The organism is Micromonospora sp. NPDC049801 (assembly GCF_040656575.1).
In the GTDB taxonomy this organism is placed as follows: Bacteria; Actinomycetota; Actinomycetes; order Mycobacteriales; family Micromonosporaceae; genus Micromonospora.
This window is the reverse complement of the sequence record NZ_JBFAMS010000005.1, coordinates 241,723-298,871: the sequence shown is the minus strand read 5'-3', so window position 1 is coordinate 298,871 and position 57,149 is coordinate 241,723. Positions and strand designations below refer to the sequence as shown.

The window sequence follows — 57,149 nt, the reverse complement described above, 5'->3', positions numbered from 1 at the left end:
CGGGACGAACCGCTGCCAGGCGTCGGTGAACCGCGCGTCGAGGCCGTCGCGCCCCCAGTCCCTACCGCGCTTGCGCATCTGCACGGGCGCGAAGAAGACCTCTCCGGCGGCGTCGGCGTTGGGCGTCTGGGTGGTGAGCCCGACGGCGATGTCCCGGACGAGCCGGTCGCCGAGGTGTTCGCGGAGCGCGGCCCGGGTCGCGGGCCCGCCGGACAGGTCGAGGTACGCGGTGTCGACCACGTCGAGGGTGTCGATCGCGTCGTACGGGACGACGTCGTCGTAGCAGCCCAGTGACCGCGTGAACGCGACGTTGCCGGGCGAGGTGAGCCCGATCAGGCGCGCGCCGCGGCCGTGCAGTTCGCACGCGGCGGCGTACGCCGTCTTGCTCGACGCCGACGACAGCACCAGCGACCGCGCGCCGTAGAAGTCGTTGTCGACGACCTGGTCGGCCAGCATGAAGGAGGTGAAGAAGAGCGGCCGGAACAGGATCAGCAGATCATCCTGCTCGGCCTGGTAGGCCGGGTCGCCGTTGGTCGCCCGGTACGCGTTGTACGGCGAGGGCAGCTCGGCGCGGTGCGGGCTCGCGTCGCGGAACCCGGACGCGTCCACCCGGTCCGGCCGGACCACCAGGTGGGCGGCGGACGGTAGATAGCCGTAGACCCGTTGGCCCACCTCGACGTCGGCGACCGTCGACGCGACCACCTCGGCGAATCCCCACAGCGGGACGAGCCCCCACTGCGCGTCGAGCCCGCGCGGGCCGGGCGGGAAGAACTCCCAGTAGCGCATCGCCTCGCCCAGCACCGCGTAGGTCACGTTGTTGGCGGTGAGGCCGACGCGGTCGACGCGCAGCAGCGCCGCACCATCGGGCAACTCGGGCACGTCGTCGTCGGTGAGCGTGGTCCGGGAGAGATCGTCACGGGCCACGGCGAAGGTCCACGAGTCAGCCATGGTGTGACGCTAGACAGCCTCCGAACCCCAGACAAGTGCACTGGGAGTGCAAAATCCCACTCGGCGGTCAGGGGTGGGGCACGGTGACGTGACGCAGGTGCCCCAGCGGCACGTGCGGCGGTTGCCACTCCAGGATCAGGGCGGTGGCGTCGTCGTCGAGCTGCTCGTCCTGGTACGCGAGGACGGCACGCACCAGGCGGCGCATCGTCTCCGGGCTGGGCAGCCGGTCATTGAGGGCACGGTTGACGAAGTCGACGAGCCGGTCCAGCCCGAACCGCTCCCCGTCGGCGCTGCGCGCATCAGTGATGCCGTCGGTGTAGGCGAGGATGCGGTCGCCCGGGTGCAGCTCCTCCTCGTACACCTCGGGTCTGGCCGCCGTCAGGTGACCCAGGCCGAGCGGCAGCGCGGTCGGCCCCGGCAGCTCCCGGATGGCCTTGCCGGCGCGCAGCAGCATGGCGCCGGGGTGGCCCGCGTTGATGATCCTGAGTCGACCGGTCCGCCGGTCCAGCTCGGCGAGCAGCGCGGTCGCGAAGTAGCTGGGGTGCTCGGAGCGCACCCACCGGTCGATACTGATCGCCGTGTCGACGAGGTCGAGGCCGGACCGGCGAGCGTTGCGGTACGCGCTTACCACCAGCGAGGCCAGGGTGCTCGCCTTGATGCCGTGCCCGCAGGTGTCGAAGAGTCCGACGCTGAGCACGTCGCCGTTGAGCGCGTAGTCGAAGATGTCCCCGCCGACGTCGTAGCACGGTTCGAGGATCGCGGTGATCACCAGTTCGTCGGTGGCAAAGGTCAGCGGCGGCAGCAGCCCCCACACGATCTCGGCAGCGACCTGCATCGGGAGGCGACGTCGCATCCGCTCGACGACATCGCCGTAGAGCCGGCGGTTCACCAGGACCTGGGAGACGTTGACCGCCAACTCCCAGGCGGGCCCGTCCAACGCCGGGTCACCGGCGGCCGGCGACACGACCTCCAGGACACCCAGCCGCTCGCAGCCGAGCAGCAGAGGCACCCAGAGTCGGTCCGGACTGTCCGCGGCTCGCTGCACGTCGAGGGTCGTGAACGCCCGTCCGGCCAGGGTCGTCTCGATCGTCAGCTCGTCCCGGGTCGGACCGGCGGCCGGCATGGGCACGAGGCACGACTGGGTGTAGTCCGCCAGGTAGATCACGATCTCGGTGGCGCCGATCGCCGGGGCCACCCGAGCGACGAGGAGCGACAGCTCGTCGGGGCCACCCCGGGGTGCGTTGAGCTGTAGCCAACGCGCCGCGTCGCCAGCGTCGACCACGCTCCACCTCCCCCGTGTCCTGACCACCCTAGAAGCCCGGAAGCGAACTGCCAATGTGCGCCTGACCTCGCCCTACCTTGACCCACTCATACTTTCGGCTAGTAATGGCTGGCACTTTCGGGTAGCGTCGGGGCCGGCACGTGAACGACATGACGCGGTGGCGAGGCCCGGGTTGTGGACCCTCCTCGACAGCGCAGCCGTCCGTCCATGCGCTCCGGCGGCAGCCGGTTCGGATCTCTCTCCGGTCGACCTCGCTGATGGGCACCCGTGGAGAGGACCAGTTTCATGGTCACCACTGTGGAGCACACGACCGGCACCGGCACCACCCGTCGGAGCACCGCCAGCACCGAACAACTCATCGTCGAACTGGTCACCACCCCGGCCGACGATCCGCGCCGACCGGCCCTGCGGGACCGTGCCATCGAGGCGTGGATGCCGCTCGCCCGCCACCTGGCCCGCCGTTACTCCGGGCGCGGCGTGCCCGACGAGGACCTGACGCAGACCGCCATGGTCGGTCTCGTCAAGGCCGTCGACCACTTCGACGCCGCCCGCGGCGTCGACTTCAGTGGGTACGCCATCCCCACCATCGTCGGCGAGATCAAGCGATACTTCCGGGACCGCACCTGGGCCGTACGGGTCCCTCGCCGCCTCCAGGAACTCCGGCTGTCGATCAGCGCCGCCAACAGCACGTTGACGCACACCCTGGGCCGCTCGCCGACGGTCGCCGACATCGCCACCCACCTCGACGTCTCTGAGGAGGCCGTGCTGGAAGGGCTGGAGGGGGCCCGGGCGTACCGGACGACGTCCCTGTCCGCGCCCATGGGCGCCGACGGCACTTTGGAACTCGGCGACACCCTCGGGGTGGACGACCACGAACTGGACCTCGTCGACCTCCGCGTCGCCCTCGGCCCGGCGCTCGCCACGCTGCCCGAACGCGAGCGCCGGATCATCAGCCTGCGGTTCCACGGCAACCTGACCCAGGTCCAGATCGCCGAGCGGATCGGCGTCTCCCAGATGCACGTCTCCCGGCTGCTCACCCGGGCGCTGGTCAGCCTGCGCGGGCATCTCGGCGAGGAGGCCGGCTGAGCCGGCTCAGGGCTCCAGCACCACCTTGCCCGGCCGGGTGCGGGCCTCGGCGAAGGCCAGCGCCTCGGAGACCTCGGTCAGGGGGTAGCGGGCGGCGATCTGCGGCACGAGCACGCCCCGCCGGAGCAGGTCGAGCACGCTGCCGAGGTCGGCGCGCAGCCGCCGCCGGAACGCCGCGCCGCGCGTGCGGCTGCCGGCCCAGAAGTTGTAGAAGCCGACCCGGTGGCCGTTCGGCAGGGCGTTCCAGGTGTAGAGGCGGGCCAGCAGCTTCACGAAGACCCAGACGATCGACCGTGCGGCACCGTTGGCCGATGCGTTGCCGTAGACGACGAGCGTGCCACCGGGGGCGAGCAGTCGGTACGAGGTGCGTACGCCCGGTCCGGCCACCGGATCGAAGACGGCGTCGACACCGTCGGGAGACAACTGCCGGACACGTGCGGCCAGGTCCGGGGCGCGGTAGTCGAGCGGTTCGACGCCGAGCGCCCGCAGCGCCTCGTGGTGTCGCGGGGCCGCGGTGCCGATGACCCGCAACCCGAGGTGGCGTCCGAGTTGGACGAGGACCGTCCCCACACCGCCGTTCGCGCCGTGCACGAGGATGGTCTGCCCGGACCGCAGCCGGGCACGGTCCAGCATCTGCCAGGCGGTCACCCCGTTCACGACGACGGTCTCGACCGCGGCCGGATCCAGGCCGGACGGTACGGGCGTGAGGTCGTGGACGTCCACGACGGCGTGCGTGGTCCAGGCGCCGGTCTTGGTGACCACCGCGACCCGGGTGCCGACCAGCGAGGCGTCCCCTCCCGGTCCCACCGCGCGAACGGTGCCGACGAGGTCGTAGCCGGGTACGAACGGAAACGCCGGCTGACCGGGGTAGAGGTCCCGGCGCATGCTCTGCTCGGCGTACGAGATGCCGGTGGCCTCGACCTCGACGAGCGCCTGTCCGGCGGCCGGTACGGGCATGGAGCGTCGGTTGATCTGGAGCCCATCCGGCTCGACCACGCCGGGCAGCACCACTTCGGTGATCATCTCGCTGCTGGTCATCGCTACTCTCCTTTGGTTTGTGAGTGTTCACTCACTCACATGTCGGGTGGAAAAAGTGGGCCGCCGCAGCGGCCCGTGGTGGGACGTCGAAATCAGGGGTGCTGGATGCCGGCGGTCAGCGCCCGGGCCCACGGCTCGGGCACCTGCTCCAGGCCGGCCGTCACGATCAGGTGGCAGAGCTGGCCGTACGCGAAGAACTGCTGCACCTGGGCATCGCCCGCGCCGGACCGGTTCTGCACGAAGGTGGCGACGCGCTTGTAGCCGGCCCGCACCGCCGCGGCGATCTCGGGGACGTCCGTGACGGCCTGCGCCTGCACCTGGAGCAGCAGGAGATCGCGGTCGGCGATCAACTCGGCGTAGGCGCGGCCCATCGCGTCCAGGATCTCGTCCGGGCCGGCGTCCCCGGCGCGCTCCGCGCCCATCTCCAGCGCCGCGACGATCCGCTCGAAGCACGCCTCGGCCGCCGCCACGAACAACCCGAGCTTTCCGGCGAAGAGCCGGAAGACGTACGCCTCGGAGATGCCGGCGGCGGCCGCGACCGCGGTGACCGGCGTGGCGTGGAAGCCGGTACGTGCGAAGGCCGACACGGCGGCGTTCAGAACGACGGCCCGACGGGCCTCGGCGGTGGATCGCATGTTTGTAAGTGTGCACTCACAAACAACGCCGCGTCAAGCCCCTGTCCCGGGCCGCGTCACGCTGAGGAAGACCTCGCCCCGCCGGTCGGGCGGAGACGAAGGAGAGTTGTCGTGCGCATAACCGCTACGACAACGGATAGAGGGACCACATGAGCGACAATCTTCCTGGCGGCGCACTGACTCCCGCCGACGGCCTCACCCTGAGCCGGATGGGCTACGGCGCGATGCAGCTCGCCGGCCCGCACGTCTTCGGCCCCCCGCGCGACCACGCGCAGGCTCTCGCCGTTCTCCGCGAGGCGGTCGACCGGGGCGTACGCCACATCGACACCAGCGACTTCTACGGTCCGGTGGTGGTCAACGAGCTGATCCGCGAGGCGCTGCATCCGTACCCCGAGGATCTGCACCTGGTCACCAAGGTCGGCGCGCGGCGCGGCGACGACGCCTCCTGGCTCCCCGCGCTCCGACCGGACGAGCTGAAGGCCCAGGTCCACGACAACCTCCGGCACCTCGGCCTGGACGTCCTCGACGTGGTCAACCTGCGGGTCGGCGTGGCCGAGGGCACCGGCGACGATCCCCTCTCCGAGCAGTTCGGCGCCTTGGCCGAGCTGCGACAGGAGGGCCTGATCCGACACCTGGGGCTCAGCAACGTCACGCTCGCCCAGCTCGACGAGGCCCAGGCCATCGCCCCGGTGGTCACCGTGCAGAACCTCTACAACCTCGCCAACCGACAGGACGACCCGCTCGTCGACCGGTGCGCGGCGGAGAACATCGCCTTCGCCGCGTTCTTCCCGCTCGGCGGGTTCACGCCGTTGCAGTCCGACACGCTCAACGCCGTGGCCGACCGGGTGGGCGCCTCAGCGCAGCAGGTCGCGCTGGCCTGGCTGCTGCAGCGCTCCCCCGCCATGGCGCTGATCCCCGGCACGTCGACGCTGGCGCACCTGCGGGAGAACCTCGCCGCGGCCGACCTGACGCTGCCGGCCGACGCGATCGAGGACCTCGACACGATCGGCGGCTGATCGCGGAACCGGGCGCTGACGCGTACCCCCGGCTCGTGCTTGCCGGGCGGCGGCCCGGCGCTGGCGGGGCTCGCGTCAGCGCTGGTGGGGGCGGTTGCGGATGAGGGTGAGCGCGAGGACGGCGGTGACGAGGAAGACGATGCCGGTGACCCGCAGACCGGCCTGGACTCCGGAGGTCATGGCCTCCGCGAGCGCCGACCGGACCGGTTCGGGCAGCGGCTGGTCGCCGGTCGCGCCGGCGGCGACCGCCGCCCGCACGGCGCTGCGGGTGGGTTCGCCCACCTGGTGGGCGGCGAGGCGGTCCGGCAGGTCGGCCGCCATCGTGGTGGTGAGCAGCGTGCCCAGCAGGGACGAGCCGAGCACCGAGCCGACCTGCCGGGAGGCGTTGACCGCGCCGGAGGCCATGCCGGCCTGGGCGGGAGCCACGCTGGCCAGCGCCGCCGCCGTCGCCGGCGCCACCACCAGACCGCTGGCCGCGCCGAACAGCACGAACAGCGCCCAGCGGTGGTCGAACGTCGTGGTCGGGCCCTGCGCCGCCAGCCCGAAGGCGGCCACCGCGCCGAGCACCAGGCCGAGGGTGAGCGGCGCCTTGAAACCGGTCCGCCGGATGGTCCGCCCGGCGGCGAAGGCCACGAGGACGTACGCGCCGAAGAGCACCAGCATCCGCCAACCGGTGTCCAGCGGACTGAGCGCCTGGGCACGTTCGTGGAAGAGGACGAGCAGGATCGCCACACCGGTGAAGCCGAACAGCGACACCGCGGCGACGACCATGACGGCGCTGAACGACGCCGAACGGAACAGCCGTACGTCGAGCATCGGCGCGCTGGTTCGCAACTCGATCAGCACGAACGCGACAAGCGCGACGGCCGAGACGATCCAGGCGGTCGACACGACTCCGCTGGTGTAGCCGTCCCGTCCGCCCTGGATCATGGCGTCGACGGCGGCGGCGATGGCGACGGTGCCCAGCAGCAGTCCGGGCAGGTCGAGTCGGCCCGCGCTGGGCCGCGACTCGGCCACCCCGATCGCGGTGACGACAAGGGTGACCACGCCGAGCACGATCGTCGACACGTAGACGCTGTGCCAGGAGTGCTGACGCAGCAGCGCACCGGCGATGAGCGGGCCGATCGCCAGGCCGATGCCGGAGGCGGCCGACCAGGCGGTGATGACCTCGGTACGGCGGTGCGGGTCGGTGAACGTCGCGCCGAGGATCGCCAGGCTGTTCGGCAGGATCAGGGCACCACCGAGGCCGGCGACCAACTGCCCGACGATCACCCAGGCCACGGTGGGCGCGCTGGCCACGGCGACGCCGCCGGCGATCATCGCGAGGATGCCGACGCCGAACATGCGCCGGCGTCCGTAGCGGTTACCCAGGGTGGCGGCGGACAGCACCAGGCTCGCCACAACCAGGGTGTAGGCGCTGGGGATCCAGATCACGGTGGTCGGGTCGACCTCGAGGTCGGCCTGGATCGTGGTCAGGGCGGAGACCGTGGCGGTGATCTGCAGGAACGTGATCATCGCGCCCAGGCACATGGCGATCAGCGTCACCGGGCGGGAACCGCGAACGGCGGCTCGGGTGCTGACGGCGGTTCCGCTCGGGACCGTGCTGCTGGTGGTCACTGGACGTCCTCGGGTCGGAGTTCACGCTGGCTTACATGTGAGCAAGTCAGGCGACTCCCAGTGAATCACCTGGCTAGCGTCAACGCAAGTCAGGTAAGCTGGATGACATGGAGGACCTACGGGACGACCGCGAATCCTGGTCGATGGAGAACTGCTCCGTCGCACGGGCGATGGACATCGTGGGCAGCCGCTCGACCATCCTGATCATGCGGGAGGCACTGCTCGGCACGCGACGGTTCGACGACTTCGTCCGCCGCGTCGGAGTCGGCGAGCCCGCCATGGCGGCCCGACTCAAGGAGATGGTCGCCGCCGGCCTCCTCGAACGAATCCCCTACCGGGAGCCGGGCCAGCGCACCCGCCACGAGTACCAACTCACCCGCAAGGGCCACGACCTGCTGCCCGTCATCACCGCGCTGCGCAACTGGGGCGACACCTGGAGCGCCGACGAGGCCGGCCCCGGCATCCGCGCCACCCACCACGACTGCGGCGAGCCGGTCCGCGCGGTGCTCCGCTGCGCCGCCGGACACGACGTCGAGGACGGCGAGATCGACATCACCGCGGGACCGGGCCTGATCCGCCGACAGTGACGCAGCCAGGCCTGCCGCCGCCGCTCGGGCCGCTCGGGCCGCTCGGGGCGCTCCGGGCGCTCGGGGCGCTCGGGGCGCTCGGGGCGCTCGGGGCGCTCCGGGCGCTCCGGGCGCTCGGGGCCACTTGGGGCGCTCGGGGCCGCTCGGGGCGGTCAGGCCGCTCGGCGCGGTCAGGGCCAGTCGGGGCGGTTCGGGACCGAGCCCGTCGGTGCGGCGGCCAGGCGGTCGGCGCGGCCAGGCGGTCGGCGCGGCCAGGCGGTCGGTGCGGCGGTCAGGCGGTCGGCGCGGCCAGGCGGTCGGTGCGGCCAGGCGGTCGGTGCGGTCAGGTTGTCGTTCGGTGTGGTCGGGGGCAATCAGGCAGCCGTTCGGTGCGGCCAGGGCGGTCGGGCACCGCGCACCGGGCCGGGCACCAGGCACCAGGCACCAGGCACCAGGCACCGATCGATCTTGGTCGTAGAATTGTCGTACAGGTGTTCTATTCTCAGGTCATGCTGGAGCGGTTGACGCAGGCAGAGGCTGCGGTCGTGGCCTGCGCCGAAACGGCGGTTTGGGCCCTCCCCGCGGACGATCTCATCGCCGCCCTCGACGCCGCACACCGCACCGAGCAGCGCCTCGCCGCCGTCAAACTGGCCCTGATTCGAGAGTTGGACGGCAGGGGAACGGCGATCGCTCAAGGCGCGTCGTCCACGGCGATATGGCTGCGCGAACGCCTCCACCTCACCAACCCGACGGCCCGCCGCCTCGTCGACCTCGCCAGCACCCTCGACGCCGGCCACCCCGCGATACGACAGGCACTGGCCGACGCCGACATCACGCTCGACCAGGCTCGGGTCATCATCGACACCGTCACCGCCGTTCACGCTACCGCCGGCCCGGAAGCCGCCGACAAGGCCGTCACGGTGCTCGTCGACTGGGCCGGGCAATTCGAGCCCACCCTGCTGCGCAAACTCGGCACCCGCATCCTCGACCACGTCGCGCCCGAGACCGCCGACGCCACCGCCATGGCCGCCCTCGACGCCGAAGCCCGGCGCGCCGCCCGCGAGCGCCACGTCAGCCTCTCCACCCTCACCGACGGCCGCCTCCGCCTCACCGGCACCCTCGACGCCGAAACCGCCGGCCTGCTCCGCGCCGCCATCGATCCACTGACCGCACCAACCGGCCTCGACGACACACGCAGTCCCGGCCAGCGCCGCCATGACGCGCTCGCCGACATCTGTCGACTCGCCCTGCGCACCGGGGAGCTGCCCACCAGGGGCGGCGACTCCGCTCAGCTCGTCGTCACCACCGCCTACGACACGCTGACCCGGCAGCTCAGCGGCGGCTTTCTCGACACCGGCCCCACGCTGACCCCGAATACAGTGCGCCGCCTCGCCTGCGACGCCGCCATCCTGCCCACCGTCCTCGACAGCGCCGGACAGGTCCTCGACGTCGGTCGACAACGTCGCCTGATCAACGGGCCGCTGCGCCGCGCGCTCGTCCTACGTGACCGTGGTTGCGCATTCCCCGGCTGCGACCGCCCACCCCGCTGGTGCGAAGCCCACCACATCAGACACTGGGCAAATGGCGGCGAGACCAGCCTCGACAATGCCGTCCTCCTCTGTGGCCACCACCACCGCCACATCCATCACGGCGACTGGCACGTCCGACTCGGCGGTGACGGCCACCCGGTGTTCGTCCCACCGGCATGGCTCGATCCCGAACAAGTCCCACGCCGCAACCACTACCACCGACGCAGATAAGCCAACCCGTCCGACGAGCAAGACCTTCAGTAGGCGAACCATGCCCGCGACCAGGAGCGTCCGTGCGCAGAAGAGGAAACAGGCACGCCACGGACAGTTTGCGAGATGGGCAGAACCGGCACGAGCACGCACCGGCACCGGCACCGGCACCGGCACGAACACAGACACCGGCACGAACACAGGCACCGGCACAGGCACCGCCATCCCGGCGCGAGCACGAACACAGGCACCGCCTGGCACGCGCACTAGCACGACCAGTGGCGGCGGCAGCAGCAGCAGCAGCAGCAGCAGCAATCGCCGTCGGAAATGACGCGCAAAGTACCCGTTGCGTTACGAGCTTGTTTCCAAGATGACGGGAAGGTTACGAGTGCTTCTGGAAGATCGGCGCCGATCCTACGTTTCGGCCACCGTCATCAGTCGTGACGGCCGGCACCGAACGTGGAGGCAACGACGTGCCACAACCGATCACACATCGGCCCGGACGGACCAGACGCGGCGTCGGCATGCTGGCCGCCGTGGCGCTGACCGCGGCCGGCCTGACCAGCCTGCCGGGTAGCGCCACCGCCGCCCCGACCAGCAGTGGCCCGACGGCCCGTTACCTGGTCCAGCTCGCCGAGGAGCCGCTGGCGACGTACACCGGTGGGGTCCCTGGGATCGCGGCGACGAAGCCGGCGCCCGGCGGCAAGCTGAACCGCACCTCCGGCACCGCCAACGCCTACCGCGAGCACCTACGGCAGAAGCGCTCGGCTGTCCTGGCCAGCGTCGGCGTACCGGCCGACCGCACCCGGGTCACCCTGGAGACCGCGTTCAACGGCTTCGCCGCGGACCTGACCGGGCCGCAGGCGGCCCGGTTGCGCGCGACGCGCGGTGTGCGGGCGGTGTACGAGAGCCGCACGGTGCACGCGGCCACCTCGCACACGCCCGACTACCTCGGCCTCACCGGAAAGGGTGGGGTGTGGAAGCAGGAGTTCGGTGGTGAGTCCCGCGCCGGTGAGGGCGTCATCGTCGGCGTCATCGACAGCGGGTACTGGCCGGAGAGCGCGAGCTTCGCGGCGTTGCCCACGCCCCGGCCGGACCAGGCGATCATCGACGCCAAGTGGAAGGGCACCTGCGATGTCGGCGTCGAGGCGCCGGTCACCTGCAACAACAAGGTGATCGGTGCGCGCTGGTACAACGACAGCGGCATCGCCGACGCGTTCCCGGACGACTACGCCTCGCCCCGGGACCGCAACGGTCACGGCACCCACACCGCCAGCACCGCCGCCGGTAACCACGGCGTACGGGCGACGCAGGGCGGCCGCGACCTCGGCATGATCTCCGGTATGGCGCCGGCCGCCCGGCTGGCGATCTACAAGGCGCTGTACGACAACGGCGCCGGCTCGGCGTCCGGTACGGACATCGACATCGTGCACGCTATCGACGACGCGGTCGCCGACGGCGTGGACGTGATCAACTACTCGATCGGTGACGACAGCGAGCAGTTCGGCGCGGTCGACGCGGCGTTCTTCAACGCGGCGGCGGCCGGGGTGTTCGTGGCGGCGGCCGCCGGCAACTCCGGCCCGTACCCCAACACGGTCGACAACTCGACGCCGTGGGTGACCACGGTGGCCGCGAGCACCACCGACCGGCAGAACAACCGGACGCTGACCCTCGGTGACGGCACCCGGATCACCGGGGCGGGCCTGGGCGAGACCGGTGTCGGGCCGGCGCGGCTGGTCTTCGCGCGGGACAGCGCGCTCGACCCGGACGGCGCGTACGGCGCGGGCCTCTGCGCCGACGACACGCTGGACCCGGCCAAGGTCAAGGGCGCGATCGTGCTCTGCCTCCGCGGCGAGATCCCGCGTACCGACAAGAGCGTCGAGGTGGCGCGGGCCGGCGGCATCGGGATGGTGCTCTACAACGACGAGCTGAACTCCCTCAACGCCGACGTCCAGACGGTCCCCACCGTGCACATCAACGAGGTGGACCTGGCTACGGTCACCGCGTACGTCGCCAAGGGCAACCCCACGGCGACCATCTCGCCGGCCAAGCTGGAGATCGTCGAAGCGCCGTCGGTCGCCGCGTTCTCGTCGGCGGGACCGTCAAACCTGAACGCCGGTGAGCTGCTCAAGCCGGACATCAGCGCTCCCGGGCAGGACATCGTGGCGGCGTTCTCGCCGTCCATCGGCGGCGAGGACTTCGCGCTGGAGTCCGGCACCTCGATGGCGGCGCCGCACATCGCCGGTATCGCCGCTCTGCTGCTGGCCAAGCACCCCGACTGGTCGCCGGCCGCGGTCCGGTCGGCGCTGATGACCAGCGCCACCGACAAGACCGACAAGGGCAACCCGATCAAGATCGGCACCCGGGACGCCACCCCGCTCAACTACGGGGCCGGTCAGGTCAAGCCGGGCGGCGCCTTCGACCCGGGCCTGGTGTACGACTCCGACCAGCGGGACTGGATCAGGTACCTCTGCGGGGTCTCCGCCGACCGTGGCGGCGACTTCGGCCTCGGCGACCTGGAGGGCTGCGACACCACGGGCGCCATCGACACCGCACAGCTCAACTACCCGTCGATCGCGTTCGGCCGGATGGTGGGCAAGCAGACGGTCACCCGGACCGTCACCAACGTCGGCGACAAGACCAGCACCTACTCCTCCTCGGTGCAGGCCCCACCGGGCTACAAGGTCAAGGTCACCCCGGCGAAGATGCAGATCCGTCCCGGTAAGTCCGCGCGCTTCAGCGTGGAGGTCACCAACACGGGCGGCGCGTTCGACACCTGGGCCGACGGCTCGCTCACCTGGAGCGACCAGTTCAAGCACCGCGTACGCACCCCGCTGATCGTGCACAACTCGGGGCTGGTCGCCCCCGACGCCGTCGTCGGCAAGGGGACCTCCGGCAGCGTCTCGATCGCCGCCGAGGTCGGCTACCGGGGCAAGCTGATCTCCCAGCTCGCCGGCCTGACCTCGGGCACCAGCACCGCGGTGACCCTCAAGGGCGACGGGCCGAGCTGGGACTGGAGCACGTCGGACAACCTTCCGGTCCCGCTGCCCGCCTCGATCAGCAGGACCACCCTGCACGTGCCGTCCGGCACCCGCAGTCCACTCGTGCAGGTGACCTCGGCGCGGCCCACCTGCTCCCACATCGACTGGGACGACGAGGAGGGGGTGATGGAGTGCACGGAGTTCAGCCTCAACGTCTACGACCGGAACGGGAAGTTCGTCACCGCCACGGCCAGCGGCCGTGACGGTGCCAAGGTGACGCTCCCGGACGGTCCCGGCGACTACATCGTGGTCGTGGAGCAGGAGTTCACCGAGAACATCGCGGACGAGACCAACGCGTACACCATCACCAGCTACCTGCCGGGCGCGCCGGGCACCTCGACCGGCCGGTCCACCATCGACCCGGCGCAGCGCAGCGTGCAGCCGGGCGCGACGGCGAAGCTCACCCTGCGCTGGTCGGGGCTCCTGCCGGGGCGGCGTTACCTCGGGGTACTGGAGTTCCGCAACGGCGACGGGTCGCTCAAGACCGTGCCGGTCACCGTCCAGTCCTGACATCGGCAACGCCCGGCGGACGGCGTGTGACCTGAGTCACCACCGGACCGCCGGGCGGCCGACCCCCCGCGCACGGGTGATCTGCTCGCCCCACGGTGAGCGGCGACGACGACAACACGACGCGGGGCGGCGGGGGTTCCACCTCCGTTCGCCCCGCACGCCTGCGCGGACCCGTCGAGTTCGTCGGACGCAGAGCCGAACTGGCCCAGCTACGCCGCCTCGTCGAGGCCCCGCCCTGCCTGGTCCTGCTCGAAGGCGAGCCCGGCATCGGCAAGAGCCGACTGGTCACCGAACTCCTCGCCACACTTGGCGGACCGCACCTGGTCGGCGAGTGCGACGACGTACCGGAGCCGTTTCCCTTCGGCGTCCTGCTGGATGCCATCCGAGCGGGCGCGGACCGGCTCGGACCGGTCGACACCCTCAACCCGGTAGCGGGCGCCCTGGCGCCGCTCCTGCCCGAACTGGCCGACGCGCTGCCCGCCGCGCCGCCACCGTTGGCCGACCCGGCGGCCGAACGGCACCGCCTGCTGCGGGCCGCCGCCGCGGTGCTGGCCGCGCTGAGCCCGGCCACGCTGCTGCTCGAGGACCTGCACTGGGCCGACCCGGCGACCTGCGAATTCCTCGGCTACCTCAGCGCCCGCCCGGTGGACGGTCTGGCCGTGCTGCTCACGGCCCGCACGCCGCCGCCGGGTGGCAGCACACCGATCCACGACGTGCTCTCGCGTACGCCCCGGGCGGTCACCCGCGTTCCGTTGGGTCCTCTCGACGCGGACGACGTGCGTCGACTGGCCGCCCGGACCCTGCGGTTGGACGAGCCGTCGCCCCGGCTCACCGCCACCCTGCTCGACCGCACCGCCGGCATCCCGTTCGTGGTGGAGGAGGTGCTGCGGACGCTCGCCGAGCGCGGCGGCGACCCCCTGGCCGACGACAGCGTGCCGTTCGTCCTACAGGATGTGCTGCTCTGGCGACTACGCCCGCTCGACGACGCCACCCGCGAGGTGCTCGGCGCCGCCGCCGTGCTCGGTCGGGCGCCCGATCAACGTGTCCTCGCCGCGGCGCTCGCCGAGGACCGGACGACCGTGGGCGCGGCGCTGGCCGCCGCGCACCGGGCCGGCGTGCTGCACGACGACGGCGAGGGGTTGCGGTTCCGTCATGACCTGGCCCGCCAGATCGTGTACCACCTGATGCCCCGGGAGACCCGGGAGTGGTTGCACCTGCGCGTCGCCCGGGTGCTGGAGCAGGAGTTGCCCCGCCCGGTCGCCCAGCTCGCCCACCACTACCGGCTGGCGGGTAGCGGCGCCGACTTCGTCCGTAACGCCGAAGCCGCCGCCGACCTGGCCACCGAGCGCGGCGACGACGCGACCGCCGCCGACTTCCTGCTCCAGACGATGGACGTCGCGGAGCTGCCCCGACCGGTACGGGCACGGCTGGCCGGCAAACTCGGCCGGTCGGCCATCGACGGGCTCAGCCAGGCAACCGCGATCCCGGTCCTGGAACGGCTGTTGGCCGACCGCCGGCTGCCGCCCGGCACCCGGGGCGAACTGGGTCTGGTGCTCGGCCGGATGCTGCGTCAGCAGGGCGAGGCCCTGCGCGGGTACACCGAAATCGAACGAGCCGTGCCGTACCTGCGGGCACCGCGCCGCCGGGCCCCGGCCCTCGCGGTGCTGGCGGCCCCCGACACGGTGGTCGGCCGGCACGTCGACGACCACCTGGCGCGGTGCACGGAGGCGGAGGCCGCCGCGGTCGCCAGCCGGGACCCGGCGGCGCACCTCGCGGTACGCATCGCGCGCGCCTCGCTGCTGCTGGAGCTGGGCGACCCGGGCGCGTGGGCGATCGTCGAGGAGCTGCGCGGCTCCGCCGACCTGGTCGACCGACCCCGCGAACACGCGCGGGCCTGCCTGAACTGGGCGCAGGGCGCGCTGCACGCCGGGCACCTGGCCCGGGCCACGGCGCTTCTCGCGGACGGCCGCGAGCTGGTCGAGGAGACCGGTTACCAGCGGCTCGCCTCCCTCGTGGAGGCGACCGAGCTGTCGCTGGACCGGGCCGCCGGGCGGTTCGACGGGTTGGCCGAACGGCTGTCCCGGCTGGTGGTCAGCGCCGAGCGGATGCCGGTGACCCTGCTCGACGCGCGGGCCGACCTGGCCACCGTGCTGGCCCGCACGGCCACCGGCGACGACGAGGTACGGGCGGCCGACGGCGCGCTGCGTCTGGTGGTGACGGACGCGCGGCGGGTCGGCGCGATCTGGCCGCTGGTGCAGGCGCTCTCGGCGCTGGCTCGGCTGGTCCTGCGCGGGCGGCCGGACGAGGCAGTGCGGCACGCGACCGAGGCGCTGACGCTGGTGCGGGCCAAGGGCATCCTGGCGTGGGCCGCCGATGCCGTACTGGTGCTGGCCGAGGCGGCCGTGACGGCGGCTGATCCGGCCCGCGCGGCTGGGGCGGTCGCCGAACTGGAGGCCGGGATCGCGGGCCGGGACGCGCCGCTCGCTCTCGCCGCGCTGCGTCGCTGCCGGGAGCTGGTCCCGGCCTGAGCCGGCGCGGGAGCGTGGATGGGGTGGGCGCGCGGTACGGTCCGCGCAACGGCACGGACCCCTGCCACCGCCGGGAAACCGCAGGAGGAACGAGATGGAGCTGACCGAACCGACCGTCTGGAACACGGAGCGGTTGGAGCTGGGCGAGGGGTTGCGCTGGGTCGACGACCGGCTGGTCCTGGTCGACCTGCTGGCCGGGCGTCTGCTGGAGACCGACGGCGACCGGCCCGCCCCGCTGAAGGAGCTACGCCGGCTCGACGTCCCGCTCGGCGCGGTCGCCCCGGTGGCCGACCGACCCGGCGAGTGGCTCGCCGCCGCCGGCACCGGCGTCGCCGTGCTGCCCGCTGCCGGCGCTCCCCGGCCGGTCGCCGAACTGGTCGCCGACGCGCCCGAGCCCACCCGGATGAACGATGCGGTCGCCGACCCGCACGGCCGCTTCTGGACCGGCAGCATGACGTACGCGCAGACCCCCGGCGGCGGCACGCTGTTCCGGCTGACCCCGGGCACCGCGCCGGTGTCCGCCGTGACCGGCATGTCCATCCCGAACGGGCCGGCGTTCGACGCCACCGGCACCACCATGTACCTCGCGGACACGCCGCGTGGCGAGATCGACCGGTTCGCCGTCGACCCGGCCACCGGTGACCTGCACGGGCGGACGCCGTTCGTGCGGCTGTCCCCGGACGAGGGCAGCCCGGACGGGATGACGGTCGACGCGGCGGACCACCTCTGGGTCGCGTTGTGGGGCGGCTCCGCCGTCCGCCGCTACCGGCCGGACGGCAGCCTGGACCGGGAGATCCAGCTACCGGCGGCCCAGCCGGCCGGCATCTGCCTCGGCGGCGCCGACCTGCGGCGTCTCTTCATCGGCACCGCCTCGGTCGGCCTCACGTCGGCCGGTCCGCTCGACGGCGCGCTGCTCGCGGTCGACGTCGGTGTCCCCGGCCTGCCCATCTCCCACGCCCACGCCGTCTGACCCGACGTCGGACGGCCACCGACGACCCACGCCGAACCGGTCTGACCCGACGTCGGGCGGCCACCGACGAGCCACGCCGGACTGCGGCGAGCGGCAGAGGCATATCGGACGCCGGGGCGGGAATAGCCACGCCGGAAGCGGCAGTGGGTCGACCGACAGGGGGCTGGACGATGAGCACCGTGGAGCGTTCGTCATGAACGAGCCGGTCGGCGACGAGCCGGTTGGCGAGTTGGAATTGGTGCACACCTTCACCGGCCCGATGCCGACCGGGGTGAGCGTCTCGCACCAGGGGCGGATCTTCGTCAACTTCCCGCAGTGGGGTGACGACCCGCCGGCCGGCGTGGTCGAACTGCGCGACGGCCGGGAGGTGCCCTTCCCCGACCAGGCGTGGAACAGCCCGTCCGGCATCGACGACGCGGGCGCGTTCGTGTCGGTGCAGAGCATCGTGGTGGACCCGGCGGACCGGCTCTGGGTGGTGGACACCGGCAGCCCGAAGCTCCAGCCCACGAAGCCGGGTGGGCCGAAGCTGGTGCGGATCGACCTGGACAGCGACACCGTGGCCCAGGTGATCACCTTTCCGCAGGACGTGGCGCCGCCGACGACGTACCTCAACGACGTCCGCTTCGACCTGCGTCGGGGCGAGGCCGGGGTCGCCTACCTCACCGACTCGACGGACTCCGGGCCGAACGGGATCATCGTGGTGGACCTGGCCAGCGGCGCCTCCTGGCGGCGGCTGCACGATCACCCGTCCACGAAGGCGGACCCGGTGACGACCTTCCGCCCCTTCGTCGAGGGTCGTCCGCTCATGAACCGCCCGCCGGACGGCCCGCCGAAGCCGCTGGCGATGGGCTCCGACGGCATCGCCATCTCGGCCGACGGCGAGCGGCTGTACTACTCCCCGCTGCTGTCCCGGCACCTGCACAGCGTCTCGGCCGAGGCGTTGGCCGACCCGTCGGTGACGCAGGAGGCGGTCGCGGCGACCGTCGTCGACGAGGGGGACAAGGGCACCGGGTCGGACGGCCTGGAGTCCGACGACAAGGGGCGGCTCTACTTCACCTCCTACGAGCACAACGCCGTGCTGCGGCGACTGCCGGACGGCGAGTACGAGACCTTCGTACACGACCCGCGCCTGCTGTGGCCGGACACCATGTCGGTGGCCGTCGACGGGCACCTCTACGTGACCGCGAACCAGCTGCACCGGCAGCCGCAGTACCAGCGGGGCCGGGACCTGCGACGCAAGCCGTACGCGCTGTTCCGGGTGAGGATCGACGCCGGCCCGGTGCTGCTGCGCCCCTGACCGGGTAGGCATGGCCGTGCGGGCGGCGGGTAGCCCGTCGGGTGGCCGACTGACATGAGCTGTTCGTCCCGGACACCCCGTTGGTGGAGATCGTGGTTCGGGGCAGCGTCATGTACCTCGCGCTGTTCGCCTGCGTCAGCGCACCGGCAGGACACGGTCCAGCAGGTCGAACAGGGCCGCCCAGTGCCGCTCGGTGGCCTGCTCGTGGTACATCGGGGTGTCGGCCATCGTGAAGCCGTGGTGCGCGCCCTCGTACACCTCGGAGCGGTAGCGCACCCCGGCGGCGTCGAGCGCCTGCTCCAGGGTGGCGATCTGCTCGGGCGTCATGGACTGGTCCGCGTCGGCGTGCCCGAAGTACAGCTCGCCGCTGATCGAGCCGACGCCCAGGTGCGGGCTGTCCGGCGCGTCGGTGACGACCCGCCCGGCGTGGAAGCTGGCGACGGCCGCGACGCGGTCCGGGTACGCCTCGATGGCCCGCAGCGCGTTCGTACCGCCCATGCAGTAGCCGGTGATCACGACCGGGCCCGGCCGGACGTCGTCGCGGGCGGCCAGGAAGTCCAGGTACGCGGCGGTGTCCCGGCTGATCACGTCGGGGGTCAGCGCCCCGATCAGCGGCACGATCTTCTCGAAGAGGGCCCCTCGCTGGTCGGCCTCGCCGAGCCGGGACAGGTCGAACAGGGGCGCCCGGCCGGCCCGGTAGAACAGGTGGGGCGTGAGCACCAGGTAACCGCGTTCGGCGATCCGCTCGGCCATCTCCACCAGTCGGGGCCGGGGGCCGAAGGCGTCCATGAAGAGGAGCACGGCGGGGAACGGGCCGTCACCGTCGGGCCGGGTCAGGCTCGCGTCCGCCGTTCCGTCGCTGGTCGGGATGTCCACCGTCGTCGTCTGCACCGAGCCTCCTCGTACGCCGATCTTGGTCCGTTCGGAACGTTACTCGCCCTGTCTGAGCAGCGGTCCGCCAGCCAGGGATCGGCGATCCCTGGACGAGGTCACCCTGAATACCGGGCGCGAACCGACCCAGTGTTGTCGGCGACCGATGAAGGACGCCGCGACGTGGAGGTTGTCGTGCTCGATGAGACCGTTGGGGACCTGACCGGAAAGCTCGCCGTGGTGACCGGCGGCAGTGACGGGCTGGGGCTCGCCCTGGCCAAGCGGCTGGCCCGCGCCGGAGCGGAGGTGGTGCTGCCGGTCCGCAACCCAACCAAGGGTGACGCCGCGCTGGACGCCGTCCGGGCCGCCGCGCCGGGCGCCACCGTGTCGACCCGGCAGCTCGACCTCGCCTCGCTGGACTCGGTGGCCGCACTGGCCGACACACTGCTCGGCGAGGGGCGACCGATCCACCTCCTGATCAACAACGCCGGTGTGATGACGCCACCCACCCGACACACCACCGCCGACGGCTTCGAGCTGCAGTTCGGCACCAACCACCTCGGCCACTTCGCGCTGACCGGACGGTTGCTGCCGCTGCTGCGGGCCGGACGAGCCCGGGTCACGTCCATGTCGAGCAGCGCCGCACGCTCCGGCAGGCTGGACTGGGACGACCTGCAGAGCACCCGACGGTACGGGGCGGTCCGCGCGTACAACGCCTCCAAGCTGGCCACGCTGCACTTCGGGCTGGAGTTCGACAGGCGCAGTCGGGCCGGCGGTTGGGGCGTCACCAGCAACGTGGCGCACCCCGGCACCACCATGACCAACCTGTACGCGTCCGGGCCCAACCTGGGCCGAAGCCGGCCCTCGCCACACCACGCCCTGATGAGCCGGCTGGCCCGCTGGGGCATCCTGGTCCAGTCGGTGGATGCCGGCCTGCGGCCCGCCCTCTACGCGGCCACCAGCGAGCGGGCGCAGGGCGGCCGGTTCTACGGGCCGGACGGTCTGGGGCAGTTCACCGGCGCGCCGACCGAGTTGACCGTCTACCGTGCGGCCCGCAGTACGGACGACGCGGCCCGGCTGTGGACCGTCTCCGAAGGGCTGGTCGGCGTCGAGTACTGAGCGGAGACGCGCCCGTTCAGGCCGGTACGAAGCGCACGGCGTCGGCGACCACGTAGCCGTCGGTGTCCTCCGTGCGGATCAGCACGCTCCCGTCGCTGCCCGCGGTGAACGGGTAGGTGCCCATCGACACCCACTGGCCGCCGGACTGCCGCTGGTCGACGGTCCGGGTGGTCACCCCACCGGAGTACGCGATGTCCACCGGCACGTTCGTCGCCCGGTTCGGGTCGGCGGTCCAGCGCAGGTGCACGGTCCACGAGCCGGCGGTGGGCAGCGTCGGGCGGAACCGCAGCCGGTTGACGCCCTTGGCGGTGTTGCCGTCGTGCTCGTAGTCCGCGCCGTAGTAGCCGCCGATGCTGGTGCTGCGCAGCCACGTCCCGGCCCGGGTGATCCCGCTGGTCGAGGCGTTGTCCACGATCACCTCGCCGGGCGTTCCCCAGTCGAGCACCGCGCCGTCCTGGCGCAGCCGGGCCTGCAGGGCGGGTACGGAGACGGACTGCACGGCGAGGTCGCCGGTGAGCGCCAGCGACGCCGCGGTGGCCGCCGCCTGCCCGAGGATCATGAACACGGGCTCCATCCGGATCGAGCCGTACGCGATGTGGCTGGCCGACAGGCAGACGGGCACGAGCAGGTTGGCGCACTGGTTCTGGTGCGGGACGATCGCGCGGTAGCTCACCGGGTACGGCTGCGGGACGCTGATCTGCACGTCCCCCTCGTTGCGGACCCGCCCGTCGACGACCACCCGCTGGCAGTTGTGCGAGTCCATCGTGTAGCTGGCCAGGCCCACCGAGTCGGTGACCCGTACCCGACCCCGGCAGTCGGCCTCGGTCATCACGTACGCGGAGACCATCCGGCGGGCCTCGCGGATGTAGAGCAGCGGTGGCCAGCCACCCGTCGCGGTGAACTCGTCGACGGGCAGCCCCCACCGGGCGGTCGAGTCGCGCACGGTCGCCGGCAGCCGGGGGTCGTTGGCCAGGAACCACATCAGTCCCTGCTGGTACGTGCGGTGCTCGGCGATGATGCTCTCGCGGACGGCCCAGCTCGCCGTCGGGTACGCGTAGTTGAAGCCGATGTCGTCGGTGGAGACCGCGCCGTTGTTGTTGGAGTCGGTCTTGCCGCCGCCGATGGATGCGGTGGTGAAGTACGGCCCGGTGTAGCCGGCCTGGATGTGGCGCAACAGCAGCTCGTACCGGATCGGGTCGTAGCCGGACGGCCTGGCGAACGGGATGCGGTTCGCCGCCTGGGTGAGGCACATCCGGAAGCAGTACGCCTGGATCCGGTCGTCACCGCTGCCCTGCGGGGCGAGCGGGGTGGTGGAGATGCCCGGCAGCAGGCCGCTGGCCGGCGAGCCGGCCGTCACGTACGGGTCGACGGGGTAGACGAACTGGTGGGTGTTGCGGGACTGCACCCCGTTGATCGTCTCGCCGTACGTGTCGTTGGACTCCCTCCCCACGGTGAAGCTCACCCCCGCCATGGCGAGCAGGTCACCCTCGTAGGTGGCGTCGACGAACACGCCACCTGCGTAGACCGAGCCGTCCTCGGTGCGCAGCTCGGTGATCCGGTTGCCGGCGCGGCCGAGGCTGGACAGTCGGGCTCCGACGACCACCGGGACGCCCGCCTCGGCCAGCATCTCGGCGAAGATCTCGGTGGCGACGTGCGGTTCGAAGGTCATCCGCAGCGGGGAGGTCGGCGTGAGCGTCCCGCCGTGGTACTTGACGTACACCCGGCGGTAGAACTCGGCGGCCAGCCCGCCGATGGACGCCTGGACGCCGGTGTCGGTGGCCCCGAGCCCGGCGGTGCTCAGCCCGCCGACGTGGCTGGTGGGTTCGACCACCACGGCGGTGCGGCCGAGTCGGCGCATGGTTATCGCGGCGGCCAACCCGCCGGCGGTGGCGCCGTAGACGACCAGGTCGGCGGTGGTGACGGCGGCTCTGGCGGGGCCGGCGCGGAACGGGTCGGCCAGGCCGGCCAGGACGAGGCCGGCGCCACCGGCGGTCAACAGCCGGCGACGGGACAGGGGCAGGGACACGGCGCACTCCAAGGGGTAACCGGAGGGGACGGTTACAGAAGCACGCCGCTGCCACTGCTAGCGAAATTCTTCAATCTCGGCGGGCGGGTGTCAACGGTCAGGGACGGTAGCGGTAGCCCATGCCCGGCTCGGTGATGAGGTGGCGGGGGCGGGCCGGATCGTCCTCCAACTTGCGCCGGAGCTGGGCCAGGTACTGCCGCAGGTAGTTGGTCTCGTTCTGGTACTCCGGCCCCCACACCTCCTGCAGGAGCTGGCGTTGGCTGACCAGCTTGCCGGGGTGGCGCAGCAGCTTCTCCAGCACGCTCCACTGCGTGGGGGTCAGCTTGACCTCGGTGTCGTCGTCGCGCCAGACGCGGTGGTCGGCCAGGTCGACGGTGTGCCGGCCGATCCGCAGCGCCGGCACGGCCTCGGTGGGGCCGCCGAGCCGCCGGGTCACCGCGCGGATGCGGGCCAGCAGCTCCTCCACCCCGAACGGCTTGGTGACGTAGTCGTCCGCGCCCGCGTCCAGCGCGGCGACCTTGTCCTCGCTGCCGGCCCGACCGGAGAGCACGATGATCGGCACGGCCGTCCAGCCGCGCAGGCCACGGATCACCTCGACGCCGTCGATGTCGGGCAGGCCGAGGTCCAGGACCACCAGGTCGGGCGGGTGGCTGGCGGCGGCCTTCAACGCGGCGGCCCCGGTCGCGGCGACGTCCACGTCGTACCGGCGGGCGCGCAGGTTGATCCGCAGGGCCCGCAGGATCTGCGGTTCGTCGTCGACGACCAGGATGCGCGTCATTCCTGCGGCTCCTCCGGGCTGGTCTGGGCGGCGGCGGGCAGCCGCAGCACCATGGTGAGACCCCCGCCGGGGGTGGTCTCGGGGGTGATGCTGCCACCCATCGCCTCGGCCAACCCCCGGGACAGGGCGAGCCCGAGGCCGACGCCGGTCTGGTTGTCCCGGTCACCGAGGCGCTGGAACGGCAGGAAGACGTGCTCCCACTTGTCCTCCGGGATGCCGGGCCCACGATCGATGATCCGCAGCTCGACCTCACCGGCGTGCGCGCTGGCGGTGATCGTGGGCGGCTGGTCGGGCGGGCTGTAGCGCAGCGCGTTGGCGATGACGTTGACCAGCACCCGTTCCAGCAGGCCGGGGTCGGCGGTGGCCGCCGGCAGGTCGGCCGGGATGTCCGTGACGACGGTCGCGGCCGCCGGGCCAAGTTCGTCCAGGGCCAGGGGTACGGCGTCCTCCAGACCGATGACAGTCGTTGAGATGCCCAGCGCGCCGGCCTGAAGGCGACTCATGTCGAGCAGGTTCGCGACCAGTCGGGCGAGGCGGTCGAGCGACTCCTCGGCGGTCTCCAGCAACTCCTCGCGGTCCGCCTCGTCGAACTCGATGTCGTGGCTGCGCAGGCTGGTCACCGCCGCCTTAGCCGACGCCAGGGGCGTACGCAGGTCGTGGCTGACCGCCGCGAGCAGCGCGGTGCGCATCCGGTCGGCTTCGGCGAGGGGCCGGGCGGTGGCGGCCTCCTCGGCGAGCCGTTCCTGGCGTAGCGCGACGGCGGCCTGGGCGGCGAACGCCTCGACGATCCGCCGGTCGGCGGCCTCCAACCGCCGGCCGCTGAGCACCACGGTGATGCGCTCGTCGACGGGTACCGCGGTCTCGCCGTCGTCCGGCGTGCAGGCCGGCTGCTCACCGACGCTGGCCACGACGCACCAGGCGTGTTCCTCGCGGGCCCGCTCGGGGCGACCGCTCGCCTCCTCGGCCAGCTCCAGCAGACTCACCGCGCGCAGCCCGAACGTCTCGCGGAGCTGGTCGAGCAGGGCGGCCAGCGGACGTTCGCCGCGCAGCACCCCACCGGCGACGGCGGCGAGGGTCTGCGCGTCGGCGGCGGCGCGCGCGGCCTCGCGGGTCCGCCGGGCGGCCACGTCGACGATCCAGCTCACCGCGAGGGCCACCCCGACGAAGACGGCGAGCGCGAGCAGGTTGTCGGCCTCGGCGATGGTGAGCGTCCGGTACGGCGGGGTGAAGAACCAGTTGAGCAGCAGCGACCCGCCGAGCGCGGCCACCAGCGCCGGCCACACCCCGCCGACCAGCGCGACCCCGACCACTCCGGCGAGGAACAGCAGGATGTCGTTGGTCAGCGTCAGGTCGGGCAGCGCCTTGAGCAGCAGGGTGAGCAGCGGCATGCCGAGCACCGCCAGGCCGAAGCCGAGCAGCCGGCGACGTCGGGACAGCGCCGCGGGCACGGCCGACGCCCGCCGGCCCTTGCCGGCCTGCTTGTGGGTGACCAGGTGTACGTCGATCGAGCCGGAGAGCGCGGTGGTGGTCACCCCGACGCCCCGGGCGAAGATCTGCGCGAGGCGACCCCGCCGACTCGCGCCGAGCACGAGCTGGGTGGCGTTCACGCCCTGGGCGAAGTCGAGCAGCGCGGCCGGCACGTCGGTGCCGAGCACCTGGTGGTATGTGCCGCCCAGGCTCTCCACGAGCACCCGTTGGCGGGCGAGTTGGGCCGGGTCGGCGCCGGCCAGACCGTCGCTGCGGGCCACGTGCACGGCGAGCAGGTCGGCGCCCTTGCTGCGGGCCGCGATCCGGGCGGCCCGGCGGATCAGCGTCTCACCCTCCGGGCCGCCGGTCAGCGCCACCACGACCCGTTCCCGGGCCTCCCAGGTGGCGGCGATGCCCTGCTGGCTGCGGTACCTGTCGAGCTGCTCGTCGACCTTGTCGGCCAGCCAGAGCAGCGCCAGTTCGCGCAGCGCGGTGAGGTTGCCGACCCGGAAGTAGTTGCCCAGCGCGGCGTCGATCTTGTCGGGGCGGTAGATGTTGCCGTGCGCCATCCGCCGGCGCAGCGCCTCGGGGGTCATGTCGACCAGCTCGACCTGCTCGGCGGCGCGGACGATCTCGTCCGGCACGGTCTCCCGCTGGGTGGTGCCGGTGATCTGCGCGACGACGTCGTTCACCGATTCCAGGTGCTGCACGTTGACCGTGGACAGCACGTCGATCCCCGCGTCCAGCAGTTCCTGGACGTCCTGCCAGCGTTTGTCGTGCCGCGAGCCGGGCACGTTGCTGTGGGCCAGCTCGTCGACGACCGCGATCTCCGGCCGGCGGGCCAGCACCGCGTCCACGTCCATCTCGGTGAACTCGGCGCCCCGGTAGGTCATCGTGCGGCGGGGCACCTGCTCCAGGTCGCCGATCATCGCGGCGGTGTGCTGCCGGCCGTGCGTCTCCACGAAGCCGATCACCACGTCGGTGCCGCGCGCGGCCCGCCGCTGGGCCTCCTCCAACATCGCGTACGTCTTGCCGACGCCGGGAGCGGCCCCGAGATAGATGCGTAGTTCTCCGCGTGGCACGGGAACCATCCTCTCAATGTCGAAGGAAGGGCCCCTTACTAACGCTATGCGTTAGTAAGGGGCCCTTCCTTTCACGCTCAGCGCGCCGGGAACTGCTTGTCGAGGGCGATGTTGAGTTCCAGCACGTTCACGCCGGGCGCACCCATGAAGCCGAGCCCCCGCCCGTCGGTGTGCTCCTCGACGAGCTTGCGGACCACCGCCGGGTCCGCGCCGCGCTCCCGCGCGACCCGGTTCACCTGCAACTCGGCGTACGCCGGGCTGATCTGCGGGTCGAGACCGCTGGCGCTGGCGGTGACCGCGTCGGCGGGCACCGCCGGGTCGGCCGGCGCGTCGCCCCGGATCGGGGTGACCACTCCGCCCGCGGCCACGTAGTCCTCGCCGGGCTTGGCCAGCTCCACGGTGACCCCCTGGTACGAGGGAACGAACGGCGTCGCCGGGGCGACCTGGTTGACGCTGACCACCCGGGTGACCGGGCCGGTCAGGCCGTCGGCGCGGAACACCGCGAGTACGGCGCCCACCCCGTCGTCGGTGCAGAACGGACGCCGACCGTCGACGCCGTTCAGCTCGCCGACCGCCTTGCTGCGCCCGCAGACCTGGGTGAGCAGGCTCTCGCTGGACTCCTCCGGGTCGGTGGCGATGGTGTCGACGACGCTCTCCGGGCCGAGGTTGCTGGCCGAGGTGGACGTCGGGTCGTAGCCGTCGCCGGCGGCCGACGGGCGGGACTGGAAGTAGCGGGCGACGGGGTTGCCGTCCGCGTCGGTGAAGGACTGGCCGATCAGCGAACTGCCAATGGTGGTGCCGCCCGAGGTGATCAGCGAACCGTCGGCCTTGTGGTTGAGGCCGGGCAGTTGGCCGAGCGCGACCAGGGCCAGCGGGTAGACCAGGCCGAGCAGCACCGTGAAGACGAGCAGGGCGCGCAGGGCGGCGAGGTGTTGGGCGATCCAGGTGGGTAGACGCATCACGAAATCCCCGGGATGAACTGGATGAGCAGGTCGATGATCTTGATCCCGATGAACGGCACGATGATGCCGCCCAGCCCGTAGACCAGCAGGTTGCGGCTGAGCAGCTTCGACGCGGCGGCCGGCCGGTACCGCACGCCGCGCAGGGCGAGCGGGATCAGCGCGATGATCACCAGGGCGTTGAAGATGACGGCGGACAGGATCGCCGACTCCGGGCTGGCCAGCCGCATGATGTTCAGCGCGTCCAGGCTCGGGTAGAGGCCGGCGAACATGGCCGGGATGATCGCGAAGTACTTCGCGATGTCGTTGGAGATGCTGAACGTGGTCAGCGCTCCCCGGGTGATCAGCAACTGCTTGCCGATCTCCACGATCTCGATCAGCTTGGTCGGGTCGGAGTCGAGGTCGACCATGTTGCCGGCCTCCTTGGCGGCCGACGTACCGGTGTTCATCGCCACCCCGACGTCGGCCTGGGCGAGCGCCGGCGCGTCGTTGGTGCCGTCACCGGTCATCGCGACCAGCCGACCACCCTCCTGCTCCCGCTTGATCAGCGCGAGCTTGTCCTCCGGCGTCGCCTCGGCCAGGAAGTCGTCCACTCCGGCCTCATCGGCGATGGCCTTCGCGGTACGGGGGTTGTCACCGGTGATCATCACGGTCCGGATGCCCATCCGGCGCATCTCGTCGAACCGCTCGCGCATGCCGGACTTGACCACGTCCTTGAGGTGGATGACGCCGAGCGCACGGGCCGGCTCACCGTCGACGTGCTCGGCGACCACGAGCGGGGTGCCGCCGGTGCCGCTGATCGCGTCCGCGATCTCGCCGACCTGCTCGGTCGGGTGACCGCCGTTCTCCCGTACCCACTTCATGACCGCTGCGGCGGCGCCCTTGCGGACCCGGCGGGCCGTGCCCGACGCGCCACCGTCGACGCTGGCGTCCGGGGTCAGGTCGACGCCGCTCATCCGGGTCTGCGCGGTGAACGGTACGAAGGTGGCGTGCGGCATGACGCCAGGCTCGCGTTCGCGGAGCCCGAACTCGTTCTTCGCCAGGACGACCACCGAGCGCCCCTCCGGGGTCTCGTCGGCCAGGCTGGAGAGCTGGGCGGCGTCGGCCACGGTCGCGGCGTCGACGCCCTCGACCGGGACGAACTCGGCGGCCTGCCGGTTGCCCAGCGTGATGGTGCCGGTCTTGTCCAGCAGCAGCGTGTTGACGTCGCCGGCCGCCTCGACGGCCCGACCGCTCATGGCCAGCACGTTGCGCTGGACGAGGCGGTCCATGCCGGCGATGCCGATGGCCGACAGCAGCGCGCCGATGGTGGTGGGGATCAGGCAGACCAGCAGCGAGACCAGCACGACGCCGGTCACACCGGAGCCGTTGATCGCCCCGCTGTCCGGTGCGGCGGCCTGGTACGCCTTGGAGAAGATCGCCAGCGGCTGGAGGGTGACCACGGCCAGCAGGAAGATGACCGTGAGCGCGGCGAGCAGGATGTTCAGCGCGATCTCGTTCGGCGTCTTCTGCCGGTTCGCGCCCTCGACCAGGGCGATCATCCGGTCGATGAAGCTCTCCCCCGGCTTCTGGGTGATCTTCACGATGATCCGGTCGGAGAGCACCTTGGTGCCGCCGGTGACCGCGCTGCGGTCGCCGCCGGACTCGCGGATGACCGGGGCCGACTCACCGGTGATCGCCGACTCGTCGACGCTGGCGATGCCCTCGACGATGTCGCCGTCGCCCGGGATGATCCCGCCGGCCTCGACCAGGACGACGTCGCCCTGGCGCAGCTCCGGCGCGGGCACCGCCTCGTCGCGGTAGGTGTTGGCCCGCGCGCCGGGCTTCCAGTCGACCAGCCGGGTGGCGATGGTGTCCTGCTTGGCCTGCCGCAGGGCGGCTGCCTGGGCCTTGCCCCGACCCTCGGCGACCGCCTCGGCCAGGTTGGCGAAGATCACGGTCAGCCACAGCCAGGCGGTGATCGCCCAGGCGAACACCGACGGGTCGGTCACCGCCAGGACGGTGGTGAAGGCCGCGCCGACCTCGACGATCAGCATCACCGGGTTGCGCCACAGGGTGGCCGGGTTGAGCTTGCGTACGGCGTCCGGCAGGGACCGGACGAGCTGCTTGGGGTCGAGCAGGCCTCCACCGATCCGGTTGCCCTGCGTCGCCGGGCTGCCGGGAAGCTGCTCTGTCGGGGCGGACGTGACGGACATGTCCTCGTTCCTCATGATGGTCAGAGCCCTTCTGCCAGCGGGCCGAGCGCGAGCGCGGGCAGGAAGGTCAGCGCGACGAGGACCACCGTGACGCCGACGACCATCCCGATGAACAGCGGTCGGTGGGTCGGCAGGGTGCCCTCGGACGCGGGGGTGGGTGCCTGGCGGGCCAGCGAGCCGGCCAACGCGAGCACGAAGATGATCGGCAGGAACCGGCCGAGCAGCATGCACAACCCGAGTGCGGTGTTCCACCAGGCCGTGTTGACCGTGATGCCCGCGAAGGCGGAGCCGTTGTTGTTGCTGGCCGAGGTGAACGCGTACAGCACCTCGGAGAGGCCGTGCGGCCCGACGTTGAGCGCCGTGGAGTTGTTGCCGGTGGCGAACGCCGCAGCCGTGCCGACGAGCACCAGGATCGGCGTGATCAGAAAGTAGAGCGAGGCGAACTTGATCTCCCGCGACCCGATCTTCTTGCCCAGGTACTCGGGGGTGCGACCGACCATCAGCCCCGCCACGAAGACCGTGATCACCGCGAGGATCAGCAGGCCGTACAGGCCGGAACCGGTGCCGCCGGGCGCGACCTCGCCGAGCATCATGTTGCCCAGCAGCATCCCGCCACCGAGCGAGGTGAACGAGTCGTGGAACGAGTTCACCGCACCGGTCGAGGTGAGCGTGGTGGCGGCGGCGAAGGTGGCCGAGTTGGAGACGTCGAACCGCACCTCCTTGCCCTCCATCGCCGCGCCGACCGCCTGCGGGACCGTGCCGTGGCCGGCCAGCTCGAAGATGTTGGTGATGGCGACGCTGAGGAAGGCGAGGATGCCCATCACCGCGGCGATGGCGTAGCCCTGCCGGTTCTGCCCGACCATCCGGCCGAAGACCCGGGGCAGGCTGAACGGGATCAGCAGGATCAGGAAGATCTCCAGCCAGTTCGTCCAGGTGGTGGGGTTCTCGAACGGGTGGGCGCTGTTGACGTTGTAGAAGCCGCCGCCGTTGGTGCCCAGCTCCTTGATCACTTCCTGGCCGGCGACCGGGCCACCGGTGATCGTCTGGCTGCCGCCGGTCAGCGTGCTCACATCGGTGCCGGCGGACAGGTTCTGCACCACTCCGCCGATCATCAGCACGACTGCGCCGAGGACCGCGATCGGCACCAGGATCCGCAGCACGATCCGGGTCAGGTCGACCCAGAAGTTGCCGAGCTGCCCGGTGCGGCTGCGGGCGAAGCCGCGGACCAACGCGACCGCCACCGCGATGCCGACCGCCGCCGAGACGAAGTTCTGCACGGCCAGACCGGCCATCTGCACGAGGTGGCCCATGGTCGACTCACCCGAGTACCACTGCCAGTTCGTGTTGGTCACGAACGAGACGGCAGTGTTCCACGCGCCGTGGGTCATCACCGGGTCGAAGCCCAGCGACAGCCACAGGTGGTTCTGCACCCGCTGAAACAGGTACAGGAACAGGATCGAGACGGCCGAGAACGCGAGCACGCTGCGGGCGTACACGCCCCAGGTCTGCTCGGCGGCCGGGTCGACGCCGACCAGGCGGTAGATCCCCCGCTCGACGCGCGACTGCTTCGTCCCGGAGACGACCCGGAACATGTAGTCGCCGAACGGCTTGTAGACGGCGACGAGCGCCGCCACCAGCGTCAGCACGAAGATGACGCCCGCTGTTGTCATGGTCATCAGAAGCGCTCCGGGAACAGCAGGGCGAACACCAGGAACGCGCCCAGGACTATCGCGAGCACCAGACCGACCGCGTTTGCCGCGTTCACAGCTTCTCCACCGCCCGGACCACCAGGGCGAGCACTGCGAACAGCGCCACCGTGAGGACCACGAACACCACGTCAGACACGCTGACTCCTCTTACCGGAAAGGTTCGTCGCGACCGCCTTCCGGTCGCGCCGGGCAAGCAAAGCCCACGTGCGCCTCAGACGGCACGGGCCATAACGCGACCATGACGGCGGCGAACCTTTTCTTGACGCGGTTTTCACGCACGCACCTGATCAGGTGAAATGCGGCACAAACCCGACGGTCCGAGACCGAGGAGAGGAGCCGGGCCGGTCAGGCCGGGCGGCGGGCCACCAGCACGTCGCGCATGATCGACTGGTCCACCCGGTGCCGCAACGCGCGGTAGGGCTCGTCATCGACCACGGTCAGGCCGGCGTCGGCCAGCGCCGCCGCCGCGTCGTCCCGGCTCGCGACGTGGGTGTTCCACGAGATGCCGAGCGCGCCGCCGGGCCGTAGCAACCGCGCCCAGACCGGCGCGGCGTCCGCGAGCAGCGCCAGCGGGTCGCGCGACAGACCCTGATCGGCGGTACGACTGCCGTGCTGTACGCCGTACGGGGCGTCGGCTACCACCACGTCGACGGTCTCCGGCCGGAAGAACTCGCCCGCCCGGGTGGTGTCGGCGTTGACCACGTCCAGCAACTGCGTGCGGCCCGCCTTGTGCTCCTCGCGGGTCGGGGCCAGCTCGATGCGTACCCGCCGGCCGACCACCTTGCGCTCGCGCCGCACCGGCCCCGATTCCAGCACCCGGTGCTTCACGCGCTTCTGCTTCAGCCAGGTGGTGACGAAGGCCCGGTACGCCTCGACGTCCTTCTGGTCGCGCTCGATCCCCGCCGCGTCGAAGCCGTACATCAGCGCCTGGTTGAGGGTGGTGCCCCGACCGCAGAGCGGGTCGAGCACCCGGAACCGACGGTCGGTCAGCTCGCCGGCCCAGTCCGACGCGAGCAGGGTGACGTTGAGCAGCAGCTTGGTGAACTGCTCGTTGGTCTTGCCCACGTACTTCTGGATGGTGAGCAGGTCGTCGTCGTACCGGTCCAGCCGGCTCCACTCGACCGGGCGCAGCAGGTCACCGACGATCTCGAACAGCGCGTACCCGGCGGAGAGGTTGCCCAGGACGGCCAGATCCCGCTCGGTCAGCCCGTCACCCGCGAACGTGACGTACGTCGCGCCGCCGACGACCTCGGTGTCCAGCTCGCCGATCCGGCCGTCGAGCGCCGAGCGGCCGAAGATCTCCAGCTCGGCCCGGGTGAGGTCGATGGCGGATCGGGCGTACACCCGGTTGGTGGCGGGCAGGATCAGCAGGCCGTAGCGCGTCATGATCGGGCGAGTATTCCACAACGGGTGACGACCGCCGGGAACCGGAGCGACGCGCGGACCGACTACCCACACATGGGGTGTGAGCAGTGGCGGGAGATCCTGTCCGCGCAGTTGGACGGGGAGGAGACCGCCGACGAACGGGCGGCGGCGCAGGGGCACCTGGACGAGTGCGCCACGTGCCGGGCCTGGTTCGCGACGGCGGCGGCGGTGACGCGCCGCGTTCGTACCCGATTGGTCACTGATGTCCCCGACCGGACCGACGCGATCATGGCCGCCATCGGCGGCGCTGCCGGGGCCGGGGCGGACGACGCGCCGGCGGCCCGCCGGTCGCGGTGGCGGCTCCACCTGCCCGGACGCGGCACCCTGGTCGTCGGGCTGCGCGCGGCGCTCGGGCTGCTCGGCGCGGTCCAACTGGTGCTCGGCCTCGCCCAGGTGGGCCGGGGAGCGGCCGCGGAGCACCTGCACGCCTCCGGCCAGCACCTGTGGCACGAGTCGGCCGCCTGGAACGTGGCGGTCGGGGCCGGCTTCCTCTTCGTGGCGGTACGCCGCAGCCCACCGGCGGGTCTGCTGCCGATGCTCAGCGCGTTCGTCGGCACCCTGTTGCTGCTCTCGGTCAACGACCTGGCCACCGGGTCGGTGAGCGGGGAGCGGCTGGTCAGCCACGGCTTCCTGGTGGTCGGCTACCTGATCACCGTGCTGCTGTCCCGTCCCGGGCTGCGTCCCGGCGGGCCCGCGCCGCAGCGGCAGCCCACGCCGTCGCGCTGGCGCTTCGGCACCGAGGAGGGCGAACGGCCGCTGCGGGTGGTCAACGCGGGGGCGTACCCCGGGCAGGCCGCCGACCGGCACGCTGCCCCGGCGGCGCGGACCGGTCGGGCCACGCGCGCCGACCGGACGGGCGACCGCCAGGCGGCCTGAGCCGGGCAGGGTCGCCGCCCGGGAGGCGGAGCGTCGCCCGAGAGGCCTGCCGTCCGTCGGGCGTTGCCCGCGGGGCCTGCTCCGCTGTCGGGCGTCGTCCCCAAGGACCTGCCCGCTGTGGGGCGGGTGACTAGGCGCGGGGGTCGACCGGGCCCAGCGGCTCGTCGGCGGCGATGACCTGCGGGATGACCTGTTCGACGATGGCCAGCAGCGTGGTGGTGAGCAGCAGGTGGACCTGGGCGCGGGTCAACGCGCCGCGCTGGAGCCACTCCCGGGCGGTGGACGTCGCCAGCCCGCAGTACGCCCGGACCATTCCCCGCAACTCCTCGTGGTCCTCGGCCTCGTCGGCCAGCCCGACGGCGACCAGCATCCGGTCCGCGGCGACCTCCTCGGCCTCGGCGAGCACCCGCTCCACGTCGGCGTCGCCGCCCATCCCCCGGGCGGTGACCGCCGCGAGCCACGACGTGCTGTGCCGGGACACCACGTCGAGGAACCACGAGACGCTGGCGTCAACCCGGTTCCGCAGATCACCCTTGGGCAGTCGTTCGAGGGCGACCTCCGGAATGGTCACCATGACCCGGACCACCTCCAGGTAGAGGTCCTTCTTGGTGCCGAAGTAGTGGTTGACCAGCCCTCGGGCGACGCCCGCCTCCCGGGCCACGTCGGTGGTCGACACGTCGGCGTACGGCTGCTCGCCGAACAGGCGGACCGCGCAGGCCAGGATCTGGCCGCGCCGGGCGTCCGGCTCCAGCCGGCGGCGGCGGGGAGCGGTCTCGACACTCATCTGCCCGACCCTAGCGGCAGCGCCCGGCCGGCCACGCCCTCGCCATGATCACGCTAGGTAACGAGTTCGTGCGGCTCTCCAGTGGCAATAAACCAAAAGTCCAGAGTGCCGTTTTAGCCTCTGTAGTGCCCCATCCTGGCGATGTATCCGCAGGGCTCGCCAGGGCACCACGGCCCCGGGCCGTCGGCCGACATGCCGGCTGACGCCTGGCGCACCAAGCAAGGGAGCACAACTGTGGTTTCTCGACGTCGAGTCCTCTCCGGCGCGGCCGGCGCGGCGGTGGGTCTGTCGGCCGCCGGCACGTTCGCCGGCTCCGCGACGGCAGCACCGGCCACCTCCGCCGAAGTGACATCTCCGCTGGCCGCTCGGCGCGGTCGCCTGATGAGCAGGACGGTGGTGACCTCGCCGGCCATCCCGCTGACCCACCTGTCCATCCGGCACGGCGGCCCCTCGGCGGCGGTACGCCTGCGCACCGGCAAGGGGTGGAGCGACTGGCTGGAGCTGAACGCGTGCCAGAACGGCCGGGACGGCGGCCGGCCAGCGGCCCGCTCGAACGTCGTGGTCGCCAACGGCGCGACCGCGTACGAGGTGCAGACCGCCGACGGCTCCGACGCCACCGTCGCCGAGCTGAACACGGTCGACGGGCCCCGGCGGACGGTCGCCAACCCGCGAACGAACAACCTTCCGGTTCCGCGAGGTGGCCGGAAGCCGACGTACCTGCCCCGATCCCGGTGGGGTGCGGACGAGTCGCTGCGCCTCGCCGACGACGGCAGCGAACTGTGGCCGGCCGAGTTCTTTCCGGTGCAGACGCTGACCGTCCACCACAGCGGCGTGTACGAGCACAACGAGGACCCGGACCCGGCCGCGACGGTCCGTGCCATCTACTACGACCAGTGCGTCCTCCAGGAGTTCGGCGACATCGGCTATCACCTGCTGATCGACGAGGCGGGGCGGATCTACGAGGGCCGCTACTCCGATCCGGGACCCCTCCCGGTGTACGGGCCGGGCCTCGGCAGCGACCGCCGGCCGCTCATGGTCAACGCGGCGCACGTCGGCGGCTACAACGCCGGCAACATCGGCGTCTGCCTGCTGGGCCGGTTCACGTCCCGCCAGCCCAGCGCCGCCGCGCACCGGTCATTGGTGTTCGTCCTGGCGGGCCTCGCCGCCGCGGGTCGACTCGCCCCCGCCGGCCGGACCGACTACGTCAACCCGGTCAGCGGAGCGAGTGGCACGGTCGACGTCATCTCCGGGCACCGGGACTGGGCAACCATCGGGGCCGACCCGACCGAGTGCCCCGGCGACGCCTTCCACCCGTACCTCGGCACCCTGCGCCAGGAGGTGGCGGTGCTGCTGAGCCAGTTCCCGACCCCGCCCAAGCACCCGCGCTAGGAGACCCGCGCCCCACCGTCTCCGTCTCGATTCCGTCTCCCCCGACGCCCGGCGGAGGCGGTGGGGCGTGCGCACCTTCGGGCAGTGATCACTTGATGCTCACCAGTTCGGCGGGCGTTCCTGGCAACTGGTGAGCATCAAGTGATCACCGGAGCCGGTGACGGCGGACCAGGTGTCGGCCGAGGTGCCGCAGGTTTGACGGCTCGGAGTAGAGCGCCGCGTTGATCGCACCGACCGCCACTCCCGGCGCGCGCTGCACCCGGTCGACGTCCCGCACCACCCGGCCGATCAACGTCAGCCGACACCGCAGGTCGAACAGCTCCCGCCGTGCGCAGTGCAACGCAGTCTCCAGTCCCCCGACCCGCTCCCGCAACCACGCCAACTCCGTCGCCTGATCCATCGCGCCCACCTCTCGCCGCACCGCGCCCACCCGGCCCGATCCGCAGCAGGCCGCCTCCGACGACCACTCGGAGCCCTCACTGGAACCCCCTGTCAAGATGGGGAGCCCCATTCGGGGACCACCGATTGGGGATACGCGAACGTGCCTAGTGTCCAGGTGTGGGCGACAAGGGGCCGGGCGAGCTGATGGGGCCGTATGAGATCGGTCAACGGCTGAACGTGTCCCGAAGCCGATTCCAGCAGCTCGCGATGCGGCCGAGCTTCCCGAAGCCCTACCAGGAGCTGCGGGGCATGAAGGTCTGGCTGCGTGCTGACGTGGAGGCGTGGATCGCCGAGCACCGCCCGCCACGCCCCACCGACGGCGACGAGGCCGAGTAGCACCCATCTGGCGGCTGATCCACACGAGATCGCCGACCTGGGCGTATCCGATCGCCTGAATACCGCCACATCGCCAATCTGGAGTGGATCACCCCGTGCGGGGGGCATGAGGGTCGCATGCGGGCTTAGCAGCCCTCCCTCACCGACCGCGTGAACGTCACGTCTCCGAACTCGAACACCGCTTGAGCGACCGCCTTTGCCTCTGTCGAATGGCACGTGTCCGTCAAGACCTGCCAGTCGCCCGTGCAGTAGAAGAGGTAGAAGTCCGCGTCGGCCTCGTCGTAGCGAGCGATCGCCAGATGGGCGACAACCTCCGCGAAGTTGCTGACGGAGTGCCGTGTCGCCCCGGTCGCCAACTGCCCCGGCGCGAGGCTGGCGACCAGCGTGACCTGGGCTCCGTCGAGCCGGGCCGGCGGCATTGCTCTCATGGCACGATCCTCACCCGGGCAGGCCGCTTGATCGACTCGATTTCCTGCAAGGCGCGGTGTCCTGCTCGGGCGGATGGCCCGACTTCATGGAAGCGGAGTCGATCAAGGCGTTGAGGGCTTATTGACATGCTGCCAACAGGGCGCGAGGGTGGTGCCATGCCCACGCCCGACGGCTCCCCCGCGCCCTGGCGGCGGCCCGAACACGACGACCTCGCCGAGCTGGCCCGCGCCTTCTTCACCAAGGAGGTGCTGCCGCACTCCGAACGCCTGCTGGCGCAGGGGCACCCGGACCGCGAGCACTACCGCCGCGCGGGTGAGCTGGGACTGCTCGGCCCGTCGGTGCCCGAGGAGTACGGCGGCGGGGGCGGCGACTTCACCCACGAGGCCGTGGTGCTGCACGAGCAGGCGTACGCCGGGGAGGGCAGCCTCGGGTTGGCCGTACACAGTGGCATCGTCACCGGCTACCTCGTGGCGTACGGCAGCGAGGAGCAGAAGCGGCGGTGGCTGCCCGGCCTGTGCGGCGGTGAACTGGTGGGCGCGATCGCGATGACCGAGCCGGACGGCGGCTCGGACCTTCAGGCGATGCGGACGCGGGCGGTCCGTGACGGCGACGACTACCTGGTCAGCGGCGCGAAGACGTTCATCACCAACGGCGGTCTGGCCGACCTGGTCATCGTGGCGGTCAAGACCGACCCCGAGCAACGGGCGGCCGGCATCTCACTGCTGGTCTGCGAGGTGGGTGGGGACCCGGAGGGGTTCCGTCGCGGCCGGCTGCTGTCCAAGATCGGGCTGCACGCCAACGACACGGCCGAGCTGTTCTTCGACGAGTTCCGGGTGCCGGCGGCCAACCTGCTCGGCGGCGTCGAGGGGCTGGGCTTCGTCCAGATGATGCAGCAGCTTCCGCAGGAGCGCCTGGTCATCGGCGTCGGCGCGGTGGCGGCCATGGAACGGGCGGTGGCGCTGACCGTCGCGTACGCCAAGGAGCGCACCGCCTTCGGCAAGCCGCTGATGGGCCACCAGAACACCCGGATGGTGCTCGCGGAGTGTGCGACGCGTACCCGGGTCAGTCGGGTCTTCCTGGACGACTGCGTCGTCCGGCACACGCGCGGCGACCTGGACGTCGCCACGGCCGCGATGGCCAAGTCGTGGCTCACCGACGGGCAGTGCGAGGTCGTCGACCGGTGCCTCCAGGTCTTCGGCGGGTACGGCTACACGACGGAGTACCCGATCGCCCGCATGTACGCCGACGCCCGGGTACAGAAGATCTACGGCGGCACCAACGAGATCATGAAGGAGCTGATCGCCCGTGCCCTCTGAGGCGTCCACGCGCGGCACGGACGGATCGTCGCGGGGCGGACCGCTGGCCGGCGTACGGGTGGTCGAGCTGGCCAGTCTCGCGCCGGCGCCGTTCGGCTGCATGGTGCTCGCCGACCTCGGAGCGGACGTGGTGCGCGTCGACCGGCCGGGTGGCCCGGGGGCCGGTCGGCTGGCCGCGCCGAGCGGAGGACCGTTGCAGCGCGGCCGGCGGCTGACCGCGCTGGACCTGAAGTCCCCGACCGGTGTGGCGGACCTGCTGCGTCTCGTCGAGCGGGCGGACGTGCTGGTCGAGGCGTACCGGCCGGGGGTCGCCGAGCGCCTCGGCTTCGGCCCGGACGTCTGCCGGGACCGCAACCCGCGTCTGGTGTACGCGCGAATGACCGGCTGGGGTCAGGACGGCCCGCTGGCCGCACGGGCCGGCCACGACATCGACTACATCGCGGTCGCCGGAGCGCTGGAACCGTTGGGCCGGGCCGGTGAGCGCCCGCACGCGCCGTTGAACCTGATCGGCGACTTCGCCGGTGGCGGCATGCTGCTGGCCGTGGGCGTGTTGGCCGCGCTGCTCGAACGGGAGCGCTCGGGCCTCGGCCAGGTCGTCGACGCGGCCATGGTCGACGGTTCGGCGCTGCTCACCTCGTTTCTGCACGGGCTGCTCGGCACCGGCCGGTGGGCGGCCCCGCGGGGGCGGAATCTGCTCGACGGAGGAGCGCCCTTCTACGACACGTACGCCACGGCCGACGGTGGCTTCATGGCCGTCGGCGCGCTGGAACCGGCCTTCTACGGCGAACTGCTGGCCGGTCTCGGCCTCACCGACGCGGACCTGCCCCACCAGTACGACCCGAGCGGCTGGGACGAGCTGCGCAGGGTATTCACCGAGCGGTTCGCCGAGCGGACGCGGGACGAGTGGACGGCGGTCTTCGCCGAGCGGGATGCCTGCGTCGCCCCGGTGCTCGCCCCCGGCGACGCGCACCGGCACCCGCACAACGCGGCCCGGGGCACGTTCGTCGAGGTGGACGGCGAGGTGCAACCCGCACCGGCGCCGCGCTTCGACCGTACGCCGACGGGGCCGCCCGTCCCGGCGCCCGATCCGGAGCGGGACGCGTCGCCGGTCGAGGAGATCCTGACCGCCTGGTCGTAGCCGGCGGGACAGCCGTGCCGGTGTCGCGTTGATACGGTCGTGCACCGACGGTCCGGGGGGAGTCAGTGCATGGGTACGGACAGTTGGAAGGGCCACGTCAACGGGATCCTGTACGGGGTCCAGTTCGACAGCGCGCTCGACGACGCGGTGGTGACCCGGGTCGCCGAAGGGGTGGACGCCGGGCTCTACCCGGGCGACCGGGCCGAGACGCGGGACGCGATCGATCAGGCGCTGCGCTGTTCGGGCCCGCTCAACGACCAGGCCGAGACCCCCCACAGCGAGGACGACATCCGCGCGTTCCTCGGCCGGCTGTCGGCCGCCCTGGCCGCCACCCCTTCCCAGAGTTGATCAAGAGGTTGGCGTCAGAAAACGGCTGCACCCTGACGCAAACCTCTTGATCACCGCCTAACGGGCGGGGTCGACCTTCCTGTTTTGGGTGTCCGGGGTGGGGGACGGCATGATCATGGTGGGGGCGGGTCGCTGTGGGCCGCCTGGGCCGAGGAGGTGCCGGTGCCGGACGCGGAGGACCTCGTCGCCGACGCGCTGGCGGCGGTGCGTGGCACCGACGTACGACAGACCGAACGGCAGCTCGACCGGCTGATGGTCGGCACCGGAACGGCGGACGGCGCGACGGCGGTGGACGCCGCCCTGGCGCGACGACTGATTCGCGGCCTCGGGCGGCTCTGGCCGCGCGGTTGGCAGCCGGTCGACGTACACCGGATCGTCCGGCGTCGGCTCGACGCCGGCGCGGCCCGACTGGTCCGCGACGCGCTGGCCGCGCAGCGACGCGAGCAGGCCGAGCCGGTCCCCGCCTGGTGGGACGACCAGCTCCGCGTGCTCGCCGCCCAGGACCGGGACGCCGCAGGCCAGGGCTCAAGCGCCGGCCAGGGCTCGAAGGCCAGCCGGGGCCGGGACGCCGGCCAGGGCTCGAAGGCCGGCCGGGACGTCGGCCCGGAGGACCTGGTGGCCGACTGGACCCGCGCGGAGGGGCTGGACCGGGTCGACGCGCTGCGCGCGGCGGTCGACGTACTCGCGCTGGTGGAGAGCCTGCCGCCGATCGCGGTGCTGCGCCCGCCGCCGGGATCGACCGGAGCGGCGCTCCCCCGCGCCGCCGGTACGGCCCGCAGCGGGTCGCCGATGCTGGACCGGGTACGCGCGCTGCTGGCGAAGGCGGAGTCGACCACCTTCCCGGCCGAGGCGGAGGCGTTGACCGGCAAGGCGCAGGAGCTGATCGCCCGGCACAGCATCGACGAGGCGCTGCTGGCGGCCGGCACCGAGCGGGGCGACGTGCCGAGCGGGGTGCGCCTGGGCGTGGAGACCCCGTACGCCGGGGCGAAGGCGCTGCTCGTGCAGGAGGTGGCGGCGGCGAACCGGTGTGAGGCGATCTGGTCCGACGACCTCGGCTTCACCACCGTGCTGGGGTGGCCGGCGGACCTCGTGGCGGTGGAGCTGCTCTACACGTCGCTGCTGGTGCAGGCGACGGCCGCGATGCTGCGCGGGCGGGCCGAGCGTCGACCGGGGTCGGGCCGCCGGACGAAGGTGTGGGACGAGTCCTTCCTCAACGCGTTCGCGCTGCGGATCGGTGAGCGGCTGCGCACGGCCACGGACGCGGCGACCGAGGCGGCGGGGCAGACGGAAGCCGGGGCGGATCGGTTGTTGCCGGTGCTCGCCGCGCGGGGCGAGGCGGTCCGGGAGCGGCTGGAGACGCTGTTCCCCGGCGTGACCCGGCACCGGCTCAGCGTGCGCGACGCCGAGGGCTGGTCGTCCGGCACCTCGGCCGCCGACCGGGCGTCCCTGGACGTCGGCGGCGGCTCCACGCCTCGGCAGGTGCCGGGCCGACCCTGATCCGCCCGGCGTGGGAGCGCCACGGCCGGACGTTTCTGCGATTTTCTTCGGTAGGCGGTAGGGAACGGGGTGACGGCTCCGACCCTCCGGTGAGCCGCACCCCAGCCGGGGCGCGACCAGAAACCGAGGAGCATCCCCGTGAAGTACATGTTGCTGATCTGGAACCGGCCCGGCTTCACCGAAGGGCTGACCGAGGAGGACCGCACCGCCCTGTTCGGCGAGGTCGACGAGATCATGAAGGAGCTGGCCGAGACCGGTGAGCTGATCGGCGGCCAGGCGCTGGCCGACCCGTCGCAGACGCAGACGGTCCGGCTGGCCGGCGGTCAACCCGAGATCGTCGACGGGCCGTTCATGGAGAGCAAGGAGCAGTTCGCCGGCTACCTGGCCGTGGACTGCGACAGCCCGCAACGGGCCGCCGAGATCGCCGCCCGCTGGCCGGACGTGCGCTACGGCGGCGCGATGGAGGTCCGCCCGATCATGGACGAGGCCGGGACGGAGATGTGACCGACGACCGGACGGTCGAGGATCTGCTGCGCACACTCGCGCCGCAGGTCCTCGGCCTGCTGGTCCGTCGGCACGGCCAGTTCGACAGGTGCGAGGACGCGGTCCAGGAGGCGCTGCTGGCCGCCGCGACGCAGTGGCCCGGGCAGGGCGTACCGGACAACCCGCGCGCCTGGCTGCTCACCGTGGCGACCCGCCGGCTCACCGACGAGTGGCGCAGCGAGAGCGCCCGCCGGCAGCGCGAGGTCGCGGTGGCGCTGCGCGAGCCGGCGTACGCCCAGGTGGCGCCTCCGGCGGACGCGCAGCCGGCGGTGCCGGACGCGGACGACACGCTGACCCTGCTGTTCCTCTGCTGTCATCCGGCGCTGGCCCCCTCGGCGCAGGTGGCGCTCACGCTGCGCGCGGTGGGCGGCCTCAGCACGGCCCAGATCGCCCGGGCGCACCTGGTGCCGGAGGCGACCATGAGCCAGCGCATCCGGCGGGCCAAGCAGCGGATCGAGGCGGCTGGCGCACGGTTCGCCATGCCCGGACCGGCCGAGCGGGAGGAGCGGCTGCGGACGGTGCTGCGGGTGCTCTACCTGATCTTCAACGAGGGGTACACGGCGTCGAGCGGGCCGGACCTGCGCCGGGCCGAGCTGACGGCCGAGGCGATCCGACTCGGCCGCGTCCTGCACGGGCTGCTGCCCGACGACGGCGAGGTCACCGGGCTGCTGGCGCTCATGCTGCTCACCGACGCGCACCGGGCGGCACGGGTGGGCGCGGACGGGGAGTTGGTGCCGCTGACGGAACAGGACCGTTCCCGCTGGGACGCCGCCGCCATCGCGGAGGGGGTCGCGCTGATCACCGAGGCGTTGACCTGGTCGCCGCCCGGCCCGTACCAGCTGCAGGCCGCCATCGCCGCCGTGCACGCGGAGGCGGCGACGGCGGCGGAGACGGACTGGCGGCAGATCGTCGCGCTCTACCGGCTGCTGGGCCGAATCGCCCCGAACCCGCTGGTCACGCTCAACCAGGCGGTCGCGGTGGCGATGGTGGACGGGCCCCGGGCGGGGCTCGACCTGCTCGGCCCGTTGGACGCCGACGAGCGCACCGCCGGGCACCACCGCCTCGCGGCCGTGCGGGCGCACCTGCTGGAGCTGGCCGGCGAGCCGGCGGCGGCGCGGGAGGCGTACCTGGCGGCGGCGCGCGGCACCACGAGCCTGCCCGAGCAGCGCTACCTGGAGCTGCGCGCCACCCGACTGGCGGCGCGGCGGTGACCACCGCGCCGCCCGCCCGTCACACGCCGACCGCCGGGCAGCTCGCCTGCCGCGCCGGCACGACCTGATCGATCAGGTACGAGTCGACGGCTCGCCCCACGCACGGGCTCGTGGTGTAGCTGCCGTGCCCCCAGCCCTGGTAGGTGAGCAGCACCCCGTGCCGACCCAACTGCCGGGCCACCGCGCGGGCCCAGGCGTAGCCGCTCGCCGGATCGTGCACGGTGGCGGCGATCAGCAGCGGCACGTCGGTGCGTACCCGCAGCCGGTGCTGAGGGTTGGCGACCGTGGGCGTACCCAGGCACGTGACCAGGGCGAACAGCGCCGGCGGGTAGCGCAGGTCGGGCGCGAGCCGGGCGCTGCGGCGCAGCAGCGCGTCGTACTCGCGGTAGTCGCGGACCGGCAGGCTCCAGTCCTGGCAGAAGACCGCGAAGGGGTACGGGACCACGGCGTCGTCCGCCAGCGTGGTGACGCCCGGCGTCGGGGGACCCGCCAGCTTGTCGATCCACTGCCCGAGCCCCGGCCACCGGTCGGTCTCGTAGAGCCGCTTGTGGGCGAGGCGGCTCAGCTCGAAGGGGGCCAGCGGGGCACCGGCCCGGTCCGGGTCGGTCAGCGTGCCGGCCTCGGCCCGGTCGTGCAGCCCGGCCCAGATGGCCCGCACGTCCCGACCGTGCAGGACGCAGTCGGCGGACCGGGCACACCAGTCGAGGAACTCGTCGAACGCGTCCTCGGCGGCGACGGCCTGGGTGTCGAGGAAGGCGCGGGTCTCCAGGCTGTGGTCCATCGCGGCCTCCAGCACCATGGCCCGCACCCGGTCGGGGTACAACTCGGCGTACCGCTCGCCCAGCAGGGTGCCGTACGAGCTGCCGTGGAAGGTGAGCTGCCGTTCGCCGAGCGCGGCACGGACCGCGTCCAGGTCACGGGCGGCGCTCGTCGTGTCCACGTGGTCGTAGAGCGCGCCGGTACGGGCCCGGCAGTCGGCGCGCAGCAGCGCGTTGTTGGTCAGGGTGGCGTCGAACTGGGCCTGGTCGGCGATCACCTGGGGCTGCCTGGCGAGCAGGTCGCGGGAGCAGCGCACCGGGTGACTGCCGCCGGTGCCGCGCGGGTCGAAGCTGACGATGTCGAACCGGCGGCGCAGGTCGGCGCTGAACCGGGAACTGCCGTTCACCACCCGGTCGACCCCGCTGTCGCCGGGCCCGCCCGGGCCGAAGACCAGGGTGCCCTGTCGGGCGGCCGGGTCGGTGGCGACCCGGCGGGCCAACGCCAGTTCGAAACGCTCCCCCCGTGGCCGGTTCCAGTCGACCGGCAGCGACAGGCTGCCGCACTCGGGCGGGGCCTCCGCGACGGGCGGCTCCTCCTCGGGGGTGTCCTCGGCGCAGGGGTGCCAGTCGATGGCGGGTCGGGCGACGGCCGGGCTCGCCGGGGTCAGGCCGGCGGCCGTGAGGGCCAGGGCCACCGCCCAGCCGACTCCGGATTTGCGTACGCGCAGCATGGGGTGCTGTCCTCTCCTGGAAGGAGCGTTGCTGGTGAAACTCGCCCAGCGGGCGAGGTGGTGCTTCTTCCACCCGGGCCGTCGAGTGGCCGCTCGACGGCCCGGGGCCTCGACACGCGGGTCAGTCGACCTCGCGCAGGACACGTTCGAGCGTGGTCATCCGGGTCTCCATTCCGCCCAGCCGACTGTCCATCGCGGCGAGCAGTCGGGCGTTCTCCGCCTGCGCCTGCGCGGCGGTCTCGGCGAGCTTGCGGTAGTCGTCCGCGCGGTTCGCCTCGTACCGGGCCCGCCGGGTCTTGGCGAGCTGTACGACGGTCACGGTGAACACGCTGATCAACAGGGCGAACACCCCGAACGCGCCGACCACCTCGGTCCAGTCGTGCTCGCTCATGACCGCGCCTCCGGCTGCTCGCCCGAGTCGGGCACGGTGAGCGTCTCGATCGCCGCCGCGATGACCTGGGGGGTGAGTGTGAGCACGAACGGCTCCACCTCGTAGTAGTTCATGGCCTTCCCGTCCTCCGACAACTCCATGCGGGCGGTGACCAGTCCGGCCGCCGCCAGCTTCCGTAGGTGGACCTGCAACAGCGCGCGGCTGATGCCCAGTTGCCGGGCCAGCCCACTGACGTACGCGCGCTCGCGGGCCAACGCGGCGACGACCCGCAGCCGGTGCGGGTTGGCCAGCGTGGCCAGCACCCGGATCAGGTCGTCGCCGGTCGGCGGCGAAGCCGCGCTCATAACCAGCCCTTGCACATGCCAATAGAAGTTAGCAGGTACGGCGGCGCGGCGGCGCGGCACGAAGACGGAATCAGGGGGATCTCAGGGTTCGGCGCCCCGGACACGACAGCACGCCGGGCCGGTGATGATCACCGGCCCGGCGTGCGGATTACGTCGTACGTCAGCTCTTGAAGGCGTCCTTGATCTTCTCGCCGGCCTGCTTGAGCTTGGCCGTGGACTGGTCGGCGCGACCCTCGGCCTCGAGCTGCTCGTTGTCGGTGGCCCGACCGGCGCCTTCCTTCAGCTTGCCGGCCGCGTCCTCGGTGGCGTTATTGACCTTGTCGTCGAATCCCATTGCCAACCTCCATCGCAAGCGTCGCTACGAACTCAGAGGTACCCCCGTCGTCACCGGTCCAACCATCGCGGTCGTCACAGTTCGCCAGCGGCCGAACGGAAGCGGCGCAGCCGCAGGCTGTTGGCCACCACGAAGACCGACGAGAACGCCATGGTGGCGCCGGCGATCATCGGATTGAGCAACCCGGCGGCGGCCAGCGGCAGGGCCGCCACGTTGTAGCCGAACGCCCAGAACAGGTTGCCCCGGATGATGCCGAGCGTGCGCCGGGACAGCCGGATGGCGTCCACCGCGGCGTCCAGGTCGCCCCGGACGAGGGTCAGGTCGGACGCCTCGATCGCCACGTCGGTGCCGGTGCCCATGGCGAGCCCCAGGTCGGCCTGGGCCAGCGCCGGCGCGTCGTTGACGCCGTCACCGACCATCGCCACCGAGCGGCCCTGCGCCTGGAGCCGCTTGACCACGTCCACCTTGCCGGCCGGCAGCACCTCGGCGATCACCTCGTCCACGCCCACCTCGGCGGCGACCGCCCGGGCCACGGTGGTGTTGTCGCCGGTCAACAGGACCGGAGTGAGCCCCAGGGCGCGCAGCCGCGCCACAGCCGCCCGGCTCGTGGGCCGGACCACGTCGGCGACCGCGAGCACGCCCCGGGCCCGCCCGTCCCAGCCCGCGACGATCGCCGTACGACCGGCGGCCTCGGCGTCCCGCACGGCCCACTCGACCTCCGGCGGCACCTCGACACCGCGTTCGCGCAGCAGCCGGACCCGGCCGAGCAGCACGACCCGCTCGTCGACCGTGCCGGTCACGCCCAGCCCTTCGAGGTTGGCGAAGCCGGTCACCCGGGGCAGCTCGCCCGCTTCGGCGGCGGCCACCGCGACGGCACGGGCGATCGGATGCTCGGACGCGGCCTCCACCGCACCGGCGAGCCGGAGCAGCTCCGCGCGGTCCTCGCCACTGGCCGGCACCACGCCCACCACGGTCATCCGACCGGTCGTCACGGTGCCGGTCTTGTCCAGCACGACGGTGTCGACCCGGCGGGTCGACTCCAGCACCTCCGGTCCCTTGATCAACACACCGAGCTGGGCCCCGCGACCGGTGCCGACCAGCAGCGCGGTCGGCGTGGCCAGACCCAGGGCGCACGGGCAGGCGATGATCAGCACGGCCACGGCGGCGGTGAACGCGGCGGTCGGACCGGCCCCGGTGCCGAGCCACCAGCCGAGGGTGCCCACGGCCAGGGCGATGACGATCGGCACGAACACCCCGGAGATCCGGTCGGCCAACCGCTGCACCGCCGCCTTGCCGCTCTGCGCCTGCTCGACCAGGTCGGCCATCCGGGCGAGCTGCGTGTCCGCGCCGACCCGGGTGGCGGTGACGATCAGCCGGCCGCCCGCGTTGATCGTCGCGCCGACCACGGCGTCGCCCGGACCGACCTCGACCGGCACCGACTCACCGGTCAGCATGCTGGCGTCCACGGCGGACGTGCCCTCGTCGACGACACCGTCGGTGGCGATCTTCTCGCCGGGACGGACCACGAACCGGTCACCGACGGCGAGCCGGTCCACCGGGACCAGGGTCTCGACCCCGTCCCGCAGCACCGCCACCTCCTTCGCGCCGAGGTCGAGAAGGGCGCGCAGGGCCGCGCCGGCGGTCCGCTTGGACCGGGCCTCGAAGTAGCGACCGGCCAGGATGAACACCGTGACCCCGGCGGCGGCCTCCAGGTAGATGTTGCCGGCGCCGTCGCCGCGGGTGATGGCGAAACGGAACGGGTGCGTCATCCCGGGCATACCGGCGTCACCGAGGAACAGCGCCCACAGCGACCACCCGAACGCGGCGAGCGTGCCGATCGAGACCAGCGTGTCCATGGTGGCCGCGCCGTGCCGCAGGTTGGTCCAGGCCGCGCGGTGGAACGGCAGCCCACCCCAGACGACCACCGGGGCGGCCAGCGTCAGCGAGAGCCACTGCCAGTAGTCGAACTGCCAGGGCGGCACCATGGCCAGCAGGACCACCGGCACGCTCAGGACCGCCGAGACCCACAGCCGGGTACGCGGACCGCGCAGCGGGTCCTGCGGCGGCGGCTCGGCGGTCGGCGGCGTCGGCAGGGCCGCCGTGTAGCCGGTCTTCTGGACGGTCTCGATCAGGTCGTCCGGGGTGACGTCGTCGGCGTACCGGACGGTCGCCTTCTCGGTGGCGTAGTTGACGGTGGCGCTCACGCCGTCCATCCGGTTGAGCTTCTTCTCGACCCGCGCCGCGCACGCAGCGCAGGTCATCCCCCCGATCGCCAGTTCGATCCGGTTCGGCGCCTCGGGCAGCGGTCTGCTGCTGGTGGTGGTCATCGTCCAGTCCCGTCAGTCGTGCCCGTGCCCGGGGGTGCCGTGGTCGGCCCCGCCGGTCGGTGTCGGCTCGCCCGTCGCGGCCGGGGCGGCGCCCGCCAGGATGGTGAACTCGGCGGTGTGCACCTGCCCACCGTGCTGGAAGTCGAGGTAGAGCCGGTAGGCGCCGGCCGAGGGCACCTCGGCGTGGAAGGTGACGGCAGGGCCGGGCGGGGTGCGTCCGTCGCCGGGCGTCCCGTCCGGGTGCACGTGCAGGTACGCCAGATCGCCCCGACGCAGCGCCACCAGGTGCCCGTACGCACCCAGGTAGGGCTCCAGGTCGGTGACCGGCTGCCCGGCACGGCTCACCGTCAGGGTGAGCGCCGAGGTCCGGCCGGGCTCCGGCGTGCCGGCCAGGGTGACGGTGTAACCGTCGACCGTGGTGCTGGCCGCCGGGGCGGGCAGCGTCCGCTCGGTCAGCTCGCCGGGGACGGCCACGTCCACGCCGAGGGTCAACGGCTCGCCCCCGGTCGGGGTGAAGTCGGCGAACGCCCGCCACTGCCCGGCGCCGGCCAGCGGGGTGGCGACCCGCCAGGTGCCGTCCGGGGCGAGATCGGGGTGGACGTGCCGGAAGCCGGACAGGTCCCGGCGGGCGACGATCAGGTGCATCCGTCTGTCGTGCGCGACGTCGTACCTGGTGACCGGCCGACCGTCCGGCCCGTCGATCCGGAACGCGAACTGGCCGGCGGGCGCGGTCACCGGTTGGAGCGTGTAGCCCCGGTCGGAGACGAGCAACCCGCCGGGAACGAGGTCGGCCACCTCGCCGCTCGTGGTGAGGCCCGAGGTGTGGGCGACGTCGGGCCGGTTCTGGGTTACCGGGTCGACCGGGTCGACCACCCGACCGACCCCGTACGCCGCGCCGAAGACCGCCGTGAGACCGAGGGCGAACGCGCCCAGCCTGGTCACCGTGGTCATCGCGGACCTCCGCTCACGCCTCGACGAGGTCGTAGCCGGCCTCGTCGACAGCGGCCCGGACGGCCCCGGTGTCCACGGGCTGCTCGCTGCTGACGGTGACCTGGCCGGTGGCGAGGTCGACCCGCACGTCGCGTACGCCCTCGATCGCGCCCACCTCGGCGCTGACCGCGCTGACGCAGTGCCCGCAGGTCATGCCCTTGACCTGGTACGTCGTGTCGACCATCGGACGTCTCCTCTCGTAGTACCGGTACCCGGTGGGGGTATGCCGGCAGGAACGGACGCTACCATACCCCCCAGGGGTACGCTATCCTCGTCGCCATGACCGCACCCACACCGATCCGCGGGTACACCGCCAGCAAGGACCAACTGCTCGCGCGCCTGCGCCGGGTGGAGGGGCAGGTCCGGGGCATCGAAAAGATGGTCGACGAGGACCGCTACTGCATCGACGTGCTCACCCAGATCTCCGCGATCCAGGCCGCGCTCGACAAGGTGGCCCTGGGCCTGCTCGACGGGCATGCCCGGCACTGCATGCACGAGGGGGCGGCCGAGGGTCGGGCCGACGAGATGGCCAGCGAGATGATGGCGGCCGTCGGCCGACTCATGAAGCGCGGCTGAGCGCCTCACTCCCGCCCGGAATCGAGACGTACCCGGCGCAGCAACTGCGCGTTGAGCGCCACCACGATGGTGGACGCGGACATCAGCACGGCCGCCACCGCCGGGCTCAGCGCCACCCCGGCCCCGGCGAGCACCCCCGCCGCCAGCGGCAGCGCCACCACGTTGTAGCCCGCAGCCCAGGCCAGGTTCTGCCGCATCTTGCGGTACGACGCCCGGGAGAGCCGGACCACGGCCCCGACGCCACGCGGGTCGGACGACGCCAGCACGACCCCGGCGGACTCGATCGCGACGTCGGTGCCCGCCCCGATCGCGATGCCCACGTCGGCGCGGGCCAGCGCCGGCGCGTCGTTCACCCCGTCACCGACCATCGCCACGGTCAGCCCGCGCCGCTGGAGTTCCGCCACCCGGCTGTCCTTGTCGGCCGGCAGCACCTCGGCGAAGACCTCGTCCACCCCGGCCCGGAAGCCCAGGTCGGCGGCGACCGACTCGGCCACCGACCGCGCGTCCCCGGTGATCATGGCAATGGTGCGGACGCCATCGGCCCGCAGCTCGGCGATGGCCTTGCGGGCCTCCGGCCGCACCGCGTCGGTGAGCGCGAACGCCCCGAGCACCGTGTCCGGCAACCGCAGGAGATACAGCACCACGGCACCGCGTGACGACCAGCGGCCGGTCGCCTCCCGCAGCTCGTCCGACAGCGGTCCACCCCGCTCACGCAGCAGGGTCGGCCCGCCCACCGCGTACTCCGTACCGTCGACGATGGCCCGCACCCCGCGACCCGGCAGCGAGCGGAAGCCGCCGGCACGGGCCGGCCCACCGGGTCCGGCCGCCGCCACGATCGCGCGGGCCAGCGGATGTTCGCTGTCGGACTCGACACCGGCGGCGATCCGCAGCGCCTCGTCCCGGCCCACGCCGGGGGCCGTCACCAGGTCGGTGACCTCGTGCGCGCCCCGGGTCAGCGTGCCGGTCTTGTCGAACAGCACCGCGTCGACGGTACGCATCCGCTCCAACGCGAGCCGGTCCTTGACCAGGATCCCGCTTCGCGCCGCCAGCGCCGTGGAGAGCGCGACGACGAGTGGGATGGCCAGGCCGAGCGCGTGCGGGCAGGCGATCACCAGAACGGTGACGGTACGCACCACCGCCTCGTCGGGCTCACCGAGCGCGGTCCAGACCACCAGGGTGAGCACGGCGGTACCGGCGGCCACGTAGAAGAGCGCGGCGGCGAACCGGTCGGCGAGCAGTTGAGCCTGCCCGCCCGAGCGCTGCGCCTGCGCGACCATGCGTTGGATGCCCGCGAGCGCGGTCTTGTCGCCCAGCGCCTCGACCCGGACCCGGATCGCCGAATCGGTGGCGACCGTGCCGGCCACCACCCGATCGCCCGCCGACCGGGCAACCGGGCGCGACTCGCCCGTGATCATCGATTCGTCCAACTCCGCGTCGCCGTCGACGACCCGGCCGTCGGCCGGCACCCGACCCCCGGGTCGGACCAGCACCACGTCGTCGACCCGCAGCCCGTCGACAGGTACGCGCTCGACCCGCCCGTCCGCCGCCACCCGCTCGGCCTCGTCGGGCAGCAGCGCCGCCAGTGCCGCGAGCGCCCCACGGGCCTGCCCGATGGCCTTCATCTCCTGCCAGTGCCCGAGCAGCATGATGGTGACCAGCGCGGCCAGCTCCCACCAGAAGTCCAGGTCGAAGGCGCCCAGGCTGGTCGCCAGCGACGCGGTGTACGCCACGGTGATCGCCATCGCGACCAGCAGCATCATGCCCGGCGCGCGGTCCCGGATCTCACGTACCGCGCCGACCAGGAACGGCCAGCCACCCCAGAGGAACACCACCGAACCGAGCACCGGCCCCACCCAGGAGCGACCCGGCGCGTCCAGCCGGAGCCCGAGCCGGTCCACCACCAGGTCACTGGTCAGCACCACCGGCACGGTGAGCACCAGACAGACCCAGAACCGCCGACGGAACAGGGCCGGGTCGTGCCCGGCGTGCTTGTCGTGCCCGGCGTGCTTGTCGTGCTGTCGGTGCTCGGTGGGTGGCTCAGGCATGACTCCACCATCCGCCGCGCCCGGGGCGGTGTCAGCGGTTCGACTCCCCCGACACGTCCGCACGACCTGCGACCCCCCGCCGCGCTGGTTAGCATCGTCCAGCGATGACCCACCGGATCCCGCCGCCGAGACGGGCGACGGCGCCGCCACGGCGCGGCCCCGTACGGCGCCGACCCGACCACTTCATCACTCTCCGTGATTGCCGGGTCGTCAGGCGGCGAACCGACGCGCTCGTGCCCGCGTTCGTCCGGCGGAACTGAACCGCAGAGGCCGCCGGCACGTACCCCGCACCGGATCGTTGGGAGTCTCGCATTGGGTTCCGACCACAGCCATTCCGCTCGACCCGCCCCGCCCCGGGTACGACGGATCCTCATCGCGACGGTGGTGCCGCTCTTCGTGGCCACCGTCGTCGCCGCCGTGGTGCTGTGGCCACGGGACGGCGCACCGAAGAGCGGCGGTGGGGCGGATCTGCCGCGCCACCACGGCACGGTGACCCGGGTGGTGACCGAACCGTGCCCACCCTCGACGAGCCCGGAGGGCACGCCGAGCGGCGGGCCGTGCGGCACGGTGGACGTACTCCTCGAAGACGGGCCGCGCGCCGACCGGCAGGTGAGCACGCCCGTCCCCGCCGGCCCCGGAGCGCCTCGGGTCGAGGTGGGCGACGACGTCGTCCTGGTCGAGCTGACCGATCCGACCGATCCCACCCTCAGCACCTGGAACATCGCCGAGCACCAGCGCGGGACGCCACTGGTGTGGCTCGTGGGGGTCTTCGCCGCCGCCATCGTCGCGTTCGGCCGGTGGCGGGGTCTGGCCGCGCTCGCCGGCCTAGCCGCCAGCTTCGCCATCCTGCTCACCTTCGTGTTGCCGGCCATCGGCGCGGGCCGGTCACCGCTGCTGGTGGCGGTGGTCGGCGCGGCCCTGATCATGTTCGTGGTGCTCTACCTGACACACGGGGTGACCGCGCAGACCTCCGTCGCGGTCCTCGGCACCCTGGGCAGCCTGGTGCTCACCGGCGTCCTCGCGACCATCGCCACGGCCGCCACCCAGCTCACCGGCTTCGGCAGCGAGGACGCCACCACGCTCTCGATGTTCCAGGCGGAGGTGGACCTGCGCGGCCTGCTGCTCGCCGGGATCATCATCGGCTCACTCGGGGTACTCGACGACGTGACCGTCACCCAGGCCGCCACCGTCACCGAGCTGGCGAACGCCAACCCCGGGCTGGGTCGACGACAGCTCTACCGGGCCGCCACCCGGGTCGGCCGGGCGCACATCGCCTCCACGGTCAACACCATCGTGCTGGCGTACGCGGGCGCGTCACTGCCGCTGCTGCTTCTGCTCACCGCCGACTCGCGCCCCATCGGGCAGATTCTGACCAGCGAGTTCCTCGCACAGGAGATCGTCCGCAGCGCGGTCGCCACCCTCGGCCTGATCGCCGCCGTACCCCTCACCACCGGGCTGGCCGCGGTGGTGACCGCGGCCGGGTCGACGGCCACGCCCGACGCGGACGCCCCGCCACCGCGCCCCCGCGCGGACCGCGCGGAGGCGCTCGCCGCTCTCAGTTCCCCGCCGACGGATCGGGCCGACCGGCCCGATCCACAGCGGAACACACCCCCATCCACCGCCACCACCGGGTGGCCAGAGCCGAACAGGAGCACGGATACGGCATGGTGACACTCCTCAGCGTGACCGGATCGGGCACCCGCCCTGAGAACCGCGTCACTGGTCACTCAACGCCATGGCGAAATGACGCTTTTAGTCGGCATCAGGACGTAGCTCAGGCGGTGGACTCTCGGGTAACCTCGCTGCCGGTCACCGACGAAGGCGCGCAGCGGCGCCTGCGGTGCCACCGCCCAATCGCCAACCGGCGAGCCGGGGACCCAGGTACCTGGGGTGAATCCGCGACAGCGGTAGGGGCCACTTCCGCCCCGAACCCGTCAGCTAACCCGGTCGGCGGTCGACGGAAGGGAAGATTGTGACGGCACCCCTACGCCGCTGGTTGACGCCCGTGGTGGCCGTGTTCGCCGCGCTGACCGTGCTCGCCGGACCCCTCCCGGCCCACGCCGCCCCGACGACCCCCACACCGTCCGGGCACGAGGAGGACGGCGACGAGCCCAAGCTGCTCACCGACGTCATCGAGCAGACCAACCGGGACTACGTGGCGGCCAAGTCCAAACTGGACAAGTCCAAGAAGCGGCAGGTCGAACTCGCGGCAGAGGTCGACCGGGCGAAGGCCGACCTGGCCGCGCTGGCCCCGCAGGTCGCGCAGATCGCCGCTCAGTCGTACCGGACCGGACGGGTCGGCGCGATCGCGATGCTGCTGGAGGCCGACGCCCCGGACTCGTTCGTCCAGCGGGCCGCGGCGCTCGACGAGATGAACATGGTCAACGAAAAGAAGCTCGCCGAGGTCAACGCGGTGAAGTCCCGCGCCGAGGAGGCCAAGCTGGCCCTCGACACCGAGGTCCGGGAGCAGCAGAAGCAGACCGCGCTGATGGCGAAGGACAAGCGCGACGCGGACAAGGCGCTCGCGCTGGTCGGCGGCAAGGGCTTCACCGGCGGTCTGGTGGACGCCACCTCCCCGGTCGCCCGGATCGGCCCGGGTCGCACCGCCGACGGCGACTGGAAGCCCCAGTCGTGCAGCGAGAAGGACCCGACCACCTCCGGCTGCGTCACGCCGCGCACGCTGCACGCGTACAAGGAGGTCAAGCGGGCCGGGTTCAACCGGTTCGTGGGCTGCCACCGCAACGGTGGACCGTACGAGCACCCGAAGGGTCGCGCCTGTGACTGGTCGTTGCAGAAGAGCGGCTTCAGCCCGTGGCACAACGACGACACCCGGATGTACGGCAACAACGTGGCCGCGTTCCTCATCCGCAACGCAGACCGGCTCGGCATCTACTACGTGATCTGGAACCGGCAGATCTGGTTCCCGGCGACCGGCTGGAAGTCGTACAGCGGGCCGTCGAACCACACCGACCACGTACACATGTCGCTGCTCTGATCCGACGCCCAACAGTTCGAGGGCCGTCCCGCGTCGAGCGGGGCGGCCCTCGTCGCGTGTCAGGCGGCGGCGGTCGCGGCCGGGTCGTCCGAGGCGTCGCCGGCCGGTACGGGGGTCACGGGTCGCACCGCCCCGGCGGCGAGCCGGTACGACATCCCCACCACCGCGCACCGCCCCCGCGCCACCTCGTCGGCCAGCACGGGCGACTGCCCGAGCAGCGTCTCGACCGTCTGCGCGATGTGGATGTCGACGATGCCGTCGATGTCGTGCACGCCCTCGGCCGTGGCTCGTCGCAGGCTGGGCAGCACCGCGTCGACCACCGCTGGGAGATGTCCCGGGGGCGCGATGCCGGTGGCCGCCGATTCGCGGGCCGCCTGCACGGCGCCGCAGGAGTCGTGCCCGAGCACCACCACCAGCGGAGCGCCGAGGACGGCCACCGCGTACTCGACGCTGCCCAGCACCTCTGGCCCGGTGGTGTGCCCGGCGGTCCGGACGACGAAGAGGTCACCCAGCCCCCGGTCGAAGATGATCTCGGCGGCCAGCCGCGAGTCGGAGCAGCCGACGATCACCGCGAAGGGGTGCTGCCCGTCCGCCACGGCGGCCCGGTGCCCGGCATCCTGGTTGGGGTGGCGCGGCTCTCCGGCGACGAAGCGACGGTTGCCAGAGACCAGCTCGGCGTACGCTCGGGCCGGCTCGGTGGCGACCGGCGCCTGCTCGACGGTCCGCTGCGTGCCCGGCTGCCCGCCGGGCGTACCGGAACGGCTCATCCCCGCACCTCGTCTCACGCGTTTGACCTGCTCAACGGTCTTTTCAACCGGGCCGGCGGCGGGCGCTGGCTCGCGCTCAACGGTCACACGCACGGCAAGATGCGTCAAGATATGCGTGATTTAGATTTCATACGTTGACCCGGAAAGGCGGCCCCCCACGATGGCGAGCACGACGGCCGGAGGCGGCCGGAACTGGACATTTCTTACCAACCACGGCCATGTGCTGCTCGCCATCGCCCGCGACCCCACCGCCCGGCTCCGTGATGTGGCGGCGGAGGTGGGCGTCACCGAGCGGGCCGCCCAGGCCATCGTCGCCGACCTGGAGGCCGAGGGTTACCTGCACCGCACCCGGGTGGGGCGGCGCAACGAGTACACCCTCAACCCCGCCGGCCGGTTCCGGCACCCCGCCGAGGCCGAAGTGCAGGTCGGTGACCTCCTCGCGCTGTTCACCCCCACCCCCGGCGACGACACTCCCTGACGACCGTCGTGCGCCCCGATGTCGGCCGGCGTCGCCGGGCCGCTGCGCGACGCGGCGCAGCGGTAATCTCTGCGGGTGCGCGAATGCCTGCCGCCGAGCGCGACCGAACCACCCCGCCGTACCGTCCGCGCTGTCCTCAATGGAACGATCGCGACCCTGCTCGGGATCACCCTGGTAGTGGCCCCATGCGTCTCAGCGGCAGCGGCGGCACCCGTCTGCGGCCCGCCCGGTGAGGACGGCCTGGTGGAGATGCCGTGGGCGCTACATCGGCTCGATCCGGTCTCGGCCTGGCCGATCTCGCGAGGCGCCGGGGTGACGGTGGCGGTCATCGACTCCGGGGTCTCGGCCATCCACCCCGCCCTGAAGAACCAGGTTCTCCCCGGGCGCGACTTCAACAACCTGACCGACAACCGAGGCCAGTGCGACCTGGCGGGCCACGGCACGATGGTCGCCGGCATCATCGCCGGCCAGGACGGCACCGGAGCGCCGTTCAGCGGTATCGCCCCGGCGGCCCGCATCCTGCCCATCCGGGTGCTGCCCAACGCCAAGGGCACCAACGACGAGGCGCTGCCCGGGCAGATCGCCGCGGCCATCGACTGGGCGGTCGACAACGGCGCCGACGTGATCAACCTGTCCCTGGTGACCCTGCCCCGACCCGAACTGGCCCGGGCCGTCGAACGCGCCCTCGCCAAGCGGGTGATCCTGGTCGCTGCCGCCGGCAACCGGCAGGAGACACAGGAGGACAAGCCGGCGTACCCGGCCGCCTACCCGGGCGTCATCGCCGTCGCCGGCGTGGACGAGCAGGACGGGCACGTCGGCACCTCGGTCAGTGGCAGCTACGTCGACGTCGCCGCGCCGGGCCTCAACATCGTCGGCCCCGCGCCCGGTGGGGCCGGCTACCTCCCCGAGCCGGCGGGTGGCACCAGCTTCGCCGCCGCGTACGTCTCGGGGACGGCGGCGCTCGTCCGGGCCGCCTACCCGGACCTCACTCCGGAGCAGGTCGCCGACCGGCTGGAACGTACGGCGGACAACCCGCCGCAGGGCCGCAACGCCGAGGTCGGGTACGGGGTGGTCAACCCGTACCGGGCGGTGTCGAGCCTGCTGGGCACCCGCACCAACCCGCCGGTCGGCGCGCTCGCCCCGCCCGCCTCCGCAGCCGATCCGCTGAGTTGGCAGCGCACCGCGGCGATCTGGGCGGCCGTGGTCGGCGCCCTGCTCACCGTACTGCTGCTGATCACTCGGCCGATCGTGGCGCGGGGCCGCCAACGCGGCTGGCGTGCCGGCCGCCGCACCGACCAGCCGGTCGCCGGCTGAGCCCGGTCACGGCGCTGATGCGGTCTACCTCACCAGCGCCGTGCCGCAGCGCTCAGCGCAGGATGCCGGAGGTGCCGCCGCCGTCCGCGCCCCACACGTCCTCGTCCTCTTCCAGCCAGGTGTTGCGGGCGCCGTCCTCCTCGCCGTAACCGGCACCGGTACCCGCGCCGGCCAGGCCACCGGCGCCGCGCGCGCCCGCACCACGCCCCCCTGCGCCCGTCGCGCCGCGACCGGCGCCGCCGCGGCCCGCACCGCCGCCGCCACCGGCGACGCCACCCATACCGGGCGCCATGCCACCGGCCAGCTTGCCGCCCGCGCCGAGCCGACCACCGGCACCCCGGCCGCCACCGCGACCGGCACCCGCCGCGCCGCCACCCATCATCGGGCCCACGCCCGGGGAGACCGCCCGACCGAGCGCGCCGCCACCCGCGAGAGCGCCGACGCCTCCCCCGGCGCTACCCAGGCCGCCACCGCCGCCGAGCCCGGCGGAGGAGCCCAGGCCACCGGAGCCGAGGCCGGAGCCGAGCCCGGGGGAACCGCCACCGCCCGCGCCCGCGAGGCCGCTGCTGAACTCGTCGTCCACGCCGGGTACACCGCCGGTGCCCGGGTAGTCACCCGTGCCGGGGGTGTCGTACCCGCCGGAGAGGTCGGGGTGGGTGCCGGACCCGCTGGGCAGGTCGCCGGTGCCCGGCAGGTCGCTGGTACCGATCGAGGGGGTGGCACCGAGGCCACCACCGCCGCCACCGCCGCCGAGCTTCGGCACGCCACCGCCACCGCCACCGCCGCCACCACCGGTGTCCAGGTCGGGAATCTCGGGCTGCGTCGCCTTCTCTGCAGGGTTGTAAGCGTCGCCGGGGGTGCCGGGGGCTTTGGCCTGGTAGTCACCGC

The 57,149-nt window shown here is 72.5% G+C and carries 50 protein-coding genes and 1 riboswitch (2 of these 51 only partly in view); of the genes, 23 read left to right on the top strand and 27 right to left on the bottom strand.

Annotated features, from left to right (window positions below):
* Both AB0I89_RS11935 and AB0I89_RS11930 read right to left on the bottom strand, forming a co-directional pair.
* Positions 1–948, bottom strand: partial view of a DUF2855 family protein gene (locus AB0I89_RS11935; protein ID WP_357124164.1) — the 5' portion only. The gene continues 120 nt to the left of window position 1, outside the view; 948 of the gene's 1,068 nt are visible here — the first part of the coding sequence; its start codon is at positions 946–948; its stop codon lies beyond the left edge, outside the window.
* Between the two features lie 67 nt (positions 949–1,015).
* Positions 1,016–2,230, bottom strand: coding sequence for a PP2C family protein-serine/threonine phosphatase (locus AB0I89_RS11930; protein WP_357124161.1), 1,215 nt, complete (start codon positions 2,228–2,230; stop codon positions 1,016–1,018).
* A 285-nt stretch (positions 2,231–2,515) separates the two neighbouring features.
* Between AB0I89_RS11930 and AB0I89_RS11925 the strand changes: the two genes are divergently transcribed.
* A complete protein-coding gene (locus tag AB0I89_RS11925; RefSeq protein ID WP_357124158.1) occupies positions 2,516–3,316 on the top strand; it encodes an RNA polymerase sigma factor SigF in 801 nt (266 codons plus the stop codon).
* A gap of 6 nt (positions 3,317–3,322) precedes the next feature.
* On the opposite strand, the gene AB0I89_RS11920 is transcribed toward AB0I89_RS11925, so the two are convergent.
* Positions 3,323–4,354, bottom strand: coding sequence for a medium chain dehydrogenase/reductase family protein (locus tag AB0I89_RS11920; protein WP_357124155.1), 1,032 nt, complete (start codon positions 4,352–4,354; stop codon positions 3,323–3,325).
* A 92-nt stretch (positions 4,355–4,446) separates the two neighbouring features.
* A complete protein-coding gene (locus AB0I89_RS11915; RefSeq protein WP_357124152.1) occupies positions 4,447–4,989 on the bottom strand; it encodes a TetR/AcrR family transcriptional regulator in 543 nt (180 codons plus the stop codon).
* A gap of 149 nt (positions 4,990–5,138) precedes the next feature.
* Between AB0I89_RS11915 and AB0I89_RS11910 the strand changes: the two genes are divergently transcribed.
* A complete protein-coding gene (locus tag AB0I89_RS11910; RefSeq protein WP_357124149.1) occupies positions 5,139–6,005 on the top strand; it encodes an oxidoreductase in 867 nt (288 codons plus the stop codon).
* A gap of 75 nt (positions 6,006–6,080) precedes the next feature.
* Here AB0I89_RS11910 and AB0I89_RS11905 read toward each other — a convergent pair whose 3' ends face one another.
* Complete coding sequence (locus tag AB0I89_RS11905) at positions 6,081–7,622, bottom strand: MFS transporter (protein WP_357124146.1); 1,542 nt, start codon at positions 7,620–7,622, stop codon at positions 6,081–6,083.
* A gap of 107 nt (positions 7,623–7,729) precedes the next feature.
* Here AB0I89_RS11905 and AB0I89_RS11900 point away from each other — a divergent pair, with 107 nt between their 5' ends.
* The 6 genes from AB0I89_RS11900 (at position 7,730) to AB0I89_RS11875 (ending at position 18,273) form a co-directional block, all read left to right on the top strand.
* Entirely contained in the window at positions 7,730–8,209 is a 480-nt protein-coding gene (locus AB0I89_RS11900) for a helix-turn-helix domain-containing protein (protein ID WP_357124143.1), read from the top strand.
* A gap of 488 nt (positions 8,210–8,697) precedes the next feature.
* The gene (locus tag AB0I89_RS11895) at positions 8,698–9,948 is read left to right on the top strand and encodes a DUF222 domain-containing protein (protein WP_357124675.1); all 1,251 of its coding nucleotides are present in this window, start codon (positions 8,698–8,700) and stop codon (positions 9,946–9,948) included.
* A gap of 515 nt (positions 9,949–10,463) precedes the next feature.
* Positions 10,464–13,478, top strand: coding sequence for a S8 family serine peptidase (locus AB0I89_RS11890; protein ID WP_357124140.1), 3,015 nt, complete (start codon positions 10,464–10,466; stop codon positions 13,476–13,478).
* A 95-nt stretch (positions 13,479–13,573) separates the two neighbouring features.
* The gene (locus tag AB0I89_RS11885; protein WP_357124137.1) at positions 13,574–16,006 is read left to right on the top strand and encodes an AAA family ATPase; all 2,433 of its coding nucleotides are present in this window, start codon (positions 13,574–13,576) and stop codon (positions 16,004–16,006) included.
* Positions 16,007–16,100: 94 nt separating this feature from the next.
* Positions 16,101–16,976 (top strand): SMP-30/gluconolactonase/LRE family protein, encoded by an 876-nt coding sequence (locus AB0I89_RS11880; protein ID WP_357124133.1) that lies wholly within the window; start codon positions 16,101–16,103, stop codon positions 16,974–16,976.
* Between the two features lie 193 nt (positions 16,977–17,169).
* Positions 17,170–18,273, top strand: coding sequence for an L-dopachrome tautomerase-related protein (locus AB0I89_RS11875; RefSeq protein ID WP_357124130.1), 1,104 nt, complete (start codon positions 17,170–17,172; stop codon positions 18,271–18,273).
* 135 nt (positions 18,274–18,408) lie between these two features.
* Here AB0I89_RS11875 and AB0I89_RS11870 read toward each other — a convergent pair whose 3' ends face one another.
* Positions 18,409–19,164: a dienelactone hydrolase family protein gene (locus tag AB0I89_RS11870; protein ID WP_357124127.1), complete on the bottom strand. Its 756-nt coding sequence runs from the start codon at positions 19,162–19,164 to the stop codon at positions 18,409–18,411.
* A gap of 174 nt (positions 19,165–19,338) precedes the next feature.
* Between AB0I89_RS11870 and AB0I89_RS11865 the strand changes: the two genes are divergently transcribed.
* Positions 19,339–20,262 (top strand): SDR family oxidoreductase, encoded by a 924-nt coding sequence (locus AB0I89_RS11865; RefSeq protein ID WP_357124124.1) that lies wholly within the window; start codon positions 19,339–19,341, stop codon positions 20,260–20,262.
* A gap of 16 nt (positions 20,263–20,278) precedes the next feature.
* Here the strand turns inward: AB0I89_RS11865 and AB0I89_RS11860 are convergent, their stop codons facing one another.
* The 8 genes from AB0I89_RS11860 to AB0I89_RS11825 all read right to left on the bottom strand — a co-directional run bounded on the left by AB0I89_RS11860 (position 20,279) and on the right by AB0I89_RS11825 (position 31,864).
* Positions 20,279–22,288: an FAD-dependent oxidoreductase gene (locus AB0I89_RS11860; protein WP_357124121.1), complete on the bottom strand. Its 2,010-nt coding sequence runs from the start codon at positions 22,286–22,288 to the stop codon at positions 20,279–20,281.
* Between the two features lie 97 nt (positions 22,289–22,385).
* The gene (locus tag AB0I89_RS11855) at positions 22,386–23,066 is read right to left on the bottom strand and encodes a response regulator (RefSeq protein WP_234586659.1); all 681 of its coding nucleotides are present in this window, start codon (positions 23,064–23,066) and stop codon (positions 22,386–22,388) included.
* Entirely contained in the window at positions 23,063–25,615 is a 2,553-nt protein-coding gene (locus AB0I89_RS11850) for a DUF4118 domain-containing protein (RefSeq protein ID WP_357124118.1), read from the bottom strand. The genes AB0I89_RS11855 and AB0I89_RS11850 overlap by 4 nt, the downstream gene beginning before the upstream one ends.
* A 77-nt stretch (positions 25,616–25,692) precedes the next feature.
* The gene (locus AB0I89_RS11845; protein WP_357124115.1) at positions 25,693–26,574 is read right to left on the bottom strand and encodes a potassium-transporting ATPase subunit C; all 882 of its coding nucleotides are present in this window, start codon (positions 26,572–26,574) and stop codon (positions 25,693–25,695) included.
* A complete protein-coding gene (gene kdpB / locus AB0I89_RS11840; protein WP_357124112.1) occupies positions 26,574–28,769 on the bottom strand; it encodes a potassium-transporting ATPase subunit KdpB in 2,196 nt (731 codons plus the stop codon). Before kdpB ends, AB0I89_RS11845 begins: the two co-directional genes overlap by 1 nt.
* 20 nt (positions 28,770–28,789) lie before the next feature.
* The gene (kdpA, locus tag AB0I89_RS11835) at positions 28,790–30,445 is read right to left on the bottom strand and encodes a potassium-transporting ATPase subunit KdpA (RefSeq protein WP_357124110.1); all 1,656 of its coding nucleotides are present in this window, start codon (positions 30,443–30,445) and stop codon (positions 28,790–28,792) included.
* The gene (kdpF, locus tag AB0I89_RS11830; RefSeq protein ID WP_355049123.1) at positions 30,445–30,534 is read right to left on the bottom strand and encodes a K(+)-transporting ATPase subunit F; all 90 of its coding nucleotides are present in this window, start codon (positions 30,532–30,534) and stop codon (positions 30,445–30,447) included. The genes kdpA and kdpF overlap by 1 nt, the downstream gene beginning before the upstream one ends.
* 289 nt (positions 30,535–30,823) lie before the next feature.
* Positions 30,824–31,864: an SAM-dependent methyltransferase gene (locus AB0I89_RS11825; RefSeq protein WP_357124106.1), complete on the bottom strand. Its 1,041-nt coding sequence runs from the start codon at positions 31,862–31,864 to the stop codon at positions 30,824–30,826.
* Between the two features lie 72 nt (positions 31,865–31,936).
* Between AB0I89_RS11825 and AB0I89_RS11820 the strand changes: the two genes are divergently transcribed.
* On the top strand, positions 31,937–32,779 hold the full coding sequence (locus AB0I89_RS11820) for a zf-HC2 domain-containing protein (protein ID WP_357124672.1): 843 nt from the start codon (positions 31,937–31,939) through the stop codon (positions 32,777–32,779).
* 130 nt (positions 32,780–32,909) lie between these two features.
* On the opposite strand, the gene AB0I89_RS11815 is transcribed toward AB0I89_RS11820, so the two are convergent.
* Positions 32,910–33,563 carry a TetR/AcrR family transcriptional regulator gene (locus AB0I89_RS11815; RefSeq protein ID WP_357124104.1) on the bottom strand — a complete coding sequence of 218 codons (654 nt, stop codon included), beginning with the start codon at positions 33,561–33,563 and terminating at the stop codon, positions 32,910–32,912.
* 234 nt (positions 33,564–33,797) lie between these two features.
* On the opposite strand from AB0I89_RS11815, the gene AB0I89_RS11810 reads away from it, so the two are divergent.
* Positions 33,798–34,952, top strand: a complete 1,155-nt coding sequence (locus tag AB0I89_RS11810; protein WP_357124101.1) for a peptidoglycan recognition family protein — start codon at positions 33,798–33,800, stop codon at positions 34,950–34,952.
* A 145-nt stretch (positions 34,953–35,097) separates the two neighbouring features.
* Here AB0I89_RS11810 and AB0I89_RS11805 read toward each other — a convergent pair whose 3' ends face one another.
* Complete coding sequence (locus AB0I89_RS11805; protein WP_357124098.1) at positions 35,098–35,352, bottom strand: hypothetical protein; 255 nt, start codon at positions 35,350–35,352, stop codon at positions 35,098–35,100.
* A gap of 158 nt (positions 35,353–35,510) precedes the next feature.
* Between AB0I89_RS11805 and AB0I89_RS11800 the strand changes: the two genes are divergently transcribed.
* Positions 35,511–35,729 (top strand): hypothetical protein, encoded by a 219-nt coding sequence (locus AB0I89_RS11800; RefSeq protein ID WP_357124095.1) that lies wholly within the window; start codon positions 35,511–35,513, stop codon positions 35,727–35,729.
* Positions 35,730–35,854: 125 nt separating this feature from the next.
* On the opposite strand, the gene AB0I89_RS11795 is transcribed toward AB0I89_RS11800, so the two are convergent.
* On the bottom strand, positions 35,855–36,157 hold the full coding sequence (locus tag AB0I89_RS11795; RefSeq protein ID WP_357124092.1) for a hypothetical protein: 303 nt from the start codon (positions 36,155–36,157) through the stop codon (positions 35,855–35,857).
* Positions 36,158–36,313: 156 nt separating this feature from the next.
* Here AB0I89_RS11795 and AB0I89_RS11790 point away from each other — a divergent pair, with 156 nt between their 5' ends.
* From AB0I89_RS11790 to AB0I89_RS11765, 6 genes are all read left to right on the top strand, one after another.
* The gene (locus AB0I89_RS11790; protein ID WP_357124089.1) at positions 36,314–37,474 is read left to right on the top strand and encodes an acyl-CoA dehydrogenase family protein; all 1,161 of its coding nucleotides are present in this window, start codon (positions 36,314–36,316) and stop codon (positions 37,472–37,474) included.
* On the top strand, positions 37,464–38,612 hold the full coding sequence (locus tag AB0I89_RS11785; RefSeq protein ID WP_357124086.1) for a CaiB/BaiF CoA-transferase family protein: 1,149 nt from the start codon (positions 37,464–37,466) through the stop codon (positions 38,610–38,612). Before AB0I89_RS11790 ends, AB0I89_RS11785 begins: the two co-directional genes overlap by 11 nt.
* A gap of 69 nt (positions 38,613–38,681) precedes the next feature.
* Positions 38,682–38,960 (top strand): hypothetical protein, encoded by a 279-nt coding sequence (locus AB0I89_RS11780; RefSeq protein ID WP_357124083.1) that lies wholly within the window; start codon positions 38,682–38,684, stop codon positions 38,958–38,960.
* Positions 38,961–39,122: 162 nt separating this feature from the next.
* Positions 39,123–40,457 carry a DUF2786 domain-containing protein gene (locus AB0I89_RS11775; RefSeq protein ID WP_357124080.1) on the top strand — a complete coding sequence of 445 codons (1,335 nt, stop codon included), beginning with the start codon at positions 39,123–39,125 and terminating at the stop codon, positions 40,455–40,457.
* 147 nt (positions 40,458–40,604) lie between these two features.
* Positions 40,605–40,961, top strand: coding sequence for a YciI family protein (locus tag AB0I89_RS11770; RefSeq protein WP_357124669.1), 357 nt, complete (start codon positions 40,605–40,607; stop codon positions 40,959–40,961).
* On the top strand, positions 40,958–42,211 hold the full coding sequence (locus AB0I89_RS11765; protein WP_357124077.1) for a DUF6596 domain-containing protein: 1,254 nt from the start codon (positions 40,958–40,960) through the stop codon (positions 42,209–42,211). Before AB0I89_RS11770 ends, AB0I89_RS11765 begins: the two co-directional genes overlap by 4 nt.
* A 19-nt stretch (positions 42,212–42,230) precedes the next feature.
* Here the strand turns inward: AB0I89_RS11765 and AB0I89_RS11760 are convergent, their stop codons facing one another.
* The 7 genes from AB0I89_RS11760 to AB0I89_RS11730 all read right to left on the bottom strand — a co-directional run bounded on the left by AB0I89_RS11760 (position 42,231) and on the right by AB0I89_RS11730 (position 48,270).
* On the bottom strand, positions 42,231–43,700 hold the full coding sequence (locus AB0I89_RS11760; RefSeq protein ID WP_357124074.1) for an alpha/beta hydrolase: 1,470 nt from the start codon (positions 43,698–43,700) through the stop codon (positions 42,231–42,233).
* A 121-nt stretch (positions 43,701–43,821) separates the two neighbouring features.
* Entirely contained in the window at positions 43,822–44,091 is a 270-nt protein-coding gene (locus AB0I89_RS11755) for a hypothetical protein (RefSeq protein WP_357124071.1), read from the bottom strand.
* Positions 44,088–44,435, bottom strand: a complete 348-nt coding sequence (locus tag AB0I89_RS11750; protein WP_357124067.1) for a helix-turn-helix domain-containing protein — start codon at positions 44,433–44,435, stop codon at positions 44,088–44,090. Before AB0I89_RS11750 ends, AB0I89_RS11755 begins: the two co-directional genes overlap by 4 nt.
* A gap of 160 nt (positions 44,436–44,595) precedes the next feature.
* Entirely contained in the window at positions 44,596–44,769 is a 174-nt protein-coding gene (locus AB0I89_RS11745) for a CsbD family protein (protein ID WP_278150219.1), read from the bottom strand.
* 74 nt (positions 44,770–44,843) lie between these two features.
* Positions 44,844–47,096: a heavy metal translocating P-type ATPase gene (locus AB0I89_RS11740; protein ID WP_357124063.1), complete on the bottom strand. Its 2,253-nt coding sequence runs from the start codon at positions 47,094–47,096 to the stop codon at positions 44,844–44,846.
* Between the two features lie 12 nt (positions 47,097–47,108).
* The gene (locus AB0I89_RS11735; RefSeq protein WP_357124060.1) at positions 47,109–48,047 is read right to left on the bottom strand and encodes a hypothetical protein; all 939 of its coding nucleotides are present in this window, start codon (positions 48,045–48,047) and stop codon (positions 47,109–47,111) included.
* Between the two features lie 13 nt (positions 48,048–48,060).
* Positions 48,061–48,270: a copper ion binding protein gene (locus AB0I89_RS11730; RefSeq protein WP_357124057.1), complete on the bottom strand. Its 210-nt coding sequence runs from the start codon at positions 48,268–48,270 to the stop codon at positions 48,061–48,063.
* 95 nt (positions 48,271–48,365) lie between these two features.
* Between AB0I89_RS11730 and AB0I89_RS11725 the strand changes: the two genes are divergently transcribed.
* A complete protein-coding gene (locus AB0I89_RS11725; protein ID WP_355235159.1) occupies positions 48,366–48,662 on the top strand; it encodes a metal-sensitive transcriptional regulator in 297 nt (98 codons plus the stop codon).
* 5 nt (positions 48,663–48,667) lie between these two features.
* On the opposite strand, the gene AB0I89_RS11720 is transcribed toward AB0I89_RS11725, so the two are convergent.
* Positions 48,668–50,707, bottom strand: a complete 2,040-nt coding sequence (locus tag AB0I89_RS11720; RefSeq protein WP_357124053.1) for a copper-translocating P-type ATPase — start codon at positions 50,705–50,707, stop codon at positions 48,668–48,670.
* A 312-nt stretch (positions 50,708–51,019) separates the two neighbouring features.
* Here AB0I89_RS11720 and AB0I89_RS11715 point away from each other — a divergent pair, with 312 nt between their 5' ends.
* Positions 51,020–52,378 (top strand): YibE/F family protein, encoded by a 1,359-nt coding sequence (locus AB0I89_RS11715; RefSeq protein ID WP_357124050.1) that lies wholly within the window; start codon positions 51,020–51,022, stop codon positions 52,376–52,378.
* Positions 52,379–52,544: 166 nt separating this feature from the next.
* Positions 52,545–52,676: riboswitch (cyclic di-AMP (ydaO/yuaA leader) on the top strand.
* 3 nt (positions 52,677–52,679) lie between these two features.
* Positions 52,680–53,702 (top strand): hypothetical protein, encoded by a 1,023-nt coding sequence (locus AB0I89_RS11710; RefSeq protein WP_357124047.1) that lies wholly within the window; start codon positions 52,680–52,682, stop codon positions 53,700–53,702.
* 59 nt (positions 53,703–53,761) lie between these two features.
* Here AB0I89_RS11710 and AB0I89_RS11705 read toward each other — a convergent pair whose 3' ends face one another.
* Positions 53,762–54,469, bottom strand: coding sequence for a carbonic anhydrase (locus tag AB0I89_RS11705; protein WP_357124043.1), 708 nt, complete (start codon positions 54,467–54,469; stop codon positions 53,762–53,764).
* Between the two features lie 160 nt (positions 54,470–54,629).
* On the opposite strand from AB0I89_RS11705, the gene AB0I89_RS11700 reads away from it, so the two are divergent.
* Positions 54,630–54,947, top strand: a complete 318-nt coding sequence (locus AB0I89_RS11700) for a MarR family winged helix-turn-helix transcriptional regulator (protein WP_357124040.1) — start codon at positions 54,630–54,632, stop codon at positions 54,945–54,947.
* A gap of 75 nt (positions 54,948–55,022) precedes the next feature.
* Positions 55,023–56,261, top strand: coding sequence for a type VII secretion-associated serine protease mycosin (gene mycP / locus AB0I89_RS11695; RefSeq protein WP_357124037.1), 1,239 nt, complete (start codon positions 55,023–55,025; stop codon positions 56,259–56,261).
* A 52-nt stretch (positions 56,262–56,313) separates the two neighbouring features.
* Here mycP and AB0I89_RS11690 read toward each other — a convergent pair whose 3' ends face one another.
* Positions 56,314–57,149 carry the 3' portion of a hypothetical protein gene (locus AB0I89_RS11690; RefSeq protein WP_357124034.1) on the bottom strand. 493 nt of this gene lie beyond the right edge of the window, so the window shows 836 of its 1,329 coding nt (coding positions 494–1,329); the start codon falls outside the window, past its right edge; the stop codon is at positions 56,314–56,316.

What these genes read in the sequence shown, in the direction of transcription:
- kdpA (WP_357124110.1), bottom strand. Translation starts at nt 30,445, where the DNA reads ATGACCATGACAACAGCGGGCGTCATCTTCGTGCTGACGCTGGTGGCG.
- AB0I89_RS11755 (WP_357124071.1), bottom strand. Translation starts at nt 44,091, where the DNA reads ATGAGCGAGCACGACTGGACCGAGGTGGTCGGCGCGTTCGGGGTGTTC.
- AB0I89_RS11760 (WP_357124074.1), bottom strand. Translation starts at nt 43,700, where the DNA reads ATGCTGCGCGTACGCAAATCCGGAGTCGGCTGGGCGGTGGCCCTGGCC.
- AB0I89_RS11805 (WP_357124098.1), bottom strand. Translation starts at nt 35,352, where the DNA reads ATGGATCAGGCGACGGAGTTGGCGTGGTTGCGGGAGCGGGTCGGGGGA.
- AB0I89_RS11735 (WP_357124060.1), bottom strand. Translation starts at nt 48,047, where the DNA reads ATGACCACGGTGACCAGGCTGGGCGCGTTCGCCCTCGGTCTCACGGCG.
- AB0I89_RS11825 (WP_357124106.1), bottom strand. Translation starts at nt 31,864, where the DNA reads ATGACGCGCTACGGCCTGCTGATCCTGCCCGCCACCAACCGGGTGTAC.
- AB0I89_RS11895 (WP_357124675.1), top strand. Translation starts at nt 8,698, where the DNA reads ATGCTGGAGCGGTTGACGCAGGCAGAGGCTGCGGTCGTGGCCTGCGCC.
- AB0I89_RS11925 (WP_357124158.1), top strand. Translation starts at nt 2,516, where the DNA reads ATGGTCACCACTGTGGAGCACACGACCGGCACCGGCACCACCCGTCGG.
- AB0I89_RS11900 (WP_357124143.1), top strand. Translation starts at nt 7,730, where the DNA reads ATGGAGGACCTACGGGACGACCGCGAATCCTGGTCGATGGAGAACTGC.
- AB0I89_RS11790 (WP_357124089.1), top strand. Translation starts at nt 36,314, where the DNA reads ATGCCCACGCCCGACGGCTCCCCCGCGCCCTGGCGGCGGCCCGAACAC.
- AB0I89_RS11700 (WP_357124040.1), top strand. Translation starts at nt 54,630, where the DNA reads ATGGCGAGCACGACGGCCGGAGGCGGCCGGAACTGGACATTTCTTACC.
- AB0I89_RS11880 (WP_357124133.1), top strand. Translation starts at nt 16,101, where the DNA reads ATGGAGCTGACCGAACCGACCGTCTGGAACACGGAGCGGTTGGAGCTG.
- AB0I89_RS11745 (WP_278150219.1), bottom strand. Translation starts at nt 44,769, where the DNA reads ATGGGATTCGACGACAAGGTCAATAACGCCACCGAGGACGCGGCCGGC.
- AB0I89_RS11820 (WP_357124672.1), top strand. Translation starts at nt 31,937, where the DNA reads ATGGGGTGTGAGCAGTGGCGGGAGATCCTGTCCGCGCAGTTGGACGGG.
- AB0I89_RS11770 (WP_357124669.1), top strand. Translation starts at nt 40,605, where the DNA reads ATGTTGCTGATCTGGAACCGGCCCGGCTTCACCGAAGGGCTGACCGAG.
- AB0I89_RS11795 (WP_357124092.1), bottom strand. Translation starts at nt 36,157, where the DNA reads ATGAGAGCAATGCCGCCGGCCCGGCTCGACGGAGCCCAGGTCACGCTG.
- AB0I89_RS11920 (WP_357124155.1), bottom strand. Translation starts at nt 4,354, where the DNA reads ATGACCAGCAGCGAGATGATCACCGAAGTGGTGCTGCCCGGCGTGGTC.
- AB0I89_RS11910 (WP_357124149.1), top strand. Translation starts at nt 5,139, where the DNA reads ATGAGCGACAATCTTCCTGGCGGCGCACTGACTCCCGCCGACGGCCTC.
- AB0I89_RS11740 (WP_357124063.1), bottom strand. Translation starts at nt 47,096, where the DNA reads ATGACCACCACCAGCAGCAGACCGCTGCCCGAGGCGCCGAACCGGATC.
- AB0I89_RS11915 (WP_357124152.1), bottom strand. Translation starts at nt 4,989, where the DNA reads ATGCGATCCACCGCCGAGGCCCGTCGGGCCGTCGTTCTGAACGCCGCC.
- kdpB (WP_357124112.1), bottom strand. Translation starts at nt 28,769, where the DNA reads ATGTCCGTCACGTCCGCCCCGACAGAGCAGCTTCCCGGCAGCCCGGCG.
- AB0I89_RS11780 (WP_357124083.1), top strand. Translation starts at nt 38,682, where the DNA reads ATGGGTACGGACAGTTGGAAGGGCCACGTCAACGGGATCCTGTACGGG.
- AB0I89_RS11705 (WP_357124043.1), bottom strand. Translation starts at nt 54,469, where the DNA reads ATGAGCCGTTCCGGTACGCCCGGCGGGCAGCCGGGCACGCAGCGGACC.
- AB0I89_RS11855 (WP_234586659.1), bottom strand. Translation starts at nt 23,066, where the DNA reads ATGACGCGCATCCTGGTCGTCGACGACGAACCGCAGATCCTGCGGGCC.
- AB0I89_RS11815 (WP_357124104.1), bottom strand. Translation starts at nt 33,563, where the DNA reads ATGAGTGTCGAGACCGCTCCCCGCCGCCGCCGGCTGGAGCCGGACGCC.
- AB0I89_RS11725 (WP_355235159.1), top strand. Translation starts at nt 48,366, where the DNA reads ATGACCGCACCCACACCGATCCGCGGGTACACCGCCAGCAAGGACCAA.
- AB0I89_RS11750 (WP_357124067.1), bottom strand. Translation starts at nt 44,435, where the DNA reads ATGAGCGCGGCTTCGCCGCCGACCGGCGACGACCTGATCCGGGTGCTG.
- AB0I89_RS11720 (WP_357124053.1), bottom strand. Translation starts at nt 50,707, where the DNA reads ATGCCTGAGCCACCCACCGAGCACCGACAGCACGACAAGCACGCCGGG.
- AB0I89_RS11730 (WP_357124057.1), bottom strand. Translation starts at nt 48,270, where the DNA reads ATGGTCGACACGACGTACCAGGTCAAGGGCATGACCTGCGGGCACTGC.
- AB0I89_RS11875 (WP_357124130.1), top strand. Translation starts at nt 17,170, where the DNA reads ATGAACGAGCCGGTCGGCGACGAGCCGGTTGGCGAGTTGGAATTGGTG.
- AB0I89_RS11845 (WP_357124115.1), bottom strand. Translation starts at nt 26,574, where the DNA reads ATGCGTCTACCCACCTGGATCGCCCAACACCTCGCCGCCCTGCGCGCC.